Source organism: Collinsella sp. AF25-2LB (assembly GCF_003458415.1).
Classification (GTDB): domain Bacteria; phylum Actinomycetota; class Coriobacteriia; order Coriobacteriales; family Coriobacteriaceae; genus Collinsella.
On record NZ_QRUF01000009.1, the window covers coordinates 1 to 57,453 of the forward strand.

The 57,453-nt window shown below is 59.2% G+C and carries 52 protein-coding genes and 1 riboswitch (1 of these 53 only partly in view); of the genes, 20 read left to right on the top strand and 32 right to left on the bottom strand.

Annotated features, from left to right (window positions below; all coding sequences use genetic code 11):
• Positions 1 to 574 precede the first annotated feature (574 nt).
• The 5 genes from ppk1 to DWY51_RS05410 all read left to right on the top strand — a co-directional run bounded on the left by ppk1 (position 575) and on the right by DWY51_RS05410 (position 6,905).
• Entirely contained in the window at positions 575 to 3,148 is a 2,574-nt protein-coding gene (gene ppk1, locus DWY51_RS05390) for a polyphosphate kinase 1 (RefSeq protein ID WP_233504633.1), read from the top strand.
• 98 nt (positions 3,149 to 3,246) lie between these two features.
• The gene (gene rlmD / locus DWY51_RS05395) at positions 3,247 to 4,575 is read left to right on the top strand and encodes a 23S rRNA (uracil(1939)-C(5))-methyltransferase RlmD (protein WP_117770114.1); all 1,329 of its coding nucleotides are present in this window, start codon (positions 3,247 to 3,249) and stop codon (positions 4,573 to 4,575) included.
• Positions 4,576 to 4,681: 106 nt separating this feature from the next.
• A complete protein-coding gene (locus tag DWY51_RS05400; RefSeq protein WP_055287259.1) occupies positions 4,682 to 5,224 on the top strand; it encodes a DJ-1 family glyoxalase III in 543 nt (180 codons plus the stop codon).
• Complete coding sequence (locus tag DWY51_RS05405; RefSeq protein ID WP_117770115.1) at positions 5,221 to 5,802, top strand: nucleoside triphosphate pyrophosphatase; 582 nt, start codon at positions 5,221 to 5,223, stop codon at positions 5,800 to 5,802. The genes DWY51_RS05400 and DWY51_RS05405 overlap by 4 nt, the downstream gene beginning before the upstream one ends.
• Before the next feature lie 101 nt (positions 5,803 to 5,903).
• On the top strand, positions 5,904 to 6,905 hold the full coding sequence (locus DWY51_RS05410) for a P1 family peptidase (protein WP_117770116.1): 1,002 nt from the start codon (positions 5,904 to 5,906) through the stop codon (positions 6,903 to 6,905).
• A gap of 376 nt (positions 6,906 to 7,281) precedes the next feature.
• Here DWY51_RS05410 and DWY51_RS05415 read toward each other — a convergent pair whose 3' ends face one another.
• On the bottom strand, positions 7,282 to 8,313 hold the full coding sequence (locus tag DWY51_RS05415) for a glycosyltransferase family 2 protein (RefSeq protein ID WP_006234294.1): 1,032 nt from the start codon (positions 8,311 to 8,313) through the stop codon (positions 7,282 to 7,284).
• On the bottom strand, positions 8,306 to 9,508 hold the full coding sequence (glf, locus tag DWY51_RS05420; protein WP_117770117.1) for a UDP-galactopyranose mutase: 1,203 nt from the start codon (positions 9,506 to 9,508) through the stop codon (positions 8,306 to 8,308). Before glf ends, DWY51_RS05415 begins: the two co-directional genes overlap by 8 nt.
• 231 nt (positions 9,509 to 9,739) lie before the next feature.
• Here glf and pta point away from each other — a divergent pair, with 231 nt between their 5' ends.
• Positions 9,740 to 10,720 carry a phosphate acetyltransferase gene (gene pta, locus DWY51_RS05425; RefSeq protein WP_006234296.1) on the top strand — a complete coding sequence of 327 codons (981 nt, stop codon included), beginning with the start codon at positions 9,740 to 9,742 and terminating at the stop codon, positions 10,718 to 10,720.
• Positions 10,721 to 11,270: 550 nt separating this feature from the next.
• On the opposite strand, the gene DWY51_RS05430 is transcribed toward pta, so the two are convergent.
• From DWY51_RS05430 to rnd, 9 genes are all read right to left on the bottom strand, one after another.
• Positions 11,271 to 12,449: an acetate/propionate family kinase gene (locus DWY51_RS05430; protein WP_117770118.1), complete on the bottom strand. Its 1,179-nt coding sequence runs from the start codon at positions 12,447 to 12,449 to the stop codon at positions 11,271 to 11,273.
• A 164-nt stretch (positions 12,450 to 12,613) separates the two neighbouring features.
• On the bottom strand, positions 12,614 to 13,792 hold the full coding sequence (locus DWY51_RS05435; protein ID WP_117770119.1) for an acetate/propionate family kinase: 1,179 nt from the start codon (positions 13,790 to 13,792) through the stop codon (positions 12,614 to 12,616).
• A 120-nt stretch (positions 13,793 to 13,912) separates the two neighbouring features.
• Positions 13,913 to 15,073, bottom strand: a complete 1,161-nt coding sequence (locus DWY51_RS05440; RefSeq protein ID WP_117770120.1) for an MFS transporter — start codon at positions 15,071 to 15,073, stop codon at positions 13,913 to 13,915.
• Positions 15,074 to 15,192: 119 nt separating this feature from the next.
• Positions 15,193 to 16,083, bottom strand: a complete 891-nt coding sequence (locus tag DWY51_RS05445) for a LysR family transcriptional regulator (RefSeq protein WP_117759020.1) — start codon at positions 16,081 to 16,083, stop codon at positions 15,193 to 15,195.
• A gap of 41 nt (positions 16,084 to 16,124) precedes the next feature.
• A complete protein-coding gene (locus DWY51_RS05450; RefSeq protein WP_035137921.1) occupies positions 16,125 to 16,460 on the bottom strand; it encodes a histidine triad nucleotide-binding protein in 336 nt (111 codons plus the stop codon).
• 49 nt (positions 16,461 to 16,509) lie between these two features.
• Complete coding sequence (gene xseB / locus DWY51_RS05455; RefSeq protein WP_006234311.1) at positions 16,510 to 16,776, bottom strand: exodeoxyribonuclease VII small subunit; 267 nt, start codon at positions 16,774 to 16,776, stop codon at positions 16,510 to 16,512.
• Between the two features lie 42 nt (positions 16,777 to 16,818).
• Positions 16,819 to 18,270: an exodeoxyribonuclease VII large subunit gene (xseA, locus tag DWY51_RS05460; RefSeq protein WP_369831645.1), complete on the bottom strand. Its 1,452-nt coding sequence runs from the start codon at positions 18,268 to 18,270 to the stop codon at positions 16,819 to 16,821.
• 115 nt (positions 18,271 to 18,385) lie between these two features.
• Positions 18,386 to 19,090 (bottom strand): zinc metallopeptidase, encoded by a 705-nt coding sequence (locus DWY51_RS05465; RefSeq protein WP_117759022.1) that lies wholly within the window; start codon positions 19,088 to 19,090, stop codon positions 18,386 to 18,388.
• Between the two features lie 124 nt (positions 19,091 to 19,214).
• Positions 19,215 to 20,348 (bottom strand): ribonuclease D, encoded by a 1,134-nt coding sequence (gene rnd, locus DWY51_RS05470; RefSeq protein WP_006234315.1) that lies wholly within the window; start codon positions 20,346 to 20,348, stop codon positions 19,215 to 19,217.
• A 98-nt stretch (positions 20,349 to 20,446) separates the two neighbouring features.
• Here rnd and DWY51_RS05475 point away from each other — a divergent pair, with 98 nt between their 5' ends.
• The 5 genes from DWY51_RS05475 (at position 20,447) to DWY51_RS05495 (ending at position 27,319) form a co-directional block, all read left to right on the top strand.
• Entirely contained in the window at positions 20,447 to 21,364 is a 918-nt protein-coding gene (locus DWY51_RS05475) for a diacylglycerol kinase family protein (RefSeq protein ID WP_117759024.1), read from the top strand.
• A gap of 408 nt (positions 21,365 to 21,772) precedes the next feature.
• Complete coding sequence (locus tag DWY51_RS05480) at positions 21,773 to 23,749, top strand: C69 family dipeptidase (protein WP_117770121.1); 1,977 nt, start codon at positions 21,773 to 21,775, stop codon at positions 23,747 to 23,749.
• A 400-nt stretch (positions 23,750 to 24,149) separates the two neighbouring features.
• The gene (locus tag DWY51_RS05485) at positions 24,150 to 24,722 is read left to right on the top strand and encodes a hypothetical protein (RefSeq protein WP_117770122.1); all 573 of its coding nucleotides are present in this window, start codon (positions 24,150 to 24,152) and stop codon (positions 24,720 to 24,722) included.
• 106 nt (positions 24,723 to 24,828) lie between these two features.
• Entirely contained in the window at positions 24,829 to 26,580 is a 1,752-nt protein-coding gene (locus tag DWY51_RS05490; RefSeq protein WP_117770123.1) for an ABC transporter ATP-binding protein, read from the top strand.
• Positions 26,573 to 27,319: an energy-coupling factor transporter transmembrane protein EcfT gene (locus tag DWY51_RS05495; RefSeq protein WP_117770124.1), complete on the top strand. Its 747-nt coding sequence runs from the start codon at positions 26,573 to 26,575 to the stop codon at positions 27,317 to 27,319. Before DWY51_RS05490 ends, DWY51_RS05495 begins: the two co-directional genes overlap by 8 nt.
• A 125-nt stretch (positions 27,320 to 27,444) precedes the next feature.
• Here the strand turns inward: DWY51_RS05495 and DWY51_RS05500 are convergent, their stop codons facing one another.
• Together DWY51_RS05500 and DWY51_RS05505 are read right to left on the bottom strand one after the other, a co-directional pair.
• Positions 27,445 to 28,191, bottom strand: a complete 747-nt coding sequence (locus tag DWY51_RS05500; RefSeq protein WP_229028173.1) for an aspartate/glutamate racemase family protein — start codon at positions 28,189 to 28,191, stop codon at positions 27,445 to 27,447.
• Between the two features lie 84 nt (positions 28,192 to 28,275).
• Complete coding sequence (locus DWY51_RS05505; protein ID WP_055252363.1) at positions 28,276 to 29,532, bottom strand: ATP-grasp enzyme; 1,257 nt, start codon at positions 29,530 to 29,532, stop codon at positions 28,276 to 28,278.
• A 220-nt stretch (positions 29,533 to 29,752) separates the two neighbouring features.
• On the opposite strand from DWY51_RS05505, the gene DWY51_RS05510 reads away from it, so the two are divergent.
• Positions 29,753 to 30,385, top strand: a complete 633-nt coding sequence (locus DWY51_RS05510; RefSeq protein WP_199411377.1) for an MOSC domain-containing protein — start codon at positions 29,753 to 29,755, stop codon at positions 30,383 to 30,385.
• 234 nt (positions 30,386 to 30,619) lie between these two features.
• On the top strand, positions 30,620 to 31,753 hold the full coding sequence (locus tag DWY51_RS05515; protein ID WP_117770125.1) for a glucosaminidase domain-containing protein: 1,134 nt from the start codon (positions 30,620 to 30,622) through the stop codon (positions 31,751 to 31,753).
• Between the two features lie 37 nt (positions 31,754 to 31,790).
• Here DWY51_RS05515 and DWY51_RS05520 read toward each other — a convergent pair whose 3' ends face one another.
• The 7 genes from DWY51_RS05520 to DWY51_RS05550 all read right to left on the bottom strand — a co-directional run bounded on the left by DWY51_RS05520 (position 31,791) and on the right by DWY51_RS05550 (position 36,565).
• Positions 31,791 to 33,170 carry a protein kinase gene (locus DWY51_RS05520; protein WP_158556914.1) on the bottom strand — a complete coding sequence of 460 codons (1,380 nt, stop codon included), beginning with the start codon at positions 33,168 to 33,170 and terminating at the stop codon, positions 31,791 to 31,793.
• A 98-nt stretch (positions 33,171 to 33,268) separates the two neighbouring features.
• Complete coding sequence (locus tag DWY51_RS05525) at positions 33,269 to 33,691, bottom strand: XRE family transcriptional regulator (protein ID WP_117637494.1); 423 nt, start codon at positions 33,689 to 33,691, stop codon at positions 33,269 to 33,271.
• Positions 33,692 to 33,724: 33 nt separating this feature from the next.
• Complete coding sequence (locus DWY51_RS05530; RefSeq protein ID WP_117770127.1) at positions 33,725 to 34,168, bottom strand: FxLYD domain-containing protein; 444 nt, start codon at positions 34,166 to 34,168, stop codon at positions 33,725 to 33,727.
• A gap of 164 nt (positions 34,169 to 34,332) precedes the next feature.
• A complete protein-coding gene (locus DWY51_RS05535; protein WP_117770128.1) occupies positions 34,333 to 34,656 on the bottom strand; it encodes a hypothetical protein in 324 nt (107 codons plus the stop codon).
• A gap of 24 nt (positions 34,657 to 34,680) precedes the next feature.
• Positions 34,681 to 35,022, bottom strand: a complete 342-nt coding sequence (locus tag DWY51_RS05540; RefSeq protein WP_117770129.1) for a HigA family addiction module antitoxin — start codon at positions 35,020 to 35,022, stop codon at positions 34,681 to 34,683.
• On the bottom strand, positions 34,994 to 35,275 hold the full coding sequence (locus tag DWY51_RS05545) for a type II toxin-antitoxin system RelE/ParE family toxin (protein WP_117635415.1): 282 nt from the start codon (positions 35,273 to 35,275) through the stop codon (positions 34,994 to 34,996). The genes DWY51_RS05540 and DWY51_RS05545 overlap by 29 nt, the downstream gene beginning before the upstream one ends.
• A gap of 102 nt (positions 35,276 to 35,377) precedes the next feature.
• Entirely contained in the window at positions 35,378 to 36,565 is a 1,188-nt protein-coding gene (locus tag DWY51_RS05550; RefSeq protein ID WP_117770130.1) for an N-acetyldiaminopimelate deacetylase, read from the bottom strand.
• A 145-nt stretch (positions 36,566 to 36,710) separates the two neighbouring features.
• Positions 36,711 to 36,879, top strand: a riboswitch (Lysine riboswitch).
• 65 nt (positions 36,880 to 36,944) lie between these two features.
• Between DWY51_RS05550 and dapA the strand changes: the two genes are divergently transcribed.
• From dapA to dapD, 3 genes are read left to right on the top strand one after another with little or no spacing between them, the layout of a single operon-like run.
• The gene (gene dapA / locus DWY51_RS09660; RefSeq protein WP_117770131.1) at positions 36,945 to 39,254 is read left to right on the top strand and encodes a 4-hydroxy-tetrahydrodipicolinate synthase; all 2,310 of its coding nucleotides are present in this window, start codon (positions 36,945 to 36,947) and stop codon (positions 39,252 to 39,254) included.
• Positions 39,247 to 39,987: a 4-hydroxy-tetrahydrodipicolinate reductase gene (gene dapB, locus DWY51_RS05560; RefSeq protein ID WP_199411378.1), complete on the top strand. Its 741-nt coding sequence runs from the start codon at positions 39,247 to 39,249 to the stop codon at positions 39,985 to 39,987. The genes dapA and dapB overlap by 8 nt, the downstream gene beginning before the upstream one ends.
• A 39-nt stretch (positions 39,988 to 40,026) precedes the next feature.
• Positions 40,027 to 40,746 carry a 2,3,4,5-tetrahydropyridine-2,6-dicarboxylate N-acetyltransferase gene (dapD, locus tag DWY51_RS05565; protein WP_006234339.1) on the top strand — a complete coding sequence of 240 codons (720 nt, stop codon included), beginning with the start codon at positions 40,027 to 40,029 and terminating at the stop codon, positions 40,744 to 40,746.
• A gap of 253 nt (positions 40,747 to 40,999) precedes the next feature.
• Here dapD and DWY51_RS05570 read toward each other — a convergent pair whose 3' ends face one another.
• The 7 genes from DWY51_RS05570 to DWY51_RS05600 form a co-directional block, all read right to left on the bottom strand.
• Positions 41,000 to 42,004, bottom strand: coding sequence for a nucleoid-associated protein (locus tag DWY51_RS05570; protein WP_022094136.1), 1,005 nt, complete (start codon positions 42,002 to 42,004; stop codon positions 41,000 to 41,002).
• A gap of 111 nt (positions 42,005 to 42,115) precedes the next feature.
• Positions 42,116 to 43,276, bottom strand: coding sequence for a DUF2974 domain-containing protein (locus DWY51_RS05575; protein ID WP_006234342.1), 1,161 nt, complete (start codon positions 43,274 to 43,276; stop codon positions 42,116 to 42,118).
• A gap of 114 nt (positions 43,277 to 43,390) precedes the next feature.
• Positions 43,391 to 44,341, bottom strand: coding sequence for an L-lactate dehydrogenase (locus DWY51_RS05580; protein WP_006234343.1), 951 nt, complete (start codon positions 44,339 to 44,341; stop codon positions 43,391 to 43,393).
• Between the two features lie 201 nt (positions 44,342 to 44,542).
• Positions 44,543 to 45,706, bottom strand: a complete 1,164-nt coding sequence (locus DWY51_RS05585; protein WP_117770132.1) for a pyridoxal phosphate-dependent aminotransferase — start codon at positions 45,704 to 45,706, stop codon at positions 44,543 to 44,545.
• 118 nt (positions 45,707 to 45,824) lie between these two features.
• A complete protein-coding gene (locus tag DWY51_RS05590; RefSeq protein WP_117770133.1) occupies positions 45,825 to 47,813 on the bottom strand; it encodes an NAD(+) synthase in 1,989 nt (662 codons plus the stop codon).
• Between the two features lie 133 nt (positions 47,814 to 47,946).
• The gene (locus DWY51_RS05595) at positions 47,947 to 48,225 is read right to left on the bottom strand and encodes a DUF4160 domain-containing protein (RefSeq protein WP_117635420.1); all 279 of its coding nucleotides are present in this window, start codon (positions 48,223 to 48,225) and stop codon (positions 47,947 to 47,949) included.
• Positions 48,218 to 48,487 carry a hypothetical protein gene (locus DWY51_RS05600; RefSeq protein WP_117635421.1) on the bottom strand — a complete coding sequence of 90 codons (270 nt, stop codon included), beginning with the start codon at positions 48,485 to 48,487 and terminating at the stop codon, positions 48,218 to 48,220. Before DWY51_RS05600 ends, DWY51_RS05595 begins: the two co-directional genes overlap by 8 nt.
• 174 nt (positions 48,488 to 48,661) lie before the next feature.
• On the opposite strand from DWY51_RS05600, the gene DWY51_RS05605 reads away from it, so the two are divergent.
• Complete coding sequence (locus tag DWY51_RS05605) at positions 48,662 to 49,615, top strand: hypothetical protein (protein WP_117770134.1); 954 nt, start codon at positions 48,662 to 48,664, stop codon at positions 49,613 to 49,615.
• A 139-nt stretch (positions 49,616 to 49,754) separates the two neighbouring features.
• The gene (locus DWY51_RS05610) at positions 49,755 to 51,050 is read left to right on the top strand and encodes a hypothetical protein (protein ID WP_117770135.1); all 1,296 of its coding nucleotides are present in this window, start codon (positions 49,755 to 49,757) and stop codon (positions 51,048 to 51,050) included.
• Between the two features lie 214 nt (positions 51,051 to 51,264).
• Here DWY51_RS05610 and ettA read toward each other — a convergent pair whose 3' ends face one another.
• The 3 genes from ettA to DWY51_RS05625 form a co-directional block, all read right to left on the bottom strand.
• Complete coding sequence (ettA, locus tag DWY51_RS05615; protein ID WP_117763769.1) at positions 51,265 to 52,944, bottom strand: energy-dependent translational throttle protein EttA; 1,680 nt, start codon at positions 52,942 to 52,944, stop codon at positions 51,265 to 51,267.
• Between the two features lie 177 nt (positions 52,945 to 53,121).
• A complete protein-coding gene (locus tag DWY51_RS05620) occupies positions 53,122 to 53,826 on the bottom strand; it encodes an SdpI family protein (protein WP_117770136.1) in 705 nt (234 codons plus the stop codon).
• On the bottom strand, positions 53,819 to 54,097 hold the full coding sequence (locus DWY51_RS05625) for an autorepressor SdpR family transcription factor (protein ID WP_147333359.1): 279 nt from the start codon (positions 54,095 to 54,097) through the stop codon (positions 53,819 to 53,821). Before DWY51_RS05625 ends, DWY51_RS05620 begins: the two co-directional genes overlap by 8 nt.
• A gap of 299 nt (positions 54,098 to 54,396) precedes the next feature.
• Here DWY51_RS05625 and DWY51_RS05630 point away from each other — a divergent pair, with 299 nt between their 5' ends.
• Positions 54,397 to 55,191: a ThiF family adenylyltransferase gene (locus DWY51_RS05630; protein WP_117770138.1), complete on the top strand. Its 795-nt coding sequence runs from the start codon at positions 54,397 to 54,399 to the stop codon at positions 55,189 to 55,191.
• Between the two features lie 14 nt (positions 55,192 to 55,205).
• Positions 55,206 to 55,988, top strand: a complete 783-nt coding sequence (locus DWY51_RS05635; RefSeq protein WP_117770139.1) for a TatD family hydrolase — start codon at positions 55,206 to 55,208, stop codon at positions 55,986 to 55,988.
• A 278-nt stretch (positions 55,989 to 56,266) separates the two neighbouring features.
• Here the strand turns inward: DWY51_RS05635 and DWY51_RS05640 are convergent, their stop codons facing one another.
• On the bottom strand, positions 56,267 to 57,130 hold the full coding sequence (locus DWY51_RS05640; protein ID WP_117770140.1) for a PfkB family carbohydrate kinase: 864 nt from the start codon (positions 57,128 to 57,130) through the stop codon (positions 56,267 to 56,269).
• Positions 57,131 to 57,189: 59 nt separating this feature from the next.
• On the bottom strand, positions 57,190 to 57,453 hold the 3' end of the coding sequence (locus DWY51_RS05645) for an HAD family hydrolase (protein ID WP_369832594.1). Its footprint extends 396 nt past the window's final position; the window shows 264 of its 660 coding nt (coding positions 397–660); its start codon lies off the right edge, out of view — the gene reads right to left on this strand; it ends in the stop codon at positions 57,190 to 57,192.

The window sequence follows — 57,453 nt, forward strand, 5'->3', positions numbered from 1 at the left end:
TGCAGACCTTTCGTCATGGCCTCCTACCTTTCTTTCGGGCCTTACTGGCCGAATGTATCAGCGCCCCTCTGTATGGGACGCTGCTTGCTGACAGCTCTAGTTATATCCAAAAACCACCTGCAATTCCACCTCGCCCCCGAACGGTCAGCAAAGTGCGATGAACGGTATATCGCATATGATTCTCCCATGATGCACTTCGGTTCTCTAAAGCAGGTTTTCAAAGGTAAATGTTCTTTTTTCTAAGGAATTAAGCTAGATTGCACAAATATTTTCATGTTTAGGAATTGCATAGCTAAAACGGTTTTCTGCATATATATGTCGTTTGTCCATGATTCAATTTGGATTCGATTATATTCAGCTCGCAATCATTCTTATTCATACATCCTCACCAGTTGAGTATGGATATAGATTGTTTCCAAACGAGTTGGACAGTTAGTTGCATGCCTTGTCAGCGTAAGAAGTAGGTAAAGATACCGTTCGCACAATACGTCCGTGCCACAAGTCGACTAAATTGAGACAATAGTGAATAGGGTTAGGCTACCGTCCCCTGCGGGGACTGAACGGACAGATGCATATGCCGAGCAAAATCGAAAAAAAGCAAGCCGCCGCAAAGCTGCGCAAACCGCCTCGCGACTTCTCGTACACGCAGAACCGAGAGCTCAGCTGGCTACGCTTTGACAACCGTGTGCTTGACGAAGCCTTCGATGAGACCGTTCCGCTGTTCGAGCGTCTAAAGTTCGTGTCGATTTTCGAGTCTAACCTCGACGAGTTTCTCATGGTGCGCGTGGGCGGCCTGTCCGATCTGGCAGAGCTCAAAAAGCAACCTGTCGACAACAAGAGCAATATGACCGCCTCCGAACAGGTCGATGCTGTCATGGCCGAAATGCCCGGGCTCCTTACCCGTTGGGAGTCCATCTTTAAGAGCATCGAGGGCAAGCTCGACACCTTGGGCGTTCACCGCGCCCGCATCGATTCGCTTACGCCCGAGGAGCGCACCTTTGTAACCCGCTACTTCCAGGCCTACGTGTCGCCGGTCATCTCGCCGCTGGTCATCGATCCTCGCCACCCCTTCCCCAACCTACGCAATGGCGCGCTCTATCTGGCCTGTGGTCTGGACGGCGCCACCGACGAGGAGAGCCTGCTGGGCCTTATCGAGATTCCCGCCTCGATGAACCGCGTGGTCGAGATCCCCTCGCCCACCGGCACCTACTCCTACATCTTGCTCGAGGACGTCATCCTCGCCTGCCTGGACAGCTGCTTTGGCTCCTATAAGCCGCTGGATCGTGCGCTGATCCGCGTCACCCGCAACGCCGACATCGATCCGGACGGCGAGGGCGTCGAAGAGGAAGAGGACTACCGCCAGCACATGAAGCGCATCCTCAAGAAGCGCCTGCGTCTGCAGCCGGTAGTGCTCGCGGTCTCGGGGTCGCTCGAGAAGGCAACGCTCAAGACCATCCGCAAGGCGCTCGAGCTTTCGCGCCGCTCTGTCTTTACCTGCGATATCCCGCTCGACCTGGGCTACGTCTTTGGCATTGAGGGCAAGATTCCCGAGCACCTGCGCAACGAGCTGCTCTTTACGCCGTTTAGGCCGCAGCCCAATCCCACCATCGACATGACCCGCTCCATCCGCGAGCAGGTGCTGCAGCACGACAAGCTGCTCTTTTATCCCTACGAGGCCATGAACCCCTTCCTGGATCTGGTGCACGAGGCCGCCTACGACCCCGAGTGCATCTCGCTGCGCATCACGCTCTACCGCGTGGCCAAGCAGAGCCGCCTGTGCGAGTCGCTGATCGATGCTGCCGAGAACGGCAAAGAGGTCACGGTGCTCATGGAACTTCGTGCCCGCTTTGACGAGCAGAACAACATCGAGTGGGCCGAGCGCCTGGAAGAGGCCGGCTGCACCGTCATCTATGGTTCCGAGGGCTTTAAATGCCACTCAAAGATCTGCCAGCTCACCTATCGCGAGGGCATGGCGCTAACGCGCCTCACGCTTTTGGGCACCGGCAACTTTAACGAGAAGACGGCCAAACTCTACAGCGACTTTATGCTCATGACAGCCCATCCCGGCATCGGCGAGGACGCCAACCTGTTCTTCCGCAATCTGTCGCTGGGCAACCTGCGCGGCGACTACCGCTTCCTGGGTGTGGCGCCCGTCGGACTGAAACCGCTCATCATGCGCGGGCTTGACCGCGAGATCCAGCGCGCCCTTGCCGGCGAGCCCGCCCGCGTGTTCTTTAAGCTCAACTCGCTGACCGACCGCGAGGTTATCGACAAGATCGCCGAGGCATCGTGTGCCGGCGTGCGCGTAGACATGATCATCCGCGGCATCTCGTGCCTCAAGCCCGGTGTTCCGGGCAAGACCGAGAACGTGCATGTCCGCTCCATCGTCGGACGCTTTTTGGAGCACGCGCGCGTCTATGCTTTCGGCGTGGACTCGGACATGATTTACCTGAGCTCGGCAGACATGATGACGCGCAACACCGAGCACCGCGTGGAGATTGCCTTCCCCGTGCTCGACCCCACCTGCCGCGCCCTAGTGCACGAGTACATGGGCATGCAGCTGCGCGACAACGTGAAGGCCCGCAGCCTCACGAGCGACGGCACCTGGGTCCCCGTGGAGCGTGCAGAGGGTGAGAAACCCTTCAACTCGCAGGAAGCCCTGCTGGAGCGTGCCTATCGCAACGCCGAGGCCGCCGCGCAGCAGCGCGCACAGGAGAAGGAACGTGTGGCCGAGGAGGCCATTCAGGCCGATGTTGAACACGGGGCAGCTGCCAAACCGGAAGCGGTTGCAGCTCCCCCGGTGAATGAGCCCGAGGCTGCCGCAGAGCCCGCCGTGGAGAAAGCGCCCGAGCCCGCTACTGCGACTCCGGAGCCCGCCGCCGAGGCAAAGCCCGCCCCTGCTCCTGAGCCGCAGCCGGCCACACCCAAGGTCCAAGAGGTCCAGGCGACCGTCATTGAGCCCGAGCCTGCACCTGCACCTCAGCCCGATCCGCAGGTCATCAAGCCCGCACCCGAGACGAGCGCCCGTCGCGATAAGCCCGCCGGCAAGACCAAGGCCATCGAGCGCCATCGCCCCGGCCGCGTGCGCATGGGCCTGGGTCTGATCGGCCTGGGTCTTAAGACGCTCATTACCGGCAAGACGAAATAGTCGTTTGTAGAAGCAGTTTGTAGAAGCGCCCCGCATTTGAGGAAAGCCTCGGATGCGGGGCGCTTTTCCCTGCTACCATGGTGCGAACAACAACGCGAATGACAGGCAGGAATATGAAGCTCACTATAGAATCGATGACCTACGGCGCCGACGGGCTGGCGCACGCCGACAACGGCAAGGCCGTCTTTGTGCAGGGCGCCGTGGCAGGCGACACCGTCGAGGCCGAGGTCGTACAGGACGGCAAGTCGTTCATGCGTGCCCGCACCACCGAGATTCTGGAGCCAAGCCCCGATCGCATTCAGTCTCCCTGCCCCTTCGTGGGCATCTGCGGCGGCTGCTCGTGGGGCAATCTCTCACGCACGGCACAGCTCGCCGCCAAGGAGCAAAATCTGCGCTCCACGCTCGAGCGTATCGGCAAGTTCAGCCCCGATCAAGTCGATGAACTGGTGCAACCCATCCGCCACACCAAGGATGATTGGGGCTACCGCAATAAAATCGAACTCGAGCCGACCGTTGTAAACGGCCGCGTGCGTCTTGGCATGCACGGTGTCGATCCTCGCAAGATCGTGACCGTCGATTCGTGCCCGTTGTTCGACAAACGCTTCCCCAAGGCACTCAAATCGGTCGTCGGCGCGCTCAATTATCTGAGCGGCAGCCACGACCTGGGCCTTGAGCGCGTGGGCATTCGCGCCTCGCGTCGCACCAAGGCACTCGAGGTGGCGCTCTGGACGCCTACGGGCTCTTTCCCGCGCTCGCAAGTCTCGCGCGTGTTGGCAGACGCCGCGCACCCCACAAGTGTCGTACGCGTGATGAGCAAGGGCGAAAAGAAGGCCCGCCGTGTTTCCAAGGTCGAAATGCTCGCCGGAGAGGGCTCATGGACCGAGAATATCGCCGAGGGTCAGATGCGCTTGTCTGCCCCGTCTTTTTTCCAGGTCAACACCAAGGGTGCCGAGATTTTGATCGAGCTTGTCATGGAAACGCTCGATCCGCAGGAAGACGAGCTTGCCGTGGACCTGTACTGCGGTGCCGGCACCTTTACCCTGCCGCTCGCCCGCCGCTGCGACTTTGTCGCCGCCGTCGAGGCCTACGGCCCCGCCGTGCGCGACCTGCGCCGTAACCTGGAGATCAACAAGCTTGATAACGTCGACGTCATTGGCGGAGACGCGGTGCGCGAGTTCCCCGACCAGGATGCCGACGTCTTGGTGGTCGACCCGCCGCGCGCAGGCCTCGCCCCCGAAGCGATCGACCTTATCGCCAGCACGAGTGCCCACGATGTCGCCTACGTGAGCTGCGACCCGGCCACCCTGGCGCGCGATCTCAAACGCTTTGTCGAAGAAGGCACCTTCTCCCCCGTAAAGATCACGCCAGTCGACCTGTTCCCACAAACCTTCCACTGCGAGACCGTCGTCCACCTTAGGCGCAACTAGCCACTTAATCATTGCTCAGAAAAATCATTGGGAAATCGAGCGTGGCAAGCGGAGGTCTTCGGGGTATAAGACGGCTAATTGTATGCCGCCTATGAAAGGAACCCTCATGCCCAGCGTTGCCGTTCTCGCCGCCGATGGCTTTGAAACTATTGAATGCTTGACCATGGTCGATGTCATGCGTCGCGGCGGCGTGCGTGCCACGCTCGTCTCGATTATGCCCACGCGTGAGGTCGTAAGCTCGCTGCAGATCCCCGTGACCTGCGATGCGCTCTTTGATGAGATCAACTTTGACGAGTACGACTGCGTCGTGCTGCCCGGCGGCCTGCCCGGTGCCACCAACCTGCGCGCCGATCAGCGTGTCTGCGACGTGGTCTGCGAGTTCGCCGCGACCAAGCACGTCGCCGCCATCTGCGCCGCCCCGTTTATCCTGGGCGAGCTCGACCTACTCGAGGGGCGCCACGCCACGTGCTTCCCTGGCTTTGAGAAAAGCTTCCCCGAAGGCGCCTATACTGGCGAGAAGGTCACGCAAGACGGCAACATCATCACTGCCAGCGGCATGGCACAGTCACTCCCCTTTGCATTGGAGCTGCTGCGCACGCTCGCCGGCGACAAGGCCGTCGAGAAGGTCGCCGAGGGCATCCAACTATGATTTTGGCTTCCCAATCGCCGCGCCGCATAGAGCTGATGCGCGAGGCAGGCTACAACATTCGCGTGATTCCCGCGGATATCGACGAAACGCCCTTTGATGGCGAGCCCCCGCTCACGCTTGTCGAGCGCTTGGCACGCGCCAAGGCGGCTGCCGTTGCTGCCGAGTATGCCGAGCCCAATGAGTTGACCGTCGCGGCCGACACCATCGTCACCTTCGACGGCAAGATTTTGGGCAAGCCGGCAACCGAGGACGAGGCGCGCACCATGCTCCGTGAGCTTTCGGGCCGCACGCACCAGGTCGCAACCGGCGTCTGCATCGTTAAGGCAGGCGATACGGCCGCCCCGCATGCCGCCGAGAGCCTGTCGTTTGTCGATGTGACCGACGTGACGTTCTACGAGCTCACCGACGAGCAGATCGAGCACTACGTTGCCTCGGGTGAGCCCATGGATAAGGCAGGCGCCTACGGCATCCAGGGCACAGGCGGCCGCATGCTCGTGCACGATATTTCGGGCGACTTCTATAACGTAGTGGGCCTACCCATCGCCCGCGTCGCGCGCGCGATTCAAAAACTCTCGTAATTGCATCTGGCGCTGGGTATTCCCCAGCGCCTACAATTTTGGCGTACCGTACGGATCCCGACCGGGCACAAGGCGCGGCGGAAAACCGATAGGAGTTAAACATGGATACACTGCTCGAGGCCATTGACGTCTGCGATGTCGATGGCTTTTGCTATGGCAACTATACGGACGAGGAGGCCGGCACCGGTTGCACCGTAATCGTGGCACCCGAGGGCGCCACCGGCGGCGTTGACGTACGCGGTGGCGCTCCCGCTTCGCGCGAGACCGACCTGCTACGACCCGAGAACACCGTCGACAAGGTCCACGCCGTCTGCCTTTCGGGCGGATCGGCCTTTGGCCTCGAAGCTGCAAGCGGCGTCGCTCGCGAGCTTGAGAGCCGCGGCATCGGCCTTCCCGTCGGCCCCACGCAGGTGCCTATCGTGTGCTCCAGCTGTATCTTCGACCTTGCCTTTGGTAACCCCACCGTGCGCCCCGACATTGAGGCCGGCATCGCCGCCGTGCGCGAAGCACTCGACCACACCCCCACCAAGCTCGAACAGGGCAACGTAGGCGCCGGCACGGGCGCTACCGTGGGTAAGCTCATGGGGCCTGCCACCTGCATGAAGGCCGGCCTTGGAGCTGCCGCCGTGGCACTCGGCCCCATCAAGGTGGGCGCCGTGGTCTCGGTCAACGCCTGCGGCAACGTTGTCGACCCCTTCACCGGCGAGTGGGTCTCCGGCATGCGCGCCGCAGCCGATAGCGACCAGATCGTCGACATGGAACTCGCAGCCTTTGCCGCCGCCGGATCCATGCAGATGCCGCTCGACCGCACCAACACCACCATCAGCTGCATCGTCACCAACGTGGAACTCACTAAGGCACAAGCCACCAAGGTCTCCCAGATGGCCGCAGACGCCTACGCACACGCCATCCGCCCCACACACACCACCAACGACGGCGACACCATCTACACCCTCGCCAGCGGCAAACTGGGCGCCCAGGCAAGCGCCGCCGTTCCCCTAGACCTGCTGGGCATGCTCGCAGTAAGGGCCCTGGAAACTGCCATCGCAAACGGAGCCAAAACCGCCAAAACCTCCCACGGAATCCCAGGTGCTGCGAAGTAATCTCACTCGACCGTCGGTCGGAGGCGGGCGGGCATTACGTTTGCTGCTCTACAGTCCTATGCAAGACGAAGGCCACATTAAGTGGCCTTCTTTGCATGCGGAACTCGCGACAAACGTAATGCCCGCCCGCCTCCGACCGACTACCAACTATTATTTTTTCAGCCCAGGCCCCTGTGTACCGCGCGTCGAAGATCTTCAAATTCAAATAACCTGACAATCGATTCTTATAGCAGAGGCCCCTTGGCCTTTAGTTTGATACAAGTTCCGCACGAGCCGGAAAGCACTTAATGTGCTTTCCGTGCGAGCAGGACTGTTCGCAGTAGCAAACTAAAGGCCAAGGGGCCCAGTCAACCTATCAGCAGCGATTACTCGGCAGCTAGTTGAATTTGAAGATCTTTGAGGCAAGACGGTATAGGCCGAGTGTGGTTTTGTCTCCGGCCCGTCCGCGCAGATTGGTGAAGAACCCGACCACGCCGTAGCGGGCACGACGATACATGCGCTCGTCGTAGGCCTTCAAATCATTCCACAGCGTCTTTAGGCGCTCGTCGGCGCAATCTTCCTCGGAAAGCTTGGTGAGCACCGAGCAGATCGCCATCATCATGGTGAAATAGCCCATCATGTACGAGCGCAGACGCGACGACTCAACATCGCTGTACAGGTGGTACGACTCCATCATGATGCGCGTCACACGGAACTGCTGGTCCAGACGCTTGACCATCGTGGCCTCGTTGACACTCTGGCCCTCGCGACCGATAAAGTAGCGATAGAGGTCGATGTCGGCGTAGTACATGGTCTTGCAACGCGGCAGCGGCACGTAGGCGTAGATGTTGTCCACATAGAACGTGTGCGGCGGCATGGGAAGGTTGGACTCGCGCAGCACATCCGTGCGATAGCACAGGCTGTGCATGAGTAGGTTCTGGTCCAGGCGGAAATGACCGATCTGATCCCAGGAAAAGATCTTTTTGCGCGGCAGGGCAAATTTGTAGCCAATAGCGGTATGCGTGCCCTCGTAAACCTTCTCGTACACGTAGTTCGAGATAAACAGGTCAACGCGCTGATCGCGCTCTTCAAAGCCACGCAGAATCGACAGCATGGTCGAAAGAGCCGCAGCGTCGAGCCAGTCATCCGAGTCGACAACCTTGTAGTAGGTGCCCTGTGCCTCGCGCAGACCCGAAAGGACGGCAATACCGTGGCCACCGTTCTCCTGGTGTACCGCGCGAATGATACCGGGATAACGTGCCTCCCACTCATCGGCCTTATCGGCCGTCTCGTCCTTGGAGCCGTCGTCCACCACGATAATCTCGATATCGGTGGCGTAATTGCTCCCCTCCAAGATGGAGGTGATGCAATGGTCCATGTCCTTGGCGGCGTTATACGAGGGAATACCGAATGTTATGACTTTATGCATGGCAGGCGATAATCTCATCCGAAAGATCGAGGGCGGAATTGGTCACGGCGTCCATATCGTAGTAACGATACTCGGCCAGACGACCCACCGGGTGGAAGTTCGTCAGGTTCTGGACGCGCTCAAGATAGCGCTCATAGAGCTCACGGTTCTCGGGCTCAAGAATGGCGTAGTACGGCGTCTCGCCCGAGCCGGGCGTATAGGCCTTGGAGTACTCCTTCATGATGGTGGTCTTGCCGGGCAGGATCTGACCGGTCATGTTCTTGAACTCGGTAATGCGCGTGTAGTCCTCGCTCGTGGTGTAGTTGACGGTGCCCACGGGCTGGAACTGGTCCATATCGAGCGTCTCGAACTTCATGTCGAGCGTACGGTACGGCAGAGCGCCCAGGTCGAGGTTGAACAGCTCGTCAAGCGGACCGGTGTAGACGATCTCGCCGCCATAGACCTTACCGTCGATCTTGACGGTGGTCTCGTCGATCTCGAAGAGGTCGCGGGCGTCCACGTCGCAGAACACATCAATCAGATCGTGGTCGAGCATGCGCTCGAACAGCGCGGTATAGCCGTCCTGCGGCATGCCCTGGAAGGGAGCCTGCGGGAAGTAGCGGTCATCGTCGCCCACAAAGACGGGAACGCGGCCGGTGATCGAGGGATCGATCTGGTCGGGCGTCTGACCCCACTGCTTCATGGTGTAATGCAAAAAGACGTTCTCGTAGACGTAATCGGCGACCTCGGCAAGATCCGGGTCGTTCTTCTTGCGCAGCTCCATGATGGGCACCTTGACGTCCTTGCCAAAGGTCTCCACGAGCTTCTGATACAGCTCCTCGCCGCGCTCATCGCCAAAGGCAAGCTTGAGGCTCGCGTGGTTAAAGGGCACAGGCATAAGGGTGCCGTTGATGTTGGCGAGCACCTTGTGCTGGTAGTCCGTCCACTTGGTAAAGCGCGACAGGAAATTGTGGACGCGCTCATTAAAGGTATGGTAGATGTGCGGACCATACTCGTGGACCAGGATTCCGGCCTCATCAGCGCAGTCGTAGGCGTTACCCGCAATGTGGCTACGGCGTTCCAGAACGGCAACGCGATAGCCGATAGTCTCGGCGAGACGACGGGCGCAAACGGCACCGGCATATCCAGCACCGACGACAATCATGTCGTATACGCCGGCGTTAAAGCCTTCAGGCAGGCCTGAGGTAATCTGCATCGATACTCCTTGTCAAAAGCCACGGGCTCGTTAGCTGGGCTTTTCTCGAACATTCTTCGAGACATATTTATCAGAGCGATTATAGCGCTAATGCGTCCTATAATGAGCTTGCCACACAAGGAAAGCTCAAGCACCGCGGCGTACATAATTGAAAGGTAAACCCGCTAGCAGCAGGTTTATTCGTGAACAGCCGGGCGCCTGGAGCTTAGCGAAACGCTTGTAAGGAGTAACATGAGCGATTTCCTAAACCGTATGAAGTCTGCCGCCAAGGCCGACCTTAAGACAATCGTCCTGCCCGAGGGCGAGGATCCGCGCACCATCGTCGCGGCCACCAAGATCATCGAGGAGGGCCTGGCAAAGATCGTCATCCTGGGCAACCCCGACGAGATCAACGTTCCCGGCGCTACCGTCATCGACCCGCGTAATGCCGAGAAGCACGAGGAGTACGCGCAGAAGTTTGCCGAGCTCCGCGCCAAGAAGGGCGTTACCATCGAGCAGGCTCGCGCCCAGGTGATGGATGCCACCTACTTTGGCACCATGATGGTCAAGATGGGCGACGCCGACGGCCTGGTCTCCGGCGCCTGCCACTCCACCGCCGACACCCTGCGCCCTGCGCTTCAGATCCTCAAGACCGCCCCGGGCACCAAGCTGGTCTCGGCCTTCTTCGTGATGTGCACCGACACCCCGCAGTTCGGCACCGACGGCACGCTGATCTTCGCCGACTGCGGCCTCAACATCAACCCGTCCTCCGACGAGCTCTCTGAGATCGCCATCGCCTCCGCTCACTCCTGGTCCACCTTCATGGGCAACGTTGAGCCGCACGTGGCCATGCTCTCCTACTCCACCATGGGCTCCGCCGGCGGCGAGGTCGCCAAGAAGGTCCAAGAGGCCGTGAAGTTCTGCAAGGAGAAGGCTCCCGAGCTCGCCATCGATGGCGACCTGCAGCTCGACGCCGCCATCGTTCCCACCGTCGCCCAGCTCAAGGCTCCTGGTTCCTCCGTTGCCGGTAAGGCCAACGTGCTCGTGTTCCCCGACCTCGAGGCCGGCAACATCGGCTACAAGCTGGTCCAGCGCTTCGCCGGCGCCGACGCCTACGGCCCCATCCTGCAGGGCATCGCCAAGCCGGTTAACGACCTTTCGCGCGGCTGCTCTGCCGACGACATCGTGGGTGTCGTGGCCATCACCGCCGTCCAGGCCCAGATGGCTGAGTAGCGGACATATCCCCTCGGGACCCTACAGGGTAAAGCTCTGAAAACGTCCTCGGACATGCATGAAACCCCCGCTGCGCACTTCGTGCGGCGGGGGTTTCATGCGTCCTGCGGAATATTTTCAGAGCTTTACCCTGTAGGGTCCCTGCCGCCACGTAGCAATCAGAGAATCCGGGGTGGACGGCGGCTTGGCTACGAGCTGGAGCTGAAAATCTGAATGGATGGGTGCCGTTGCTGGGAGCGCAGGCGTTGCTGATGATGATCACTTTGGAGATTGAAAGGCCGGTGGGCTTCGGCGGTTGTTGTGCCGGAAACTACATCCCAGTTTGGAGGCAGATTGTGGGATGTGGCTTCCGCTTGGGGCCTGTTTGGGAAACTTTGGGACGGAATTTTGCTTTATTGTGGGTCGCACTTTCCGCAACGTGCCTCAACCGGAAAGCGTGTCCCAGTATTTGCGCTCGAAATGGGATGGGGTTTCCGCCGTCCACCTGCTAGTAAAAAGGCCTCCGGAGCTGTTGCTCTGGAGGCCTTTCGTTTACTTGCAAATGCGCGCGTTAGTTGTTCTTGGTCAGGCGCTCGACGTCGTGGGCGATCATGTATTCCTCGTCGGTGGGGATGACCATAACCGTGACGGAAGAGCCGGCGGCGCTGATGACCTGTGGGCCGTTGCCCACGGCCTCGCGGTTCTTGTTGTTGTCGATGCGCACGCCCAACCACTCAAAGCAGTCGCAGAAGGCCTTGCGGATCGACCAGTCGTTCTCGCCGATGCCGGCGGTAAAGGTAATGGTGTCCACGCCCGCCATGGAAGCGATCATGGAACCGGCCTGCTGCATGGCCTTATAGGCGAACATATCGAAGGCAAGCAGGCAGCGCTCATCGCCCTCGGAGGCGCGCGTGCGGATGTCGCGGGCGTCGTTGGAGATACCCGAAATGGCAAGCAGGCCGGACTGCTTGTTCATCATGTCGTCGACTTCCCGGTAGCTGTAACCGCCCTCGCGCTGCAGGTAGCATACGGTAGCCGGGTCAATGGAACCGCAGCGGGTACCCATCATCAGACCGTCAAGCGGCGTGAGGCCCATCGTGGTGTCGCGGCACACGCCGTCCTCGATAGCAGCAAGCGAAGCACCGTTACCCAAATGGCACGAAAGCAGACGGTGGCAGCGCGAACCCAGGATCTCCTTGGCCATCATCCACTCATAGCGGTGGCTCGTGCCGTGGGCGCCGTACTTGCGCACGTGGTACTTGTCGCACACGTCCTTGGGCAGCGCGTAGGTATAGGCGACCTCGGGCATGGTCATGTGGAACGAGGTGTCGAAGACCGCCACGTTGGGCAGCTCCGGATACTTCTCACGGCAATACTCAATCGCCGCGGCCTCGCCGTAGTTGTGCAGCGGAGCAAGCGGTGCCACCTCGAGAATCTTGGCCATGACCTCGTCGTCGACGACCGCGGAATCATCGAAGTGCCAGCCGCCCTGAACGATGCGATGCCCAATGCCATCAATCGTAAAGTCGGTCTTCTCGAGCTCCTCGAGCACACGAGCGATAGCAGAGCGATGATCGGGGAAAGGGACCTCCTCGGTCTGCTTGGCGCCACCGTTCTCGGAGTGGCCAAAGATGCCCATGTCCGAACCGATACGTTCGCAGTTGCCCTTGGCGAAAACCTCGCGGGTAACGGTATCCAAAAGCTGATATTTAAGGCTTGAGCTGCCGGCGTTGACAACAAGTACGTTCATGAGACTCCTTTGCAGTGCAATACGGTCGACGCAGACCCCTTAAGGCGGCCGCATTTTAATAAGAAGTTATCACAACTTGATAAATAGCTATCAAGCATATCGCCCAACGAGCACAAAAGAGGGGCCGAACGGCGCTCGGTCGTCCAGCCCCTCCCCTCTTGCAATTACTTGCCGTTGACGATGCGCTCGACGTCAGAAGCGATCATGAACTCCTCGTCCGTGGGAATGACGAAGATCTTGACCTTGGAATCCTTGGCAGACAGGCACCAAGCGCCGTCGCCACGCAGGGCGTTACGGGCATGGTCCATCTTGACGCCCATAAAGGCCAGACGGTCGGCAACGCCGGCGCGAACGGCCGGAGCGTGCTCACCGATGCCGGCGGTGAAGACCAGCGTGTCCATGCCGCACATGGAAGTGGCCATCTCGGCAGCCTTGGCGGCAATCTTGTAGACGAACATATCGAAGGCGAGCTGAGCCTCAGGGTCACCAGCAGCGGCGAGCTCCTCGACATTGCGGCAGTCGTTGGTCTTGCCGCCGGTCACAGCCAAAAGGCCGGACTTCTTGTTCATCATCTCGTCGACCTCGTCGAAGGTGTAGCCGCCCTCGCGCTGCAGGTAGCACACGGTAGCCGGGTCGATGGAGCCGCAGCGGGTGCCCATCATGACGCCGTCGAGCGGGGTGAGGCCCATGGTGGTGTCCATGCACTTGCCGTCCTCGATGGCGCACAGGGAGGCACCGGAGCCGATGTGGCACACGACGACCTTGCGGGCCTCGCCGTTGGTCATCTCGGCGACCTTCTTGGAGATGTAGCGGTAGCTGGTGCCGTGGGCGCCGTACTTACGGATGTGCAGCTTGTCGCAAACATCCTTGGGAAGGGCGTAAGTCTTGGCGACCTCGGGCATGTTGAAGTGGAAAGCGGTGTCGTAGACCGTAACGTTGGGCAGGTCGGGATACTGCTCCAGGCAGTACTCGATAACGTTGGCCTCGGGGTTGTTGTGCAGCGGCGCTAGCGGGGCGACCTCGCGAATCTTGGCGAGAACGTCCTCGTCGACGAGGGAGGAATCGCCAAAGTACCAACCGCCCTGAACGATGCGGTGACCGATGCCCTCGATCTTGACGCCGTTGGCCTCGAGGTCCTTCAGGACAGCCTCGATGGCGACCTTGTGGTCGGGGAACTCGATGTTCTCGGTCACCTTCTTGGAGCCGTTGGCAGCATGGGTGAAGGTACCGCCGGTAAAGCAGACGCGCTCGCAGGAGCCCTTTGCGGACACCTTGTGGGACTTGGTATCGATGACCTGATACTTAAGGGTCGAAGATCCTGCGTTGACGACCAGAACGTTCATGTGTCTCCCTACTAACAGGCGGTGTGGCGCCGCCAGGTTACATACACTTCAATAATAAACCCAAACGCCCTCGCGCTCGGGTTTATTGCGTTGATATATAAGTTATCGGTGCCTAAATACTCATGGCCTTTGACTTGTAAGACGAAATAGCGCGGGGATATACACCAGGGAAGAAATCCCGAGCGCAACAAGCAATACGACTCGAATGCCCGCAACGCTACTCAGCACAGAGTTGAGCAGATAGAAAAGAACGGCACCCACCGCCACCATCTGGCTTTGAACCGAAATCAGTGAACAGCGCATCGATGAGTCGGCAGCATTTTGGAAAACTGAGTATTTGATTGGGGCAAACAACGAGTACGCAACTGTCTGCAGCACATAGAACACGGGCAGCAAATTAGCCGGAGTAAGGGGGATCAAAAACAAAGCTGTCAAGACTAAGCGAATGATGCCGCAAATACGCGCAAAACGGCCCTTGTCGACATGAGCAATCACACTGGGCACAATAAGCCCCATGGAGGCCGAGGCAAGGAGCTGGACCGCAATGGTCACACCCGAAGCGACGGAATTCATTCCGCGGCCCGCAAGCAGCAGTGAGAAAAAGTCTTCCAGGGCGACAAAAGCAAATGCCTGAGAACAGTCCATGATGAACGCTGAACGAAGAATGCCATTACACGCAATAGCGGCACCGATCATCTTCGGGCTAATTCCACGCTCAGGTGCCCCCGCAGTGCCCCCTCTTCGCATCTCAGGAATGCAGACAACGACAACCAACGTCAACACCATTGCGATGATATCTGCCGAAAGACCAATGAGATATGCACCGACAGACGAAATGAAACCGCCCACGCAAGCGGAGATGGCATAAGAGGCATAGAAAACAAATCGCTCAACGACATTAAGTCTTACGAGCTGGTCCTGAGAGACGCTGTCAATGTAAATCGCTTCTATGGATCCGCTCAGACATGCAACGGCAAAACCTTTGAGAGCGAACGCACCGATTAAAAGCAGAGGGGAACGGACGAGAAGCAGGGCGGCGTAGTATCCAAGCATCCCCACGACGCCAACGAGACCGCTTGCCTTTCGTCCAAACCTATCAGCAATATAGCCAGTGGGAACTTCGAGGATGAACTTGCTCACTTGATATGCAATCATCATGCTAGAAATCGCCACTATCGAGAATCCGACGAATTCAAGGTAAACCGTCAGAAAATACAAAATAGTGCTGAAGTTCGACAGAAAAACGAACGTCATATAAAGCAAAACCGTACGGTTTTTCATGCTCCGCCCTCCAAGAGTCAGCAATCTAAATCGAAATCTTGGAAAAGCATGAGGGCAAAGCTGTCAGCTATGTGTTGCAGGGCGTCAACATTCACTTGACGACACGAGGCCAAATGGCCTCACGAAGCGAGATGACGCAATAGGTGAAGAAATACCGTCTGGTGTCGATCGGTCCAGGCATTTTGTCGATAGCAAAAGTAGATGGGCAAGGCTACGTCATGTGAGGCTTCAATGGAGCACTCGCTCACTTCCGATCCATCCGATGCGAGAGAAGAGCCAGAAAAACTCAATATCAATCCCCCGGCTTGAAGAAACTCAGCCTGCGCCCTGTTTCCGTATTCGACATCGCGAAAGCGGAAATTAACCAGCTGAGCTTCGGGACATTGATTGATTGCATTGAGACAGGGTGACAAATTAATGGGAACAGCGAGCCTGCCGCCCAGTAACTCACGAACGGTCATAGCACCCACAGATTGATGACCAGCTGGGCATGAAAGAACCCTGAGCTCCTTTTCACCCATATATTTTGAAGAAAGGACGCTGTCCCGTGGTTCCTCAAACGAGATAGCCGCGTCCGAAATGCCAAGTATAAGTGATTCAAAGCATGTAGCCGTTGGCTGATGCCACACATCGAGGTGAATCTGAGGGTGCGAGCTTTCAAACGAGTCATACCAGTTTTCGGCAAAAAGGCGCCCCCGCCCATGAAGGCAGGGGGCGTAAAGACGAAAGTGGCCGTCGGGCGAGACGCCGTCGTCCCTCGATTGAGCGTACTTTTTGAGATCGTCGACTTGTGCCAGGATCACGCGTGCACGACGCGCAAATTCTCTGCCCGCCGGAGACAAAACAGCCTCCCCCGCCGATCGGTTGAGCAAAACGATCTGATACTCAGATTCCAACTTTTTGATTGCCGACGAAACGGCCTGCGGACTCACATGAACGGCGCGAGCTGCTTTGCGCACGCCGCCATAGTTCGCTACCGCTTGAAGGTATTCGAGTTGAGAAAGCTGCATAGATTACTCCAAAGGCAGCCAAGTCGACGGCCTACGCGCCCTCAGATGAGGTTCTCACCCAAGTTCTTGCCGCCGAGGACGTGCATATGGAAATGCATGACGGTCTGACCGGCGTTGACGCCCTTGTTGGAGATGACGCGGAAACCGTCCTCCAAGCCCTTGGCCTTAGCGACCTCCTGGATGGCGTGAGCCATGGCGCCCATGGTCTCGGCAGGCACATTATCGGCGATATCGCTGTAGTGCTTCTTGGGAATCACGAGAGTGTGGACCGGCGCCTGGGGGTTGAGGTCGTCGAAGGCGATGACTTGATCGTCCTCGTAAACGACGGTCGAGGGGATCTCGTGGTTGGCAATTTTGCAGAAGATGCAATCACACATGGTTGGTTCCTTTCTCGCAGACCAAGGTAATTATATTTGGTCGGGGTGGTTAGAACGAGAGGTTGTCGTCCGTGTTGGCGGCCTCGCCGTCGGCGAGCACGTCGTTGCCGTCGACGTCCTTAAGGAGCACCGAGACCTTCTGCTCGGCATCGGACAAGCGAGTACGCAGGCTCTTGAGGAGCTCTACGCCGCGGGTATAGCTCTCGAGCGACTCCTCGAGCTCCATATCGCCCGACTCCAGGCTGCGGATGATGAGCTCCAACTCCTGCGAAGCCTGCTTGTACGTAAGCTGCTCGACCGGGGTTTTCTCTGCCATATCTGTTTCCTTTCCTAAAGGTTTATCGCTATGAAACGCAGCCTACTCGACCGTATCGACCGTTGCTGCCACGTTGCCGTCTGCCATGCGTACGCGAATGGCGTCGCCCGGCTTAAAGGTCTTGGCGCTCATAGCCACGCCGTCAACGCTGTACGCGATGGAATAGCCGCGGGCAAGCACCTTGAGCGGCGACAGGGCATCGAGCGAGGCTGCCGTACGGCCCAGGTCGGACGCTGGCTTGTTGAGCATCGTGCGCCCCTGATGCTCCAGGCGAGAGCTCGCGAGCGTGAGCGCATGGCGCTTGCCATCGAGCCCCGAGGTGCTTGCAACCAGACGCTCGGGCAAGCGCTCAAAGTTGGAGCGAAATGTCCCGACCGAGCGTACTATGGCGCCCGACAGGCGATCGGCGGTCAGCGCAAGCTCCGATTCGCGACGCTCGACCATAAATGTGGGGTCGTTGAGGCACGGGCGGCACGCAGCCGCATCGAGCGCATCGCCCAGGCGAGCCGTATAGGTATCCCAGGCACGGCGACCGCGCTGATCGAGCATCTCCAGGTCGACCTGGGCCGACCCAATCATCGATGCCATCGCGGCACCCAGACGCTGATGGCGCGCCTCGAGCACATCGGCCAACTCCGTCATAGCCGGCGCCACCGATTCTGCCGCCGCCGTGGGCGTGGAGGCGCGGCGGTCGCTCACCATGTCGCAAATCGAGGTATCGGGCTCATGGCCGATACCGGTCACCACGGGCACGGGACAGGCAGCCACTGCACGGGCAAGCTCCTCGTCGTTGAAGGTCATGAGGTCCTCGAAGGAGCCGCCGCCGCGCACCAGCAAGATGCAGTCGGGCGCCGGCGTGATGGCGGCGGCACGGCGCAGGCCCTCGATAAGCTCGGCCGGCGCACCCTCGCCTTGAACCTTGGCGCCCACGCAGACAAGCTCGACGAGCGGATTGCGCCGACGCAATGTACGCTTGACGTCGTCGATTACCGCACCGGAAAGCGAGGTGACGACCGCCACGCGGGAGCAGAACACCGGGATGCGGCGCTTGCGCGCTTCGTCCATCAGGCCCTCGCGGCGTAGCTTTTCGGCCAGTTGCGCCACTTGTTGACGCAGCAGACCCTCCCCCGCCAGCGAAAACGAGCGAGCGACAAAGCTCATGCGGCCTGTGGCCTTATAGAGGTTGAAGCTGCCCTTAAAGCTCACCTGCATGCCGTCACGCAGATCGAAGGTACGCTTGAGATAGGCGCCCTTCCAGATGATGCAGTCGACGGCGGCCGAGTCGTCTTTAATCTGGAAGTAGCAGTGGCCGCTTCGGGCATTGGGACCACGAAAACCCGTGACCTCACCCAAAACGCTCAGCTGCGGAATGGCGTCGAGCGCGCCGGCGGCGATCTCCACCGCTTGGCTCACGCTGAGCTCCTTGCGCTCCTGATCGTCCGAACCGTCGAACTCGGCGGAAACGGTATTGCCGGTCAGATTCCAGCCTGCCACGCAGCCTCCTTTCGTCATCGTGCACAAGGGCTTCGGCCCTGCGCAAATTCAAGTCCAACACATAGTACAGCGCCGCGGGGACACGAATCCCCGCGGCGCCCAGCGACCCAATTTGTTATCGGTTGGAGTTTCTGTTGTAGCGAGCCATAAGATAGAGCAGCTGAATAATCGAGGTGAGCGCCGCAGCCACATAGGTAAGCGCGGCGGCCGTCAGCACCTTCTTGGCACCGTTGACCTGCTTGGAGCTCATACCCGACTGCTCAATATACGCCACGGCGCGCCGACTAGCATCAATCTCGACCGGCAGCGTAACCAGTTGGAACAGCACGCTAAACGAGAAGAAGATCAGCGCGAGGGCCGTGAGCCCGGCAATGTTCATAAATAGGCCCAAGAGCAACACGATGGTCCAGGTGTTCTGGGTAAAGTTGACGACCGGCACGAGGGCGGTGCGAACCTTCATCATGGCATAACCGCTTTGACGCTGGGCGGCATGGCCCGCCTCGTGGCAGGCAACGGCAACGCTTGCGACCGACCCGCCCGAACGGTTGGCATCCGAGAGATACAGGTTGTTGTCCTGCGGGTTGTAATGATCGGTGAGCTCACCAGCGACGCCCTTGATACCCACGGCGTTGCAGCCGTTGGCGTCGAGCATGCGGCGAGCGACCGTGGCGCCCGTGTCGCCGTCCGAGCGAACCTTGGACCAGGTTTTGTACGTCGAGTTGATATAGTTCTGTGCGGCAAGACCGATCACCGTGCAGACAAGAACAACCAGCAGGTACAGCGGGTCGATGCCAAAGCCGTATCCATAGTAATAAGGCATGCGAATTCCTCCGAATCGAGTTACACGTTGGAGGCATTTTACCCACTCGCCCAGCCAACGAGACACCATCGATGTTTTGGCATTGCAGCTCTAAAACGTTTGCAGCGCTTGGCAAACCGCGTAACTACAAAAGCTCGATTTTGCCGTCCTTCACAGTGAGTCCCATGTTGCCCGAGAGCAGATCGTCCAGGCGCGAGCCCACAAGCTCAAAGCGCCAGCCTTCGCGCAAGGGGCTCTGCTCGGGATGCTCAATATAGTCGGCCAGGTCATCGCGCGAGGCAATGACCGAGGTCGCCACTCCCGAGCGTTCGGCAACCAGGCGGATAAGCGCGTACATGAGATCCGTCACGCTCTCCAGCTCCGGAGAGATCTGGCGATGCCCGCGCACCATGAGCGGCAGGCGATCGTGCGGGCAGCTTGCGCCGCGCTTGATGGCCATGAGCGCACCGTCCACGTCGCGCTCCCCCAACTGATCGGTACCGCGAATGCTACGGAACTCCTCAACGCGCACGGGATTGCGCTTGACGAGCGCAAGCAGCGTGTCGTCGGACATGACCCACTTGCGCGGGATGTTACGGCGCTCGGCGCGGTCCTCGCGCCAGGCGGCGAGCTCGCGCGCGATGCCCAGCTGGTGGCGGCTGCACGAGTTGATGCGCTTGACCTTGCGGAATGCCTCGTGACGGTCGGCGCGATAGTGCGACTCGTCAGCCAGCGGGCGTAGCTCGTCGAGCACCCAGTCCACACGGCCCAGCTCGCGCAGGCGACTCATCATCTCGGTATAGGCGACGATCAGGTACTTGACGTCATCAATCGCGTACTCAATCTGCTTATCGGTCAGCGGGCGACGCGACCAGTCGGTCAGCGACTCGGTCTTGGGCAGCGAGACGCCGCAAAACGTCTGAACAAGCGCGCCATACGAAATCTGCTGGCGCTCGCCCAAAAAGGCAGCGGCGACCTGCGTATCGAAAATCGGTCGTGGCAGCACGCCCACGGTATGGAGCATAACCTCCATATCCTGCGAGCAGGCGTGGAAGACCTTAGTCACGCTCTCGTCTGCCATAAGCTCGGCCAGCGGCGATAGGTCGTCGATCACCAGGGGATCGACCGCGACGCTCTCGGCAGGGGTGGCAATCTGAACCAAGCACAGGCGCGGATGGAACGTGCGCTCGCGCAAAAACTCGGTATCGACGGCAATCGCGTCGAACTCACGGGCGCGCTGGCAAAAGTCGAGTAGAGCCTGATGTGTGGAAATGTACATATCAACCCATCGAATAAGGTTAGGCCCGAAAAACACGGGTAGGATATCGGCATTGCCTTACAACTATACTCGGTTAGTCACAGAACGGGAACGTAAGTATGCGCTGCCTTATCATCCACAACCCGGCATCGGGCCCCAGCTCAGATGAAATCTTCGCATTCACGCACGCCCTTGCACAGGGCGGCGACGAGGTCGTGATGCGCTTTATCGGCGATGGCATGGAACCCGAGGACGCCGTGGCAGACGTGCGCGAGTTTGATCGCGTGGTCGTTTCGGGCGGTGATGGCACTGTCTCCAACGTGCTCGACCAGATGCGCGGATGCGGTGTCCCCACGCTCGTCTTCCCCTCCGGTACGGCCTGCCTGTTCTTCAACAACATCGGCAATGCCCCCGAGGCGGCGGCGCTTGCCAAGGCTTGCCGCGCCGGTCGCACGGTCAAAGTAGACATGGGCGAGCTCTTTTGGCTCGACGAAGACGGCAACGAGAAGCGCCACGGCTTTATCATCATCGCCGGCTCGGGCTTCGACGCCGAGATCATGATGAAGGCCGCCCCCACCAAAAACGACATCGGCGAGATCGCCTACTTCCTCTCTGCGCTCGCCACGCCCAACCCTACGGTAGCGCACTTTACGATTGAGCATGACGGCATTGTCGAGGAGCTCGATGGCATCTGCTGCATGGCCGGCAACACCTCGGTCATTCAAAACGACATCAACCTGTTCCCCGATTGCCGCATGAACGACGGCATGGTCGACATCGCGGTCATCGAGCCCGTAAAAACCGTCCAGCTGCTCCCGACCGTGATCACCGCCGCGCTCGACCCCGCCGGCAAGTTGCTCGGCCGTCCGCAGTTCAAGATCATCCAGACCAAGGAAGCCAAGATCACCTGCACGCCGTCGCTGGGCATGCAGTTCGATGGCGAGATCATCTCCAGCAACTCGGGCGTCTTTGGTGCCCGCGCGCTTCCGCAATGCCTCGACCTCATCGTCGACGAATTCTCACCGCTCGGAAAATAGGAGGACCCCATGAACGACAATCCCCTGATCGGCTTTATTGTCATCGTCTTGGCCATGCTCGTCGGTTACGCCATCAACGTGATTCACCGCCGAAAGAAGTAAATCTACATTGGTATGATATTCATCCAATTATCGTCTCCCCTGCCGTTTATGCATTTGCCAAACAGCAGGGGATTTTCATTTCGGGCATTCCCAGCTACTTTATTCGACTACAGTAATTACAGGGCGTCTTTATTAAAGTAAAGCTATAAACTGAGTACAATTAACCGCTCATCGCATATTTCATTACGCTTATCGAGTAAGTTTCTTTCATAGATGAATATTGTTTCCAGTTCGTTACGCTAATGGGGTGTCTTTATTGGCTGAAGCCCTCTGGCAACGGAGGGCTTTCGCACGCTGGGAGGGAAAATGAGGAAAACTCACCCCGTCAACGCGCTCAAAAAGCTTGGCATAGGCCTCGCCTTTGGAGCTGCAACCATCATGTCCATGCCGACATCTGCGCTCGCCTGCACGCAGATGTACATGGGCAAGAACCTTACGGCCGACGGTAACACGTACTATGGCCGCACCGAGGACATTGGCACTCGTTACCTCAAACACTATGGCATCGAGCCCTCTTATGGCCCTGGTCATACCTACAGCTCGAACGAGTCCGGATTCTCCTACACCTCGACCAAGACTACGTATCGTTACAGCTACGTGCGCGACCATCCTGCTGAGTGGGACGGACGCTGGGATGCCTACTCCGAGGCCGGCATCAATGAGAAGGGCGTCTCCTGCTCCGCAACACTGAGCACCTCCTACAACGACGATGCCAAGGCAGCGGATCCCACGACCGAGCATGCCCACAAAGCAAATCCCGAGGTCAAAAATACCGGCATCGGCGAGTACAGCTACGCGGGCGTCATCTTGGGCGAGAGCGCAACGGCCCGCGAGGGCGTCGAGCTTATCGGCAGTCTAATTGACGAGCAGGGCGTCTGCTCCAACGACCAGATTGTCATCGCCGACAACACCGAAACTTGGCTGTTCGCCGCGCTTTCCGGCCACCAGTGGATCGCTATGAAGCTGACCGACGACGTCGCTTCGGTCAACCCCAACATTAGTAACCTCAATTTCCAGGTCAATCTTGACGATCCTGAGAACTGCCTCCACTCTGAGGGGATCAAGACTATGCCCGAAGAGAAGGGCTTCGCCAAGTACTTTGAAGACGAACAGTTCGATGTTGCCCAGACCTACGGTGTATCTATCAACAATACGGGCATGGGCTCTTGGGCGCGTTATATCCAGGGCCGTGACTACTTTATGGCTCCGCTGACCGAGGGCACCGACTACGAGATCGTCAAGGACAAGGACAAGAATGACGTCACGCTCGGTGCCATGGTTCATGAGATGCAGCCGCTGTTCTTCCAGCCCAGCAAGTCCGACTGGAACACGTTTGAGCTGATTCGCGCCTTCGGCAACCGCGGTGAAAAAGTCCCCGGCCTTAATGCCAATACTGACGGTGTCAGCAGCATCGGTTCCGACCGCAACGCCGAGGCCAACCTCTTCCAGATTCGAAAGGGCTATGACCCCGAGGTTGCAACCATCCAGTGGGAGATGCTCTCCTGCGCCGAGTTCTCCGTCGCTATCCCGCTATACTCCGCTCTGATGACCGAAGTCAGCCCCTACTTCAGCGACCAGACCGTTGATTATGGTCACTGCAGCGAGACGGACATCGTGAACAACGAGGAGCCCGAGAACTCCATTAACTACGTCCTGATGGACATCAACTCGCTTTGCTTCGCGAACCGCGCACAATTCGCCACCAGCGTCCGCACCTACCTCGATGCGCTCCAGAACGAGCTCATCGAGCAGAACAAGGAAGTCGACACCGCCATGCTGGCCGAGACGACCACCGAGGGCCGCACTGCCCTGGCCAACAAGGCCGGCAAGGCTGCTACCGAGAACACCTACAAGAAGTGCAAGGCACTGCTCCAGGAGATGCGCGCCTATCAGAAGGCCGAAAACTTCGACCAGCCCTTCACCCCAAGCGACCTGAACACCGAGACCAACGGCCTCAAGGTGTCCATCACCTACGCCAAGGATGCTCTTGCCACCGATCCGGTCACCCCGGATCAGCCCGGCACTCCCGAGCAGCCTGGTACTCCTGAGCAGCCCGGTACCCCCGAGCAGCCCGCTAAGCCCGAGCAGCCAGCCGCCAAGCCTGAGAAGCCTAGCAAGTCCGACACCACGACCACGGTAACCACTAACAAGACGAACACCAAGGGCGGCCTGCCCACCACTGGCGATCGTTTTGATGGCCGCATGGTGGCCGCATTCGCCATCGCTGGCGTTGCCGTCATCTCCGCGGGCGGTTACTTCCTCTACCGTCGCAATAAGGAGTAACGTCTTAGCTGGGCGGGCAAGGCAGCAATGGCAGCCTCGCCCGCCCAGCCCGCTCTTTTGACCGGCGGGAAACCCGCCTGAAATCTTTTTAAAAAAGATTTCCCCGCACACACTTCGCTGTGCTATAGTGCAGCGCAACAGCAACTAGGTGCGACCGCGCCACGGCATCACGAAAGGAGCCACCAACATGAAGAACACGATGAAATCTCTCAACAACTGGTGGTGGCGTGATGCGAATACGATCGGTCGACAGTGAGTCCCTCACGCCTGTTTTTGCGCTCTAGGTGATTGGAAGGCCTCCGGTTTCGACCGGGGGCCTTTTTCTATCTCGAGCCCGATCGCATTCGCATCACGCGCCTCCGCTTTTCTCTTGCAATCCCCTTCCGAAAGGATTTTCACCATGCCTCAGAACACCACCGCCACCCAGCCCCGCACCGTCCATACCGCCGATCGCGGCAAACTCGATGTCCGCGCCCTCGTCCTGCTCGCCATCCTGCTCGCCGCCGGCTTCATCCTCAACTTCACCGTCGGCAAGGCAATCTCGGGCATCTCGGGCGGCATGATCAGCCCCGAGTTCATCATCTCGGCCTTCTGCCTCACCATCCTGGTCGTTCGCCCCAACATCGGCCAGGCGCTCGTCATTGGCCTCATCTCGGCTGCCGTGATCCAGATCACCACCACTTCGCCGTTCGTCGATTTTGCCGCCGAGGGCATCGCCGCCATGCTCATGGCCGGCATCGTCAACGCCGCCGGCAAGAACGGTCAGGTCAAGCCTGCCGTCGCCATCGTCGCAACCTTCGTGACCACCTTTGTCTCCGGCGCCATCTTCATGGTCATCAAGATGGCCATGCTCGGCGTGGTCGGCGAGCTCGCCGCCGCCATGTTGCCCGTCGTCGCCATGACCGCCGTCTTTAACGCCATTCTGGTCGGCGCCCTCTACTTGCCCATCCAGAAGGCCCTGAAGCTCAACTAACCCACAGTGTCCCATCGGTAAAGACTGTCCCAAACAACTAGCTCTTGGGGACGTTCTTAAACGACTAGTCATTAAAGAACGTCCCCGATGACTATGAAAGGTATCCATGGAAACGATCATCAACGTCGACGATGTCTCGTTCTCCTATGGCACGCAGACCGAGCAGGCGCTCAGCCACATCTCACTCAGCGTGAACAAGGGAGATTTCATCGGCATTATCGGGCCCTCGGGCGCCGGCAAGTCCACGCTTGCCGCCTGCCTGTCGGGCGCCGTGCCCCACCACTACACCGGCACGTTCTTTGGGTCCGTCATGGTTGACGGCCACGACACCTGCGAGGTCTCGTTGACCGACGTGTCGCAAATCGTCGGCAGCGTGCTGCAGGATATCGACACGCAGATGGTCGCCTCGGTCGTCGAGGACGAGATACTCTTTGGCCTCGAGAACTTTGGCGTTCCCCACGACCAGATCGAGCAGCGCGTGAGCGAAACGCTCGAGACCGTCGGCATCAGCGACCTGCGCGACCGCGAGATCGCCACCCTCTCGGGCGGACAGAAGCAAAAGGTGGCCATCGCTGCCATCCTCGCCATGCGTCCGCGCGTCTTGGTTCTCGACGAGCCCACCGCGGCACTCGACCCCGCCAGCTCCACGTTGGTCTTCGAGACGCTGCGTGAGGCAAACCGCGCGCTTGGAATCACCATCGTCGTCGTTGAGCAAAAGGTCGCCCTACTCTCGGAGTACTGCAACCGCGTGCTCGTGCTCAACCATGGCGAAATCGCGCTGCAGGGCGAGCCACACGAGGTCTTCGCGCATACCGACGAGCTCCGTGCCATCGGCGTCGACTGCCCTCGCGTCACGCGTATCTTCAATAGCCTCGAGGCCGATGGCCTGGTAAGCGGTACCCCTTGCTTGGATGTCGATGAGGCCGAGCGCCTGATTTCGGGCATTGTCGACCCCGCACACGCGGCCAGCGAAGCCCAGGCGCCCGCCGGCTCCCCGCATGCACCGTCGTTGCGCCCGCACGCCAAGGACGCCGAGCCCGTGCTCACCTTCGATCACGTTGAGTTTGCCTATCCCAATGGCGGCGCCGCCGTACACGACCTCAACCTGACCCTCTATCCCGGCGAGCTCGTGGGCATCGTCGGCCAGAACGGTGCCGGCAAGACCACGCTCACCAAGCTGCTCACAGGCCTGCTTAAGCCCGCCTCGGGCAGCGTGCGCGTTACGGGGCTGGACACCGCAGCCGTTCCCACGAGCCGCATCGCCCGCGAAGTCGCAACCCTCTTCCAAAACCCCGACCGCCAGATCTGCAAGGATACCGTACTCGACGAGGTCGCTTTTGGCCTGGAGCTTGCCGGCATCGACCGTGCCGAGGCTCTGCGTCGCGCTCGACTCGTTATCGACCGCTTTGGCCTGCCTGCCGATGAGGCACCTTTCTCGCTTTCGCGCGGCCAGCGACAAATGGTGGCGCTTGCCTCCGTCGTAGTTGTTGAGCCCAAGATCGTCGTGCTTGACGAGCCCACGAGCGGCCTTGATTACCGCGAGTGCATGACCGTCATGGAAACGGTGCGCACCATGGCCGAGCGCGGCTGCGCCGTGATTATGGTCTGTCACGACATGGAAGTCGTTTCCGACTTTGCCGAGCGTATCGTAGTAATGGCCGACGGTCGTATCCTCGACCGCGGCCGCACGCACGAGCTATTCTCGAACATCGAGCTCATGCAGCAAGCCTACGTTGAGCCACCTCAGGTCATAGAGCTTTCTCATCGTCTGGCATCCTCCGTCTCTCCCGTCTTTGCACAGGTGAGCGAGGTCACCGATATCGTTCGCATTACCGAGGAGATGGTCCACCGTGGTTAACGTCATCGACTATATGCCGGGCGACACACTGCTGCACCGCTTGAACCCGGTCGTCAAACTGGGCCTTGCCGCCGCCATCATCATCGGCATCTTCCTGTCCGACACCTACGTGGCGCTGTTGGGCTTTTTGGCACTCACCCTCGCACTGGGCGCCTATGCCGGTGTCGTCGACCGTCTGCTCTCGCTACTCAAGCTGCTGATTCCGCTCGCACTTATCATGCTGGTGCTTCAGCTGGCCTTTATGCGCGACGGCAACATAGTGTGGGGCTTTATCACCGACACGGGCCTCATTACCGGATCGAAGGCCTGCCTACGCCTGTTGGGCGTGGCGCTGCCACTCATCCTCATGCTTATGGTGACCAAGCTCAACGACCTCGCCAACGCCTGCGTCGAGGTGCTGCACGTGCCGTATCGCTATGCCTTCACCTTTACCACGGCGCTACGCTTTGTGCCGGTGTTTGGTCAGGAGATGAACGCCATCATGGAAGCGCAGACCGCACGCGGCGTCGAGTACGACACCAAGAACCCCATCAAGAAGCTTAAGCTCATGCTGCCACTGTGCGTGCCACTGCTCATCTCGAGCGTGGGCAAGACCGATGCCACAGCCTTGGCGGCAGAACAGCGCGGCTTCTATCTGCGTACACGCGCCAGCTCGTACAAGCGCTACCCCATCAAGGGCCTGGACATCGCCGTGCTCATCGTCAGCATCGCCCTCATCGCCATCGGCTTCCTGTTCTAGTTCGCCACCGGCAGCAACCGCCCAACGCAAAAGGCCTCGGCTCGCACCAAACGAGCCGAGGCCTTTACTGTTTCACCAGATAAAACCTACCAAAATTAACCTGTCCCTTTTTGACAGGTCGGAAGCTAGAGGCGGTAGGGGGCGCCGCTGCGGATGATGGATTCGCGCACCAGGACATCCATGGCATCGAGGGTGATCTCGGGCATCTCTCGATACTTCTGCAGCACCGATAGCTCGGTGCAGGCCAGAATGACACGGTCGCAGCCGCTACGGGCGAACTCCCACATCACGCGGTCGAACTTATCCATATCGGGCTCACGTCCGGCCTTCACATCATCGTAGATAAGCGACATCACATCGTTCTGACGTTTCTCGCTGGGATAGACAACCTCAACACCCGCGGCCTCGCATTCGCGGCCGTAGACGCCCGCGCCCACGGTTCCGTCGGTGCCCATGATGCCAATCTTGCGCACCGGCTCGGCCGGCATACTCAGGTTGGGGTCGAACTCGCACTCCCCCATCACCGCACCCGCAAGGGCATAGCGCACCGACTCACGCGGCATGTGGATAATCGGCACCTTCGTAAACGACTGGATCTGGTCGTAGAAGTAGTGTGACGTGTTGCAGGGAATGGCAATGTGCGCACAGCCCAGCGACTCGAGTGCCTGGGCACACTCTTTCATGGTCGCCAGCAGCTTGGCATGCTCGCCGGTCTTAATGGCCAGCGTGCGGTCGGGCATGGTCGACTTGGAGAGCACCACCATGTCGATATGTTCCTGATCGCAGGCAGCAGCCGTATGACGCACCACCTGGTCGTAGTAATATGACGTGGCCTCGGCGCCCATGCCGCCGATAACTCCCAGCTTTTCCATCGCCGCCTCCTTGGTGACGCTTGCGCAATTGCGCGTATCATACCCGCGCCCGCCCGATGTAAACCGGACGGGCGCCGCACTCATCTACTTGTAATACGTCTTGAACAGCTTAAAGTGGCGCAGCTTGGTGTGCCACATGCGCAGCCAGCGGTTAAAGACAAAGTCGCCCTTCATAAACGAAGGGTCGGCGCCCTTACCTTCCTTGTCCAGGCGATGCACCTTAGCGCGCAGCTCGGGATCCTTGACGTACTTGTCGACGACGCCCATGGGGACGACCATCCACAGGGCCTCGTCCTGCGCCGTCACAAACTCCGGCTCAAACGGGCGGTTGAACACATACTCGTCCACCACATACTTGGCAACGTTAAAGCCGCTGTTGGTAACGTAGTAGTTGCTGCGACCCTGGCGCGTGTTGAAATCGAAGAACTTAAATGAGCCGTCGCGCTCGTCGTACTTAACGTCAAAGTTGGAATAGCCCACAAAGTGAAGGTCCTCGAGCAGCTTGCGCACGCCGCCCATGAGCTCGTCATTGGGCTCGGTGATGATACAGGCGTGGTTGCCGACACCGTGAGGCTGATGCTCCTCGAGCAGCACATGGCCCAGGCACATCATGCGCACCTTGCCGTTGCGGTCGGAATAGCTGGTGAGCACGCGCATGTACTCGTCGTTGCCGGGCACGCGATCCTGCAAGATCAGATCGTCGGTGTAGCCACTGGCATACGAATCGCGAATGACCTGTTCCAGCTCGGCGCGGTCGGCAATCTCATAGGCCTTCTTCTGGCCCTCGAACTCGTGCTGCCACCACATGATGCCGTCAGAAGGCTTCAGAATCATCGGGTAGGGAAAATCGATCTGGTCGAGCACCTCGGCAGGTGCCTCGCCTTGGTCGTTCAGCATCGCCATGGTGAAGGTAAAGGTATGCGGATAAGGCACGCCATGCTTCTCGCACAGCTCGTAGAAGATCTCCTTCTTCTGGCACTGCTCGAGCATGCTGTAGGGCGCGTAGGGAGCGACGATGTTATCCGCCAACTCATGGGCATCCTTGGCCTGAGCCACGAGGGCAACGTAGTTGTCGCCACAGCCCACAAGGACAATCGTCTTGTCGGCATGCGCTTGGGCAATGCCGTTGACGGTTTTGAGCATCACGGGCATGGTGTCGATATCCACGTTGGGCGTGTAGTCGATAATCTGGCTGCGGTACGCGGGACCCGTCTGGTACTTGCCAAAGACCAGACTCTTGACCTGGTACTCCTCGTAGAAGGCGCGCGCCACCGAATAGGCGTTGATGTCGCCACCGAGCAGCACGGGAATGAACTCGCGCTCTGTAAATTGCAATGCCATGGAAACTTCCTATCATGAACTGCCCACACAACGGGCGGTCTTTGCGCAACTGATTTATTCTAGCGTGCCAAGCCGCCGGCGCCCAAAGCTCCACCGTATCTATGGCAATCGACGCAATCGTCCAGCACGAAGGCGGCGCTCACCGTTGTATGACAACGGGCAATGAACCTACCATTGTTGTAGGATTCAACATGTTGCCCGCCCCGTCGAAAGGTGCACCGTGCCCCAGGCTCATCCGATCAACAACCCCATCATTGACGCCGCCAAGCGCGAACTTGCGGATCGTGCCCGGACGGCAGCTCCCCTACGCACCGCAAACGATGCTTACAACGGGCCTGCTCGTATCGTCTCAATCAACACGTCGGAGCACAAAGGCACTCGCAAGTCGCCCGTCGCCGATGGACGCGACACCGTCATCGAGCAATTTGGCCTCGCTACCGATGCGCACGCCGGACATTGGCACCGCCAGGTCTCTTTTTTAGCCGCGGAGTCCATCCAGACGGCGCAGGCACGCGGGCTCGACGTACACGAGGGTGACTTTGGAGAGAACTTCACAACCCGGGGCATCAACCTGCTCTCGCTCCCCTTGGGCACGCAGCTCAAGCTTGGCAGCGAGGTGCTTGTCGAAATCAGTCAGATCGGCAAGGTCTGCCACACACGCTGTGCCATCTACTATCTAGCCGGCGACTGCATCTTTCCCCACGAGGGCGTTTTCGGCGTGGTACTAAAGGGCGGAGAGGTCCATATCGGCGACGATATCCAGGTAGTCAAACTCGGCGACGGCACCTGTTCGTTCACCCCCGCCGAGGCGCTCGAAAAGATTGAGCAGGCTCGCCAGGAGGGCACGCTGTAGTTGTAAAACCCCACGTTGAGATAGCTTTTACAGCCCCAAACCCCTCTTAAACAGGCCCCCGTAACGTTAAAGTTGAACTCTATGGTTTCTCAACAATTCATCATAACTGCAGGTCAAAGCCAAAGCCTCAAGTTCAACTTGACCCTTTGGAACCTTTAAGGTTCAAGTTGAGGTCGAAAGCAGTAGTAGAATACCGTTCGAACCATAACCTACGATTGATTGCAGAGGGACTGGATGCAGCATTCGAATCATCGCACCGCAGCGCTCATTGCGTCGAAGCCGGCTCGTATCATCACGAGCGCCGCGCTCGCCGTTGCGCTGACGGCCACGCCGATGCTCTCCCCCGTTGCGGCGTATGCCGCCTCGCAGGCAACGCAGGACCAGCTTTCCGCAGCCCAGCAGAAGATCGAAGCCGCCACGAGCGCCTACAACGACGCCCGCACCAAACTCGATGACCTGCAAAAGCAGATTGACTCCAATGAGGCGAGCATCGAGGAAATCGAGGCTAAGCTTCCCGAGCAGCAGGCCAAGGCAAGCTCTGCCATGCGCGATCTGTACAAGTATCAGAAGGGCACCAATCCCATCGTGAGCTTCCTGGTCAACGCGCAGAGCCTGGGTGAGTTCATCACGACCTGCAAATACACCAACCAGATCACGAGCTCGAGCGTCGACGAGATCGAAGAGCTCAATAACATGCAAACCGAACTTGAGCAGAACAAGGCCGAGCTCCAGCAGGCCAAGTCACAGCTTGAGGCAGAGCAGAAAAACGCCGAGGATGCGCTGGCGCAGGCCCAGCAGCTCCGCAGCGAGGCACAGGCAAAAGCCGAGCAGGAAAATGCCGCCGAGCTTGCCAAGCTTGAGGCCGATAAGGCCGCTGCCGCCGAGAAGCTCTCGGGCGAGGGCGTAAGCGGCAGCAATTCCAGCAGCCAGGCCACCAACACCAACACCACCATCGACACCACGGTGAACAACGCCAATACCGGTAGTTCCGATTACGATTCGTTCATTAATGAGTGGACGAGCCGCATCGACAATTATCTCGCCGGCTCCCCCATGGCAGGCCAGGGCTACAACTTTGCCGTCGCCGCTTGGAATACCGGTGTCGACCCCCGTTGGTCCCCCGCCATCGCCTGCATCGAGAGCACCAAGGGTGCTTATTGCGCCAATTCTTATAACGCCTGGGGCTGGAGTGCACGTGGCGGCGGCTGGCGCAGCTTTGGCAGCTGGAGCGAGGGCATCTCCGCTCACGTTGCCTATCTGGGCGCCAACTACGGCTCCACCCTTACCCCGGCAGCGGCCAAAAAGTACTGCCCGCCCACGTGGCAGGACTGGTACAACAAAGTCGCCGCTCAGATGAACCGCATCTAGGTGCAACTGCAAAGGGCCCCAATGGGGCCCTTTTCTTTTAGGTAGCGGAGGTATCGACGACGCCGGTCGCATTGGCAACCGCGACTATGACGATCATGCATAGGAGCAGCACACCCAATGCCTTGAGCCAGAGTTTCGCGAGTTTCTTGCCGCGATGGCTGTCGAGCAGTGCGAATCGCCGACGAAGACGGCGCTTATCGAGCAGCGCAAAATGCATAAGCACCATAAGGCCATCGACAAAGAAAAAATACTCGATTATGAGAAACCACGTCGGGTAGCTTTGGTTTGCTCCCGTGGGGTGAAAGACGGCAAAGTGACTTCCGGCAAAGAACACAAGTAGCGAGAAGCAGACAAGCGTATTCCAAATGCGCCCCAGAGACTCCGGAACGCGAGAGAGCGGACCGCATGCAGCGGAGGCGGCAGGCCTAGGAAGCCCTGCGGGGTTCTGGAGCCCTTGGAGCGTCAACACCGTCTCCGAGGCCGGAGTACGGACAGGCGCAGGTGTAGGAGGCCGCACGGGGCGGCTCAGATCGTATGCCGAGCGCGTCGCCCGTCCCAACGCTTCCGCACTCGCAAAACGCTTGGCCGGGTCGAGCGCCATCGACATGCAGACGGCATCGGCAAGTGGAGTGGGAATGCCACGCGCCTCGCATTGCTCGCGCATGTCGAGCCCTGGTTTAGGGTCGACTCCCGTCAAGCAGAAGAACAACAGGGCGCCCAGTGCGTAGACGTCGCTGCGCACACTCGTCTGCCCAAACCCATACTGCTCGGGCGGCGCATAGGGTCGCGTGCCAAACTTGACGGTGTCGGCATCGGCGCCATCGCGCCATACGCGCGCGATCCCCAAGTCGATAATCACCAGCGACGAAAACGTCAGGCCCTCATCGAGCGTACAGTTCGCACCCGTCACGATGATATTCGACGGTTTGAGGTCGCGATGGATCACCGGCGCCGACGTCTCCCCCGCCATTGCAAAACCGGCGTGGAGCTCGCCCACGGCATCGCATAGGGCAGGATACAATTCACGCGCATAATCGGGGGTGGCTCCCAGACGGTCCACCAGCGCCCTGAGCGTCTCCCCTTCGATGTATTCCATAACCACGTTGAGCTCGTCGCCCACACGATGACAATCGACGATTCTGGGCAGGTGCTCAAAACGCCTGCCTGCCCGCTGGGCGGCAAACAGACGCCCGTATGCCCCGCCGATTTGAGCCGAAGCATCGATGCGTTTACGGACAAAGGGGCCGAGCGAACCACCGCCGGTTCCTTCAAAGTACACGAGCTCGGTTGTTTCAACGGACGAGCGCTTAAGTACACGCTCCACGCGATAGCTGTCGTCGCGATCGAGCGACGCCAGATGTTCGGCAAGCGCTGCGGTCAGCTCGTCATCGGAATATGTTGTGGTCTGAGTATCCATAGCCTCCATCATAGCGCAGGGCGCAGACACCCCATGGCATCCGCGCCCCGTTCGTTTGCATCGTTGTTCGGCAGCTCCGCCGGCTCAGATATCAGCCGCTAACTCACCGTCTCCTCGCCAAAGCGATACAGCTCCTCGTTGACCTTTTGGAGGCTGCACCCGCGATCGATGCAAAAGATGATAATCGCATCACGGCGATCCTTGCAGTTGAGGACGCTTACCCCGGCAGCCGTCAGTGCACGGTTGGCCTCTTTGAGCGTCAGCGCCATCGCAAAGGCAATCTGCAGCACCTTATTGCGACTCGGGTGACGCGCACCGGTAAAGATCTGATAGCCGAAGGTCTCATTGAGATCGGCCATACGAACCACGCGCGAGCGCTCCAAGCCCTTTTCCTGCAGCAGCTGCTTCAGGTAGTCCGAAAGCGACGGGGCGGCAAAGTCGTGCTCCCTGATATAGCCATCGATGTTCGGCGCATCGAGAAGCTCATTGAGCAGCTCCTCGGTCAGCTTTTTATCGGGCATACGACTTCACCTCCCCCCAGTGCATGCAACATGCTAAAAACCGCTTACATCCGAACGCTCACAGCTAGCAACCTGGTCAGGAGACACCGTACCCAGCGCCTCGAACTTCCAGGAGCCGCCCGCCTTCAGATGATTGGTGTTTGCAAGAGCCGTTCCAACCTGGTTGCCATCGGCATCATACAGAACATACTCAATCTGAATGTAGCTCTTTTCCTTGTCCGTGTTATTGGTCAGCGTGCCCGTGATCTTATAGGCAAACTGATTGGAGGTGTCTTCAGCCTCGTCAGCAATGGTATACGGTTCTTGCGGTTCTTTTTGCTCCTCAGCCTGCTGTGTCGCCTCGGCAGGTTTTGCCGAATCGCTCGCAGACGAATCGGTTGAATTGCCACCCATAGAGCCCACGGCACCGACGATAACCAGCACCACGATGACGCCTAGGACAATCTTGCCGATCGGCTTCTTTCCCTCTTTTGCCATTATGCATCCTTCCTATGATCCGGCTACCGCGCCGGCGCACAGCACATCGTAGGAAGGATTGGACTTGAATTCATTAGCTGTGAGCTAAAGTTGCGATAAACGGCCAATGCAGTTATCCGAACGCCGAGCAAACGCACTTTGCACGACCGTCTGCTGGCTGTGTATCAACCCAACGTGACGGATTCCCCGGTAAAGGTGCTCACAAGCAACAGGATAAAGAAAACTAAATAGCTGATGCTCAATAGGTAGGCGACGACTAAAAAGATAGTCCATCCAACATTGGTCTTACCATCGGCACGACGTTGCTCGCGAGAACGGCACAGCCAGACCGTCACGCCAATGGCCACAATCAGCAACACGAGTGCCGCTGCTGCCACCCCGGCAAGCGCAAACATCACGCCAATGCTCACAGCAATAACCGGGAGCAGTAGCAAGCCACACCCGCATCCACCCGGGCTATATACGGCAGACTGTCGGCGTCGCCTCATCGTCGCCCCCATCATCTTTGAACACTACAGTGCGATGGCCCGCTGAACAGGAACGATCTTATCGAGTTCCGGTTCGATCCGCCTTTTCTCGGCCTCAAGGTCAAACGCCACCTGAGCACGCAGCCAATAACCATCCGTCAGGCCAAAATAACGGCAAAGACGGAGGTCGGTGTCGGCCGTCACGCGACGTTTTCCCAAGACAATCTGCCCGATACGCTGAGCAGGAATCCCGGTCTCTTTCGCAAGGCGATATTGAGAAATGCCCATGGGAACAAGAAACTCCTCTTTGAGAAGCTCACCAGGAGTCACCGGCGACAGCAAATCGGCCGAAGTCTCATCACTTGTGATAATCGACGATTTCGACATTCCAAGCCATCTCCTGTCTCCACTCAAAACAGACCCGATAGCGCTCGTTAACACGGATGCTATATTGCCCGGCACGATCGCCCTTCAAAGCTTCCAGGCGGTTGCCCGGTGGAACGCGAAGATCATCAAGCGAAGCACAAACCTGCAGTTGGCGAATCTTCCTCAACGCAACACGCTCAAAGGGCACGAACTTCCTGACCCGCACACCCATGGCAAAGCGTTCGGTATCCTCATCTTTATACGATGCAATCATAGTATCGCCTTACGTTAGTAACGTCAAACGTTTCTATAGACTTACATCTCTATTATATCGTACGTTTGTTCGTATTTTCTAGAACAAATAGTCCTTCACGCCTTAGTCAAGCAAAAGCAATCGTTTGTAGACATCGAGGCCTTTGAGTAGGATTTCCTCGTCGAAGAGCATGCTATCGGTATGCAGAGCGCTTGTGGCATAGGCGGGGCAGCCATCCGAATCACTCGGGTTGTCTTGGTCCTCTGGCATACCCGTGCCCAGCAGGAAAAATACGCCCGGCAGATGGCGTTGATAGAACGCGAAATCCTCGGCAATCAGCAGCGGCTCGTCCACGAGCTGTAACTCGGGCAGAGCAGGCGCGATTCGATCAAACAACTCGGGATCGTTGTCGACCGGCGGATAGCCCTCGGCAAAGTCGAGATCGTACGTGCAGCCCGTTGCAGTGCATGCCTCATCAAGCACGCGGCGCACACCCTCGCGTGCACGGTCGAACATGCCGTCCGTAAACACACGCAAGCTGCCGGCCACATGGGCCTCCCCCGCCACCGCGTTGCAGACGGTACCGGCCTGCAGCAGGCCAAACTTGCCGATACAGGGCTCGCCGGTGCCCAGTTCGTCCATCAGCTCGCGCTCGGTAACCAAAAACTTCGCTGCCGCCAACGCGGCATCGTGTGACTCCTCAACCGGCACACCATAAGTCTTAGCAATATGGATACTCGCACCGTGAATATGGATATGCGTCTCGCTCGAACGCGCCAGCAGCGGACCAGAACAACTCGCCAGCGTGCCGGCAGACAGATCGGGCCACACATGGAAGCCAAAAATGCGGTCGGCCCCATAGCGCTCGAACACACCACTCTCGCATACCGTCTTGGCACCACCGGTCGTTTCCTCGGCCGGCTGGAACACAAAAAGCACGTTGCGTTTAAGTGAACCCGGCTGCTCGCGAATCGTGCGGTCGACATACGTCGCGGCGGCGAGCGCCATGGCCATGTGTCCGTCGTGCCCGCAAGCGTGCATCTTGCCGGGATGAGACGAGGCGAAGGCCGCACCCGTCGCCTCGGCAATGGGCAGCGCATCCATATCCGCACGAATCGCCGTGGCATGCGTGGCACCAACGCCAGCGTCAAAGAAAGCGCAGACGCAGCTGGGGCACGGATGGGTCACCTCGCAGGCAAGCGACGCCAACACGCCCTCGATATAGGCAATAGTCTGCGGAAGATCGAAGTCGAGCTCCGGGATCCTGTGCAAGTCGCGCCGATAGCGACGGAGTTCTTGGAGCTCGGTCATAGAGGTTCCTTTCATTGGTGTGCGCCGGTTGCTATCTATTGTGCCGCAAGATTGCCATACCCTTATTTCCAGCATATCCCTGCATTTTTTAAACGTTATATACGAATACTCTTGTTTGGTAAAGTGCAACGTGGTAGGGTCGTTACCACTTGATAGAGGCGCGGGCACGAAGAACCGCGGGCGAGCCGGCAGGCTTTGACCCCGTGGGGAGGCGAAACCCGCCGAACTGGGTTTTTCGGGCACGAACAACCTGGTGGGCCTGTGGGAAACACCCACAGGACTGTCTGCAGCAATGCGGGAGCGCTATCCGGACATTGGGTCCACGCTATGCGGATTCGATGCGCAGATGGCGCCGTCTGGATAGCGAGGTTTACGGGACATGGCATTGACCCCCAACGAGGCATATGCGGCCAAGCAGCCGTTTGTGGACAAGGAGACGCTCGAGCATATCGTCGAGCAGTTCCCCACGCCGTTTCATCTATACGACGAGGCGGGCATCCGCCGCAACATGCAAGAAGTGCGCGACGCCTTTGCATGGAACCCGGGCTTTAAGGAATACTTTGCCGTCAAGGCCAACCCCAACCCGGCGCTCATCTCCATTCTCAACGAATACGGCTGCGGCTGCGATTGCTCGAGCTATACCGAGCTCATGATCGCCCGCTCGCTGGGTATCACGGGACACGACATCATGTTCTCGTCCAACGATACGCCGGCTGCCGACTTTGAGCTCGCCGACAAACTGGGTGCCATCGTCAACTTTGACGACATCAGCCACATCGAGTTCTTTGAGCACGTTGCGGGGCCAATCCCCAAGACGGTCAGTTGCCGCTTTAATCCAGGCGGCCTGTTCCAGCTCTCCAACGGCATCATGGACAATCCGGGCGACTCCAAGTACGGCATGACCACCGAGCAGCTCTTCGAGGCCTTCCGCACGCTCAAGGCCAAGGGCGCCGAGCGCTTTGGCATCCACGCATTCCTTGCCAGCAACACCGTCACCAACGACTACTACCCCAAGCTCGCGCGCATCCTCTTTGAGCTTGCCGTGCGCCTGGAGCGCGAGACCGGCGCACACGTCGCCTTCATCAACCTATCCGGCGGCGTCGGTATCCCCTACCTGCCCGAGCAGCAGGCCAACGACATCCACGCCATCGGTGAAGGGGTGCACACGGCCTACGACGAGATTCTGGTTCCCGCCGGCATGGGCGATGTGGCAATCTGTACCGAGATGGGCCGCTTTATGATGGGCCCCTATGGGTGCCTGGTCACCAAGACCATCCATGAGAAGCAGATCTACAAGGACTATATCGGCGTGGACGCCAGTGCCGTTGACCTTATTCGTCCCGCCATGTATGGCGCCTACCACCACATTACGGTGATGGGCCAACCGGGTGGTGACGACAAGACCACAGCGCCCGCTACGGACACCTACGACATCACGGGCAATCTGTGCGAGAACAACGATAAGTTCGCCATCGACCGCGAGCTGCCGCATATCGACATGGGCGACCTGCTCGTGATTCACGACACCGGCGCGCATGGCTACTCCATGGGCTACAACTACAACGGCCGTCTGCGCTCCGCCGAGGTCCTGCTGCGCCCCGATGGCTCGGCAGACCTCATCCGCCGCGCCGAGCGCCCGGGCGATTACTTTGCCACGCTCGACGTGCTACCGTGCGGCCGCGAGCTGCTGGCCAAATCGCGCGCCGATGCCGCCCGCCGTCGCGCTCAGGACGAGCGCCTAGCAGTCACCGCCCAATGGAACAAACGCGTCCAGATCGCGGAAGCGAAGGAGAAGAACATGGATATCCGCAATCTCGAGGGCTCAATCGTCGCCCTTGTCACGCCGTTTAAAAAGGACGGCAGTGTCGACTTTGACGCGCTCGAGCGCCTTATCGATTTCCACTTGCAAAATGGCACCGACGCCATTCTCACCCTGGGCACCACCGGCGAGAGCGCCACGATGACCGATGACGAGGACAACTCCGTCGTCGCCGCCGTGGTCAAGCATGTTGCAGGACGCGTCCCCGTCATCGCCGGCTCAGGCTCCAACTCCACGCAGACCATGCTCACCAAGTCGCTTACTTACCAGGGCTTGGGAGCCGACGGCCTGCTGCTCATTACCCCCTACTACAACAAGTCCAACGAAGAGGGTATCTATCAGCACTTTAAGACCGTCGCCGATGCCGTTGACATCCCCTGCATCCTGTACAACATCCCCGGCCGCTGCGGCTGCGGTATCAGCGAGCGCAACGTAGAGCGCCTAGCCGCGCACCCCAACATCATGGGCATCAAGGAGGCCTCGGGCAACGTCGCCTACGCGGCCAAGATCGCCCACCTGCTGTCCGACGATTTCCGCATGTACTCGGGCGAGGATGCACTCACAGTGCCGCTCATGAGCCTGGGCGCTTCGGGCACCATCAGCGTGTGGGCCGACGTGCAGCCGCAGCTTGTACACGACATGTGCCGCGCTTATCTGGACGGCGACGTAGCGCGCGCCCGCGATATCCAGATTGCCGGCCAGCCGCTCATCAACGCCCTCTTTAGCGAGGTCAACCCCATCCCCGTCAAGGAAGCGCTCGCCCAGATGGGCATGATCGAGGCAAACTACCGTATGCCGCTGTGCCCCATGGCAGACGACACGCGAGCCGCACTTACCGATGCTCTGAAGGGAGCTGGTCTACTTGATTAAGACCGTCATTATGGGAACGGGCCGCATGGGCTCGCTCATCCGCACTACCGCCGAAGGCATTGTCGACGCCGCCGGGCAGCCCGTTTTTGATATCGTGGCCCAGATTGGCTTCGATTTGAGCGAGCTCGAGAACGCACCGGCTGCCGACGTCATCATCGACTTCTCGAACGTCGCGACCTTCGACGCCGTCGTCGCCTATGTCGAGCGCACGGGCGCGGCGTTGGTCTCAGGCACCACAGGCTACACCCCCGAGCAGATGGACCGCCTGCGTGAGCTGGGCCAGAACACCCGCGTTATGCACTCGGGCAATTACTCCATCGGTATCGCAGCCCTGCGCCATCTGGTAGCGCAGGCTACACGCGAGCTGCCCGGCTTTGACTGCGAAATCGTCGAGACGCACCACAACCAAAAGGTCGACGCCCCCAGCGGCACTGCCAAGCTACTGCTCGACGCCGTCGTCGAAGCCGAGCCCGAGGCAGGCTACCACCCCGTCTATGGCCGCGAGGGCATGTGCGGAGCACGCGATCCCAAGGAAATCGGTATGCACTCGCTGCGCGGCGGCACCGTCGCCGGCGTGCACAAGGTGAGCTTCTTTGGCCAGGACGAGGAGGTCACGCTCACCCACCGCGCCACGAGCCGTCAGATCTTTGTCAACGGCGCCTTGGCAGCCGCGCAGAAGCTCGTCACCCGCGAACCCGGCTTCTATACGTTCGACAAGGTCATGTTTGCCTAACCAGGTATCAACCGAATCCACCCAAAGGAGAGATAGCAAATGAGCAACGCAGCCGAGATGGATGCACAGGAGATTATCAACTACATCGCCACCGCGCCCAAAAAGACGCCCGTCAAGCTGTACGTGCGCGAGAAGCCGGGCATGAAGGTTGCCTGGGGCGACGCACATGTCTACGGCGGCCGTCGCGGCAAGACCGTCTTTGGCGACTGGGACGAGCTCAAGACCATCCTGGACGCCAATGCCGATTCCATCGATTACTACGACGTTGAAAACGATTGCCGCAACTCCGCCGTGCCCATGCTCGACCTTAAGGGCATCAACGCCCGCATCGAGCCGGGCGCGATCATCCGCGACCGCGTCGAGATTGGCGACCGTGCCGTCATCATGATGGGCGCCATCATCAACATCGGCTCCGTTATCGGCGAGGGTTCCATGATCGATATGGGCGCCGTGCTGGGCGGTCGCGCCACCGTGGGCAAGAACTGCCACATCGGCGCCGGCACCGTGCTGGCAGGCGTTGTGGAGCCCGCCAGCGCCACGCCCGTCATCATCGAGGACGATGTCATGATCGGCGCAAACGCCGTGGTCCTGGAAGGCGTGCACGTGGGCAAGGGTGCTGTAGTTGCCGCCGGCGCCGTGTGCGTCGAGGACGTCCCCGCCGGCGCCGTCGTGGCCGGTGTCCCCGCCCGCGCCATCAAGATGCGCGACGAGAAGACCGACAGCAAGACCGGCCTGGAAGAGGGCCTGCGCCAGCTGTAGAAGTTACGCGGTTTTGCCAAACCGCGTAACGGCTCGACGCTGCAAACGCCCCTAAGCGGCAACCTGACGTTCAATCGTCGGTCGCGTACCGAAGTACGCTTCCCTCCTCTTTCACGTCACCTTGCTCGCTTAGGGGCGTTTTCGCTGACGTGAGCTCAACCTGCGGCGCAATGTCAGCAACCAAGCCGAAAACAAAAAAGGCCGAAGTCCCAAAAGGCTTCGGCCTTTGTTTTTTGCAACGTCCAAGAGCAGTTTATCGATTCTCAATACTTCCGATGTTCTTGAGCTCGATGGAGATGAGGCCGTTGGGCTCGTTGACAAACTCGATGTACTCAGAGTTCGAACCCATCTCGGCCGGGAAGCTGATCTCGATGCCCGTGTCGGTACGGATCTTGTGGTTGCGCACAGCCGCGCGTTCGACCTGCTTGCGCTCCACGGGCACACGCTCAGGCACCTTCTCCTCAGTCAGTGCCGCGCGCACGCTCTCCTTGATAACCGGCTCGTCCTCAAAGACCTCATCGACGATATCCCAAGGGGGCAGTTCCTCGTCATCCTCAACTTTCTCGGCAACAGCAGCCTTAACCTTAGCGAGCGCTACGGCCGTATTGGCACCGTGTTCCTCGGCGACTTCCTCGACCACACGCGTCACGGTGTCGATGACCTCCTTGCCCGATACCCCCGTGTCGCACTGCAGCAGGCCATCGGGAATGAGCATGCGATCCTCGCCGGCAATCTTGCGCTTCTTATCCACATAGCCGATCTCCATGGTGCTTGCACGCACGATTGCATAGCTCGGCACCTTTTGCGAGGGATTCGGCAGAATGGCGTAGTGGCGCGCAATGTCGTTGCGCACCTCGCCCTCTTCGCGACCCACCTCGTGCATAAAAGCCTGCTTGGAGCCCAGCAGCATCACGGCAAACCAGCGGGCATCCTCATCGTCATCAAAGTCCGCCACAAGCACGTCAGTGGACTCGGCTTTCTCGGCCTTGGTAAGTTCGGAAGAGATGAACTCCGCAATCTGCTGAGACAGATCCACGAACTCACGCTCACCAAAGAAATAGCCCTTGAGCTCGCCGCCGAATGCGGAGTTCTCGGCAAACGTGGCACGCTTATTATCAGCCGAGGTACGAGCGCGCCGCAGGTGCGTGGTTACGAAATTACGCACGGTGCGGCTCTCGATATCGAGCTCGCGCTGGCTCATAACGTTGACGGCAGAGTCAAAGTCCAGGATATGCAGAATCGCGTGATTGATTTTCATATACGGCATTCCGTTCTAGATCGATTTCGGCACGAACCAGTATAGCGGTCGATCCCGCCCCAGGCGCATCGAAGATTGGTGCATCGGGGACAGGTTGCTTTGCACCAATGGTTAGCGCAGGAGCTCGGACTGCCAAGCCTCGAGCTGTTCTGCCAAGCTCTTGCCGGCAGCGGGCATGTCGATCTGGGGACGTTTGGGCAGAAGCGCACACTTAAGAATCGCAACGATAGTCTGCGAGACAAAGCGTCGCGTATCCTTGTCAAAGCCTTGCGCAGCCTGGAGCATCACGGGCAGGCTCTCGCGCAGATTCCCAGCGATATCCGCAAACCGCTCAGCACCCGTAGCCTCAAGCACGGAGAACAACGCATCTACAAAACGCTCGCGCTCGTTAGGCGACACCGCAAGCAGCATCTCGCGAATGGAGCCATCAACGTATCGAGCACCGGCGGACAGGCGCTCACAGTACACGAAGTCGCGACCATCAACCACCCAGCTAAAGGGATTATGCTGAAGCAGGCTGAACTCGGTGCTCTCAACGATGGCATAGTCCTCCTGTGTCTCGAACATCATGCCAAAGATCGACGACCGAGGTAGCGTCTTGTCGATTCGACCGGATAGATCGGCGAAGGCGTTGCCGCTCAGAAACTCCTCGACGAAGCCCGGACCATCATGGGAATACGCCCGTTCGATTCGCTCACGGGCGACATCGGGGCACATCGCCGCACCGTACACCGCAAGGTTTCCACCCTTGGAATGACCTCCGCACAAAAGCGGCCCGTCAATCGCATCCGCCGCCTCGTCTACATAACGCGCCGCGGATTCCTGGGCCGGCACAGGACACCGGAACGCCATGTTAAAGTCCTCTTTCCAGCCCACAATCGTGCTGTCGGTCCCCCGGAAGGCAAGATAGCTAAACCCCGCCGGAAATCGGAACGTCATGGCCGCAAACTGCTCCGTTGTCTCGGCATCACTCACGCTACGATAGCCGCAAACACGAACGCCACGGTAGCGAGGGCTTGCTGCCACAGCCTCCAACAGGGCACGACTCCCCTCCGGATCCCACAGGTCGCCAATCATGTCTTGGTAGCACTCGGCGCGCAGCAGCTCGCGTACGTCTAGGCCCTGCCAGTTCGTCAGCTCCGCCATATCACCCGGCAAACGCAAATAGGACAACCACGCAAAGACCAGGCTATCCACCGCGCAGAACGGCCGTTCCTCAAACGGATCAAACGCTGTCTGGGCATAGGTCAAAAAATTAGGCGAATCCGACATGGCCCTCCCATCAACTATGGTGCATTGGGGTCAGGTTACTTTGCACCAAAAAGGCGCCCGGGCCGTGTGGACCCGGACGCCTTCATTGTAGCTTTTCGCTCTAGCGAGCTTGATTTAGCAGGAGAAGTCGACGCTGTCGATGATGTCCTTGAGGGCCTTGGCGGAGGCGGTGAGCTCATGCTGCTCGTCATCGTTCAGCGGCACGGGGACGCGGCAGACGACGCCGTCGCGGCCAACGACCGTCGGCATCGAGATAGCCAGATCGGACAGGCCATACTCGCCCACCATGAGCGAGGAAACGGGCAGAACGGTCTGCTCATCGCGCATGACAGCGGTGCAGATGCGCTTGACGGCCATGGCGACGCCGTAGTAGGTGGCGTGCTTCTTCTCGATGATGGTGTAGGCGGAGTTCTTGACGTCCTCGGCGATACGCTTCTCGGCAGCCTCGTGCTCCAGATGACCGTGAAGCTCGCAGAAGGTGTTCAGCGGAACGCCAGCAACCTGAGCGCTGGACCAAGCGACAAACTCGGAGTCGCCGTGCTCGCCCATGACATAGGCCTGGACATCGCGCGGGTCAACCTCGACGTGGGCACCAAGCATCTGCTGCAGACGGCCAGTGTCGAGCACGGTGCCGGAGCCGATGACATGGCCCTCGGGCAGGCCGGACATCTTGATGGCAGCATAGGTCAGAACATCAACCGGGTTGGAGACGATGAGCAGAATGCCGTCGAAGCCGGACTTCTTAATCTCGGGGATAATGGACTTAAAGATGTTAACGTTCTTGTTGACCAGGTCCAGGCGGGTCTCACCGGGCTTCTGGGCAGCGCCAGCGGTGACGACGATCATGGCGGCGTCGGCGACATCGGAATAATCGCCGGCGTAGATCTTCATCGGCTCGGCAAACGTCATGCCGTGCGCGATATCCAGAGCCTCACCCTCGGCGCGGTTCTTGTCCACGTCGATGAGGACCATCTCGGAGAACAGACCGCTCTGCATCAGAGCGAACGCCGAAGACGAACCGACGAAACCGCAGCCGACAATAGCGACCTTCTTCTCGTTAACCATTAGAAACTCCCATCTCTCTCCACAAACAAGCCGCCCGGGAACGACCCGAGCGGCTTGTCGTAATCCCAATACATCCAATCGGGACTTTGATTATGCCCCTATTCGCAGCCGAAAATCGACCGTTTACCGAAATTGTTTGCAGTATTCGTAAAATAACTGCACGAAATCGGTTTCGAGCTATTGACGGGCCGAAACAGGTTTCTAATACAGGCCCGCCTCGCGAATGGCCTCGACAGCCAAAGCGATCTGATCGGGCGGCAGGACCAGCGCCATGCGCACGTGCCCCTCGCCCGAAGGACCAAAACTCGCGCCCGGCGTCACCACAACGCCGGCCTTCTCCATGAGCTCCTCGCAAAACGCCATGGAATCGGTGCGACCACCGGGAAGCTTGGCCCACACAAACATAGAGCCATGCGCGTTGGGACGCTCCCAGCCCAGGCCCTCAAGACCGTCGCACAGGGCATCGCGGCGCTCCTGGTACTTCAGACGCTGCGCCTCGACCTCATCGCGCGGACCGTTCAGGCAGGCGATGGCGGCCTTCTGGATCGGGAAGAACATACCGAAGTCGATCTGGCCGCGCAGCTTGGCAAAGGCCGAGACTACATCCTCGCGACCGACCAAAAAGCCGATGCGGGCACCGGTGACGTTAAACGACTTGGAAAGCGAGAAGAACTCAACGCCCACCTCGAGCGCGCCGGGATACTGCAAGAAGCTGCCGCCCGGCTCGCCGTCGAACACGATGTCGGAGTATGCGTTGTCATGGACGATGAGCAGGTCGTGCTCGCGGGCGAAAGCGATAATCTCCTCGTAGACCTCGGGCGTACCCACCGAGCCGACCGGGTTCGCGGGCAGCGACACGATCATATACTTGGCACGATCGGCCACCTCGGGATCGATACCCGCCACATAGGGCAGGTAATTATGCTCGGCAACCAGCGGATAGTATTCGAGCTTGGCATCGGCGATCTTGGCACCCGCCTCAAAGACCGGGTAGCACGGATCGGGAACCAGAATGGTGTCACCCGGATCGAGCAGGGCCAGGCCCAAATGGCCCACGCCCTCCTGCGTGCCGTTGCACGACTGCACCATAGACGGCGTAATGCCCGAAACGCCAAAGCGATGCTCATAGTAATCGCACACGGCTTGCTTGAGTTCGGGCAGGTCGCGCAGGGCATACTTCCACATCTCGGGATCTTGGGCTGCCTGCGTGAGCGCCTCGACCACGTGGTCGTACGGCTTAAAGTCGGGCGTGCCCACGCTCATGTTGTAAATGGTCTTGCCCTGAGCCTTCAGCGCGAGAAGCTTGTTGTTGAGCGAGGCGAAGACCTCCGCGCCAAAGCGGTCGAGACGCTGCGATGCCTGCATGGTGCCACCTTTCGATATAAAAAACGCGGCGCTCCGACAAGAGCGCCGCGCGATACGGGCCATCAGATTGCAAAAGTGTACCGCTTGCAACCCCTATATTGGTTCAATTTAGCCAACCTTAGTCAACTGGATTGAGCGCGTCGATCTGCGCAAGCCACAGACACGAGCTAGCGTCACTCGGCATACGCCAATCGCCGCGCGGGCTGAGCGTCACCGAGCCCACCTTGGGACCATCGGGCAGGCAGCTGCGCTTAAACTGCTGGGCAAAGAAGCGGCGGTAGAACGTACGTAGCCACGTGTGGACGGTCTTGGCGTCGTAGACGCCCTCAAAGCTCTTGAGCGCCATGCGGTAGATCTTGCCCGGCTCAAAGCCAAAACGCAGCAGGTAGTAGAGGAAGTAGTCGTGCAGCTCGTACGGGCCCACCAAATCCTCGGTCTTCTGGGCAATCTCGCCATCGCCCGTCGGCGGCAGAAGCTCAGGGGACACCGGCGTATCGAGGATGTCGAGCAAGACCTCGGCAATACGCCCGCCAAAGACATCGGCGGCATAGCGCACCAGATGGCGCACAAGCGTCTTGGGCACGCTCGCGTTGACGGCGTACATGCTCATGTGGTCGCCGTTATAGGTAGCCCAGCCGAGCGCCAGCTCCGACAGGTCGCCCGTGCCAATGACAAAACCGCCAGCCTGGTTGGCCAGATCCATCAGGATCTGCGTACGCTCGCGGGCCTGGCTGTTCTCGTAGGTCACGTCCTGCACGGCCGGATCATGCTCGATATCCTTAAAGTGCTGTTCCACGGCAGCATGGATTGAGACCTCGCGGAAGCTCACACCCAAGTCACGAGCGAGCGACTCGGCATTGGACTTAGTGCGGTGCGTCGTGCCAAAACCGGGCATGGAAACCGCCGTGATACCCGTGCGCGGCAGCCCCAGCCCATCGAAGGCACGCACGGTCACAAGCAGCGCTAGCGTGGAGTCCAAGCCGCCCGAAAGGCCGATGACCGCAGCCTTGGTACCTGTGTGGGCGAGGCGGGTCTTGAGGCCCGCAGTCTGTAGATCAAGGATCGTCTCGCAGCGCTCGGCCAAGTCGCCGTGGTCGGCCGGCACAAAGGGCGCGCGCGGGAAGACACGGTCGATGTCGCAGGCATCGCGCAGGACAGGTTCTTCGGCCAGCACGCCCTCAAACGAAAACTCAACGGTCGTGGCCTCCGGAGCATCGTCGGTACGCGTCCACGTCGTCGAGCGACGGCGTTCGGCAACCAGGCGGTCAAGGTCAACGTCGGCGATGGCCATATCGCAGGTAAGCAGTTTGGTCGCGGCGAGCTTGGAGCCGTTTTCGTAGACGAGGTTCTCGCCCGCAAAGACCATGTCGGTCGTGGACTCGCCCTCGCTCGCGTCCGCGTAGGCATAGGCGCAGTACAGGCGCGCGCTCTGGTTGGAAATGAGGCTGCGGCGGTAATCCGCCTTACCGATAATCTCGTCCGAAGCCGACGGATTGAGGATCACCGTCGCACCGGCAAGCGCCATCTCGGTCGAAGGGGGCGCCGGCACCCACAGGTCCTCGCAGACCTCAACGCCCAGCACCATATCCTCGGCACCTTCATCACAGCAGCGGTAGACAAGCCCCGAACCCAGCGGAACCGGACCCCGACCGGCAAACTCGACCCACACAGGATCCGCGGGCGCCGGAGCAAACCAGCGGCGCTCGTAGAACTCGCCATAGTTGGGCAGATACTTCTTGGCCGTGAGGCCCAAAAGCTCGCCCGCGCAGCACACGGCGGCGCAGTTGTAGATATTCTCGGCAACTGCAACGGGAAGACCGACGGTAAAGACAATCGGCAGCTCGCGGGTTTCATCGAGAATATGTGCCAGAGCAGTCTCACAGGCATGCAGCAGCGTGCGATTATGGAACAGATCGGCCGCGGTATAGCCGCACAGATTAAGCTCGGGCAGCACCAACGCACGAACGCCGCGCTCGGCAGCATCGCGAACAGCCGCCAGCGCAACCTCGGCATTGCCCTCAACATCGGCCACGCGAATCTTGGGCGAGGCCGCTGCCACGCGCAAAAAACCGTCGTTCTCAACTTGACCGTTTAGAAAATCGTTCATGCGAGCTCCAGCACATCCGTTAGCCGCAACGAGCGGCGACGATATAGTCCGCCTCCATTGTACTGTCAAGTTCAATCAGCACAGATGGGACAAGCTCATGATTAAAATTGGAAAAGAGAAGCCGGGATGACGTTTAGCAGTAGAACGAGATCTCGTCCACAAGGAAAAATGCCTTCCATTTAGAGCAAATCAATTCATGCTGAGCGGCGATGATTTCACAGAGGTCATCAAGCGTGCTCCGGGGGATCTTCGCTTTGTTATTAGCGACAATGCAGCCACCTCTTCGAGTCAGCCAGATTTTGGCCGAGTTATCTGAAGGCGCCCCCTTGCAAACATGGACATGGATTGGCTCGCCCGCTTCATTGGACCAAAAGAAGACCCGATAGCCGCCAATAAGAAAAAGGCTAGGCAACTTTAGCTCCTCCGTTTGCGGCGTAGCGATACAGCAGATGGGCGTTATTGCTCAGAAAAGTCTCAAAACCTCGCTTCTCCTCGTCGGTAAAACGCCCCTCCCACATGGTCCAATTGTAAGAAGGCAACTCGCAACGAGCGGAGTCGAAACCCTCTGCCGTCGGTCGTTCAAAATGCACGATGACCTTTTCGATATCGCCATCTGTGATCAGGTCAGAATGAATGACCTCGGTACCATCTTCGAATGTCATATACGGGTACATCACGTAAACCACCTCGCAATCGTAAATCCAGTTTAGCATCAAGCTATTGCACCAAAGACAGCAAGCCCCCTTGATGAGTTGATGGTATCTGTTAAATGTCACGTACGATTCACATCTGGTGGGTACCCTGATGGCTACACAAAACGAAGCAGATTTACACCGGGAGGACCCCGTATGACAACCAAGTACACTGACGCGCCGCGCACGCGCGTCATGACACCGGCATCGCTCAACAACGGCGTGCACGAGAACCATTCCATCGGACAGACCATGGCCATTGCGCCCAAAAAGGGCCTTTTCGACGACATTTCCATTCCCCAGATCATCGCCGGCGCCGCAGCTGCCGCCACGAGCGTGGCGCTTGCTTCAAAGATCGGCATTGCCGGCTCGGTGATTGGTGCCGCCGTGAGCTCAGTCATCACTGTTGTGTCCTCGCAGGTCTATCGCCACTTTATCTCCGCCAGCGCCGAAGCAATCAAGGGCACGCATGCCGCTGTCGACTACCCTACCGGCGCCTACGAGCCCGTTGAGCCCAATGTCGAGGAGCACCTAGGTGGCGCCGCAACCACGCAGGAGATGCGCCAGGTTGCGGGACGCGCGACCACGGCGCGCGTCGCTCCCAACAGCCTGCGCGCCAAGGCGGCGGCTGAGCGCAGCCAGACGCAAAAGAAGGTCATCGTCTTCTCGATCGCTATCGCCATCGTCGCGGTCATCGCCTGCGCCGGCGCCATCCTTATCACCACTGCCGGTGAGGGTCTGGGCGAGCGTCCCGAGCCAATCCTGTCGTCGCGCACGACCGAGAGCGATGCAAATGGCAACACCCAGTCGCAAGATCAGCAGGCACAGACGGACGATACGCAAGACAGTTCTACCTCTGCCAATTCGTCCTCGAACACCCAAAACCAATCGCAGGGCGTCGATTCCTCTGCGAACAACAGCGGCACGCAATCCGGCACGACTGACTCAAGCCAAACGACTGACGGCTCTCAACCGAGCACGGGCGACCAGGCGAATGGCAATACACCGAGTACGGGATCTACCGACAACAGCAACACCAACAGCTCGAGCGGAACCGCGTCCGGCACGGCATCTGACAGTTCAAGCCAAGGCACGACATCGGGCAACTAGGCACATTTGCCTCTCATAGATAACCGACCTGTACAACGGGCGCGAATCGAAAGCGGTTCGCGCCCGTTTGCCTTGGGCGCCGCCATGGCGAACACCATGCGATGGTAAGATGCTTTGGTGTGTAAAGAGGAGATTTGCCATGAGCAAGACAATAGTTAGGCCCACGCTTTCGCTGGGCAACCACATCTATCTGTATCGCCTGCTACGCGATGCAATCGGATGCGGCAAGCAAACGTTTATGACGCAGGTCGAGGAGGCGCTCGCCGCCGGCGACATGACCGCTTATGACCTGGGCTTTGAGTCCACGCGTGAGCTGCTCGAGGAGCTCGACGACTGCATTAAGCTGACCGTCTTTAAGGGCGGTCGCCTGTATGCCACCGTCATCGCCAACGAGGCCTGGGATGCCGCCCTTGCCAAGGGCGAGGACAAGCCCAAGGCAGCCAAGGGAGCCAAGCAGTCCTACAAAAAGAAAAAGCGCGGCGAGAAGGACCTCAAGGCCGTGCGTCCCAAGCACGTTAAACGTCCCAAGCCAGAAACCATGGTTGAAGCCGTGCCGGAGCCCGAGCCCGAGGCAGAGATCGAAGTCGCTATTGAGGTAACAGCAGAAACCGAAATCACCGCCACGACCGATCCCGAAGTCATATCTGAGCAGGAAACCACTGCGGAGCTCAACGAAGCTCCCAAGTCGACAACCGAAGAAGCCGCTGACCAGCCCGAGACGTCTGCATTCCAAAACAGCGATGTCTTTGGTGACAAGGCCGAGGACGATCAGTCCGACGAGCCCGCAGATCAAGACGCTACCGAGTCGGCGCCGGAGCCCGAGGCACCGCAGCCCGCCATCTCGCTCACGGTCGTCTATGACCCCGAGAACGCAAACGCCGGCATCACCACCATGGCATCCACGCCCATCGAGGCAAAGTCGAGCGTCGAGAATCAGAGCGCTCCGCAAGTCGAGTTCGACACCGCGACCGCAGACGCACCTGCCATCGTCGAACCCGCAGATTCCGCGGCGATGCCGAAAGCGGACACCGAATCAGTACTCGGCGCCGAACCCGCGCCCGTCATCGAGGTGACGCCCGTCAATGAGCAGGCCTTCGCACCGACGATGGTACCGGCCCCCGCACCCGTAGCGCCCGCCATCCCCGAGGACTTCCCCATCGATTTCGCAACCGAGGTCTTCTGCCCCGGTCCATTGCTACACCAGCTGTCGACCTATCTCCCCTACGGCGCCGATACCCTCGGCATCGTCGGCGAGTACTACTGGATCGCCCGCGAGCGCGGTACCATCGAGGCCGCGCGAAACCGCGCAAGCTTCCCCCTGCGCTACACGCAGGCCGGCGAGCGCCGCGAGGTTGCCGTGCGCATCCGCCGCAACACCACCGGCGGTCTCGGAGCCACCTGGACCATCGATAAAGTCGAAGAACCCGAGCAGTAACGACAAACGGCTCAAATCCAAATCAGGATTTGAGCCGTTTTTATTTGTTGATGTTGCGTAACCAACAGCGAGCGGGCCGCAAGTGCCCCAGGTTGCCGTGAAAGAGGAGCGACGCGTACTTCGGTACGCGAGCGACGGCTTGAACGGCAAGATGGGGTGCTTGCGACCCGCGCAGCGTCGAGCAGTTACGCGGTTTGGAAAACCGCGTAACGATCTAGTCGCGCGTCAGCTTACGGTGAATACGATGCGGCTGGGCTGCGTCCTCACCCAGGCGCTCGATACGGTTGGCCTGATAGGCCTCAAAGTTGCCCTCGAACCAATACCAGTTGCCCGGATTCTCGTCGGTGCCCTCCCACGCCAGAATGTGCGTGGCGACGCGGTCCAGGAACATACGATCGTGGCTAATGACCACCGAGCAGCCCGGGAACTCGAGCAGCGCCGCCTCGAGCGAGGACAGCGTCTCGACGTCGAGGTCGTTCGTGGGCTCGTCGAGGAGCAGCAGGTTGCCGCCCTGCTTGAGCGTGAGCGCCAGGTTCAGACGGTTGCGCTCGCCACCGGAGAGTACGCCAGCGCGCTTCTGCTGGTCCTGGCCCTTAAAGCCAAAGCTCGCCACGTACGCGCGGCTGGGGACCTCGGTCTCGCCGACCATCATGTGGTCCAGACCATCCGAGACGACCTCCCACAGGTTCTTGTCGGGGTCGATGCCAGAACGGTTCTGATCGACATAGGAGATCTTGACGGTCTCGCCCACCTCGAGCTCGCCCGAAGTCAGCGGCTCCAGGCCCACGATGGTCTTGAAGAGCGTAGTCTTGCCCACACCGTTGGGGCCGATGACGCCCACGATGCCGTTACGCGGCAGGGTGAAAGAAAGGTCGTCGATGAGCACGCGACCGTCGAATTCCTTGTGCAGGTGATGGGCCTCGAGCACCTTGTTACCCAAACGCGGTCCAACGGGAATGCGGATATCGGTCCAGTCGAGCTTCTGGCTTGCGCGGGCCTCGGCCTCCATCTCCTCGTAGCGAGCCAGACGGGCCTTGTTCTTTGCCTGGCGAGCCTTGGGCGAGCTGCGTACCCACTCGAGCTCGGCCTCCATGCGCTTGGCGAGCTTGGCGTCGCGGTTGCCCTGCGCCTCGATACGGGCGGCCTTGGTCTCCAGATACGTGGAGTAGTTGCCCTTGTAGGGATAAAGGTGACCGCGGTCGACCTCGCAGATCCACTCGGCAACGTTATCCAGGAAGTAGCGATCGTGCGTGACGGCAAGCACCGCGCCCTGGTAGTTGTGCAGGAAGTGCTCGAGCCACAGGATCGACTCGGCGTCCAGGTGGTTCGTGGGCTCGTCGAGCAGCAGCAGGTCGGGAGCTTCGAGCAGCAGCTTGCACAGGGCCACGCGACGGCGCTCGCCGCCGGAAAGTACGTTGACCGGCATGTCGGAATCGGGCAGCTGCAGGGCGTCCATGGCCTGGCCGAGCTTGGAATCGATATCCCAGCCGTCGGCGGCGTCGATCTCGTCCTGGAGCTTTCCCATCTCGGCCATGAGGGCGTCCATGTCGCAATCCGGGTCGCACATCTCCTCGCCGATCTTGTTGAAGCGATCGACCTTGGCGATCATGTCGCCAAATGCCATGCGCACGTTCTCGATGACGGTCTTGTCGTCGTCGAGCGGCGGCTCCTGCTGCAGGATACCCACGGTGTAGCCGGGGGTGAGCTTGGCATCGCCGTTGGAGACCTCCTCGATGCCGGCCATGATCTTGAGCAGGGTCGACTTGCCCATACCGTTGGGGCCCACGACGCCGATCTTGGCACCGGGGTAGAAGCTCAGGGTCACGTCGTCAAGGATCACCTTGTCGCCATGGGCCTTGCGAGCCTGATACATCTGATAAATGAACTCCGCCACAGTCATTTCTCCTTATCTAGCTGCGGAAATCTTCTCCCCCTCTCCGTTTTGGAAAAAGCGGAGAGGCAGTTCGCGCGTTCTAATAAAAAGGGGCATGGTTGCCCACACCCCCTAATACTACCTGGGAAAAGTCCCCCGGAACATACTATGAACTGCGTACGCTAGTTTTCCGCAACCTTAACGAGCGGCTCGCTGCGATTTGCGCCACAACAGATACGAGTAGACGTAGACGGCTCCAACCGAACCAAACGCCAGAACCGCAATCACCGCGGCGACGACTTCACTCGAAAGCACGCTGCCTGCCACGCCCATCACAATCAGGCCAATACCTAGCACCATAAAGCAGGCGCCGCCAAAACGCTGCGTACGGCGCCAGTTCTCGGGATCGGCAAGCGCCCAGGGTGTCTTGATACCGAGCGTATAGTTCTGCTTCACACGCGGCAAGTAGTTGCCTACGCCGATGAACAGCAAACCGACAACACCGGAAATCAGCACGTTAACCGAACCGACCGCCGGCACCACGCCCCAGACCGTAAGCTCTCCCAGCCAGCTTATGGCACACATGAACAAGGTGAAGGCGATTACGAAGCCCTGGTAGAACTTGCCCGAGGTTCGATATGCCTCACCTTTGGGGTCGATGCGCGGCACCACGCAGAACATTGCGAGAAGCGCCAGAGGCAGCACGCCGAGCGCGGAGGCCATCCAGCTAGGACCCCAACCGTCGACGGCGCCGTTCGCGCCCCAGTGCGTGGGAATCTGCGCAGGCAAGCTCGGCATCACCATGAGGTGCGCTACGACATTGGCGACGCACAGAGCGACCAGCGCAATCCACACGCGCGACGATACCCCCGTGGGGTGAATGCCCTTGTTTTCGTTATTCATCCTTATCACCTTCCGTGTTTGTAAAGCCCATAAACCAACCGATCAAGTCCTGCATGACGGTGGTGTTTAAGCTGTAAACGATGTTTTGGCCATGGCGCTCGTCGATCACCAACCCGGCGTTTTTGAGCGTCGCCAAGTGATGGCTCAGCGACGGCTTACTGATATCGAAATGCTCGGCAAGCTCCCCCGCCGTGCAATTGCCCTCGCGCAGCAACTCCAAAATGCGCCGTCGCGTTGGATCGGCAAGCGCCTTAAAACCCTCTCCCGGCATAAGACCTCCTCTCATCATCTCTCATGACGCGCACACTATACTCGATATTTAGATGTTTGTCTAACTATCTAATCTTGTACTCAAAAAAATAGCCGCCTCCGCGTAATGCGAAGACGGCCACTTCTCACGCTACAAACGTGTTTTGGAGTTGGCCAACCCGCTGCAACGGGTGCCATCTGCTTCAATCTTATGCGAACCCCGATCCCATTTCAACAAGCCCAAGGGCTCAAATGGAATCGCGATAACACCTATAATGGCGATAGCTAAAACACGATTCGCTTCCCCATCGGAGGATGTCTATGACCGAAACCGCTGCCGCTCTCGTCGAGACACGCGACACCAAGCTCGAGATCATCATGGGCCGCGAGGCACTCGATAAGCTCGCCGATGCTACGGTGCTGGTGCTCGGCTGCGGAGGCGTGGGCTCCAACTGCTGCGAGGCACTCGCCCGCGGCGGCATCGGTCATTTCGTCATTCTGGACAAGGACATCATCGCGCCCAGCAATATCAATCGCCAGGCCATCGCCTTTCACAGCACCATCGGCAAGCGCAAAGTGGACGTGATGGATGCCATGATTCGCGATATCAATCCCGCCGCCACCGTTATCAAGCGCACCGAATACCTGCTGAGCGACAACATCGACGAGTTCTTCGCGAGCGTTTTGGAGCAGACGGGTGGCAAGCTCGACTACGTCGTCGACGCCATCGACACCATCTCGGCCAAGCTTACCATTGCCAAATATGCTCAGGACCACGGCATTCGTTTGGTTAGCTCCATGGGCGGGGCCAACAAGCTCCATCCCGAGTGCCTCCGCTTTGCCGACATTTTCGATACGGTACGTGACCCCATGAGCCGCATCATGCGCAAAGAATGTAAGAAGCGCGGCATCAAGAGCCTACATGTACTGTTTAGCTGCGAGGAATCGGTTAAGACACAGCCCCGCGACCCTTCCAATATCCACGAGCGCACCGAGTTGGGCACCGCCAGTTTTATGCCGCCCATCATGGGTCAGATGATCGCCGGCGAGGTTATCCGCCAGATCAGCGGGCGCGGCACCGAGCGCGTACGCGCCGACGGCCAACGCCTGGACTAGCAGGATGTCCTGCGATGGAACCGCAATTCTTTGACACGCATTGTCATCTTGATTTGATGCTCGGCCCCGATGCTGCAGCCAGTGAGTCGGCGGCGTCGGGTCTGGGGCTCTTTGACTGCGGGGTCGACCCACGCGACTTTTCGGCCGCAAACGAGCGCGCCCGTCGCCTACCAGGCGTCATCGCTGGCGTTGGGCTCCACCCCTGGTGGCTCGCCGACGGCCGCTGCGGTCCTGCCGAAGTCGATCTGCTTTGCGAAGTTGCTGCCCAAGAGCGCTACATCGGCGAGGTGGGACTCGACTTTTCCGCACGCTTTGCCGGAAGTGAGCCGCTACAAATACAGGCATTTGACCGGCTCTGCGATACACTCGTGCAGCATCCTCTTACCGGGCGCGTGATATCAATTCACGCCGTTCGTTCGGCAGGAGCCGTACTGGACGTCCTCGAATCGCATGGACTACTCATCCCAAACCCCGACTCCCCCGTTATCATCTTCCACTGGTTTAGCGGCACTTCGGACGAACTCGTCCGCGCGCGTGATGCGGACTGTTATTTTTCCGTCAACGAACGCATGCTCGCGTCTAAACGAGGACGCGAATACGCACGACAGATTCCACTCGATCGTTTACTGCTCGAGACCGATGCACCAGCGGAGGCAAACACAGAAACAAGCGCGCAGTCGCTCATCAAATCGCTCACAAGGACCTCAATGCGCATTGCCTCACTCAAAAACTGTGACGCTAAGCACATTGAGTCGGCAGTTTTAGCAAATGCGCGCTCTGTATTTGACCTTCGCTAACCCCTGTGGGCAAAAAATGTCAAATATGAGTACTGTTGCAAATCCAGTAACATTATTTTACGGCAAAATAGTGCCTTGATAATGTACAGCCATCCATTATCAAGGCACTTTAAGGTGGTTAAAGTCATTTTTAGCAGGTTTTAATCGCTCGCAGACACCCAACTAGGCCCTCAAAAGCTTAATTTCGCTGTTACTAAATTAGTGACAGTACTCATATTTAGCATTTTTTGTCCATGGAGTCCCGGGAGGCGACAATTCGACTCCCCGGGACTGCTCACCTATTCGGAAATCGGCACTCCATGGCCCCAGGAGCCTTCCATGCCGCATACGGTCGAAGCAAACCCCGCCGCAAAGTCGAGTGCACGCTCGATGGCCTCGGCACCATCCTCGCCACGCTTGACGGAATCGAGGTAACACATCAGGAACGAAGTCAGGAATGAGTCGCCCGCACCCATGGTGTCCTTCATATCCGTTACCGGCTTAGCCAGTTGGCGGTAATAACGATCGCCATCATAGGCAATGCAGCCCTCAGCGCCAGCCGTTGCCGATACGAAACGCGGACCTAGGCTCCTCACCCATGCCAGACGCTCGCGAATCTCATCCTCACTCGCGGCGTCTGCCGCGCTAAAGAACGCGAAGTCAACGTAGGGAGCAATCTGCTCGTAGTACTCGTCGGTCGAATCGTCCGAGAAGTCAAACGAAACCGTGATGCCCGCGGCCTTCAACTTGGGAAGTTCACGCTCGGTAAAGCAATAGTTGCCCGAGTGGACTACGTCGAACTGCTTCACGTACGCAAGGTCAAAGCGATCGAGCACATAGCGCGCATCACCACGGATGCCGCCCTCATTGGAGCCAAGGAAAACACGGTCGCCGTTAACGACGGTCACGCGCGCAGCACCATTCTCACCGATGAGCTGCTTGCATTTGGCTAGTTCAACGTCCTCATCTTCAAGACTCGCAATCACGTGCTCGGCAGCAGCGTCATTACCAAAGATGCCCATATACGCGGAGCGCGCGGCTCCGCATTTCTTGGCATACACGGCAAAGTTCACCGCATTGCCACCCGGATACATCGTGCGAATATGCTCGTAGCGGTCGACGACGTTGTCGCCAAACCCCAGTGCGCTCACGTTAAATGCCATAGCGCGCCCCTCTCTTATGCCAACGGAACCACTGTTGTGACAGCAGTACCGCCCAGGATCTACGCGAGTTCCAGTAGCTCCGGCAGCTGGTCGATAATCTTGTCCGCGGCATCCTGGCTAAAGCCAAAGCGCTCCTCGCGCTTGGCAATGACCGTCAGGCCGGCTCGCTTACCCGCGGTAATGCCCGGAACGGAATCCTCAACGCAGCAGCAGCGATTCGCGGGCAGCCCCAGCAGGTCCAGCGCATGCAGGTAGATGTCGGGCTCGGGCTTGCTCTCCTTAAACTGCTCGCCGCTCACCACATACTCAAAGGCATCCGACAG

What these genes read in the sequence shown, in the direction of transcription:
- ppk1 (WP_233504633.1), top strand. Translation starts at nt 575, where the DNA reads ATGCCGAGCAAAATCGAAAAAAAGCAAGCCGCCGCAAAGCTGCGCAAA.
- rlmD (WP_117770114.1), top strand. Translation starts at nt 3,247, where the DNA reads ATGACAGGCAGGAATATGAAGCTCACTATAGAATCGATGACCTACGGC.
- DWY51_RS05400 (WP_055287259.1), top strand. Translation starts at nt 4,682, where the DNA reads ATGCCCAGCGTTGCCGTTCTCGCCGCCGATGGCTTTGAAACTATTGAA.
- DWY51_RS05405 (WP_117770115.1), top strand. Translation starts at nt 5,221, where the DNA reads ATGATTTTGGCTTCCCAATCGCCGCGCCGCATAGAGCTGATGCGCGAG.
- DWY51_RS05410 (WP_117770116.1), top strand. Translation starts at nt 5,904, where the DNA reads ATGGATACACTGCTCGAGGCCATTGACGTCTGCGATGTCGATGGCTTT.
- DWY51_RS05415 (WP_006234294.1), bottom strand. Translation starts at nt 8,313, where the DNA reads ATGCATAAAGTCATAACATTCGGTATTCCCTCGTATAACGCCGCCAAG.
- glf (WP_117770117.1), bottom strand. Translation starts at nt 9,508, where the DNA reads ATGCAGATTACCTCAGGCCTGCCTGAAGGCTTTAACGCCGGCGTATAC.
- pta (WP_006234296.1), top strand. Translation starts at nt 9,740, where the DNA reads ATGAGCGATTTCCTAAACCGTATGAAGTCTGCCGCCAAGGCCGACCTT.
- DWY51_RS05430 (WP_117770118.1), bottom strand. Translation starts at nt 12,449, where the DNA reads ATGAACGTACTTGTTGTCAACGCCGGCAGCTCAAGCCTTAAATATCAG.
- DWY51_RS05435 (WP_117770119.1), bottom strand. Translation starts at nt 13,792, where the DNA reads ATGAACGTTCTGGTCGTCAACGCAGGATCTTCGACCCTTAAGTATCAG.
- DWY51_RS05440 (WP_117770120.1), bottom strand. Translation starts at nt 15,073, where the DNA reads ATGAAAAACCGTACGGTTTTGCTTTATATGACGTTCGTTTTTCTGTCG.
- DWY51_RS05445 (WP_117759020.1), bottom strand. Translation starts at nt 16,083, where the DNA reads ATGCAGCTTTCTCAACTCGAATACCTTCAAGCGGTAGCGAACTATGGC.
- DWY51_RS05450 (WP_035137921.1), bottom strand. Translation starts at nt 16,460, where the DNA reads ATGTGTGATTGCATCTTCTGCAAAATTGCCAACCACGAGATCCCCTCG.
- xseB (WP_006234311.1), bottom strand. Translation starts at nt 16,776, where the DNA reads ATGGCAGAGAAAACCCCGGTCGAGCAGCTTACGTACAAGCAGGCTTCG.
- DWY51_RS05465 (WP_117759022.1), bottom strand. Translation starts at nt 19,090, where the DNA reads ATGCCTTATTACTATGGATACGGCTTTGGCATCGACCCGCTGTACCTG.
- rnd (WP_006234315.1), bottom strand. Translation starts at nt 20,348, where the DNA reads ATGTACATTTCCACACATCAGGCTCTACTCGACTTTTGCCAGCGCGCC.
- DWY51_RS05475 (WP_117759024.1), top strand. Translation starts at nt 20,447, where the DNA reads ATGCGCTGCCTTATCATCCACAACCCGGCATCGGGCCCCAGCTCAGAT.
- DWY51_RS05480 (WP_117770121.1), top strand. Translation starts at nt 21,773, where the DNA reads ATGAGGAAAACTCACCCCGTCAACGCGCTCAAAAAGCTTGGCATAGGC.
- DWY51_RS05485 (WP_117770122.1), top strand. Translation starts at nt 24,150, where the DNA reads ATGCCTCAGAACACCACCGCCACCCAGCCCCGCACCGTCCATACCGCC.
- DWY51_RS05490 (WP_117770123.1), top strand. Translation starts at nt 24,829, where the DNA reads ATGGAAACGATCATCAACGTCGACGATGTCTCGTTCTCCTATGGCACG.
- DWY51_RS05500 (WP_229028173.1), bottom strand. Translation starts at nt 28,191, where the DNA reads ATGGAAAAGCTGGGAGTTATCGGCGGCATGGGCGCCGAGGCCACGTCA.
- DWY51_RS05505 (WP_055252363.1), bottom strand. Translation starts at nt 29,532, where the DNA reads ATGGCATTGCAATTTACAGAGCGCGAGTTCATTCCCGTGCTGCTCGGT.
- DWY51_RS05515 (WP_117770125.1), top strand. Translation starts at nt 30,620, where the DNA reads ATGCAGCATTCGAATCATCGCACCGCAGCGCTCATTGCGTCGAAGCCG.
- DWY51_RS05520 (WP_158556914.1), bottom strand. Translation starts at nt 33,170, where the DNA reads ATGGATACTCAGACCACAACATATTCCGATGACGAGCTGACCGCAGCG.
- DWY51_RS05525 (WP_117637494.1), bottom strand. Translation starts at nt 33,691, where the DNA reads ATGCCCGATAAAAAGCTGACCGAGGAGCTGCTCAATGAGCTTCTCGAT.
- DWY51_RS05530 (WP_117770127.1), bottom strand. Translation starts at nt 34,168, where the DNA reads ATGGCAAAAGAGGGAAAGAAGCCGATCGGCAAGATTGTCCTAGGCGTC.
- DWY51_RS05535 (WP_117770128.1), bottom strand. Translation starts at nt 34,656, where the DNA reads ATGAGGCGACGCCGACAGTCTGCCGTATATAGCCCGGGTGGATGCGGG.
- DWY51_RS05540 (WP_117770129.1), bottom strand. Translation starts at nt 35,022, where the DNA reads ATGTCGAAATCGTCGATTATCACAAGTGATGAGACTTCGGCCGATTTG.
- DWY51_RS05545 (WP_117635415.1), bottom strand. Translation starts at nt 35,275, where the DNA reads ATGATTGCATCGTATAAAGATGAGGATACCGAACGCTTTGCCATGGGT.
- DWY51_RS05550 (WP_117770130.1), bottom strand. Translation starts at nt 36,565, where the DNA reads ATGACCGAGCTCCAAGAACTCCGTCGCTATCGGCGCGACTTGCACAGG.
- dapA (WP_117770131.1), top strand. Translation starts at nt 36,945, where the DNA reads ATGGCATTGACCCCCAACGAGGCATATGCGGCCAAGCAGCCGTTTGTG.
- dapD (WP_006234339.1), top strand. Translation starts at nt 40,027, where the DNA reads ATGAGCAACGCAGCCGAGATGGATGCACAGGAGATTATCAACTACATC.
- DWY51_RS05570 (WP_022094136.1), bottom strand. Translation starts at nt 42,004, where the DNA reads ATGAAAATCAATCACGCGATTCTGCATATCCTGGACTTTGACTCTGCC.
- DWY51_RS05575 (WP_006234342.1), bottom strand. Translation starts at nt 43,276, where the DNA reads ATGTCGGATTCGCCTAATTTTTTGACCTATGCCCAGACAGCGTTTGAT.
- DWY51_RS05580 (WP_006234343.1), bottom strand. Translation starts at nt 44,341, where the DNA reads ATGGTTAACGAGAAGAAGGTCGCTATTGTCGGCTGCGGTTTCGTCGGT.
- DWY51_RS05585 (WP_117770132.1), bottom strand. Translation starts at nt 45,706, where the DNA reads ATGCAGGCATCGCAGCGTCTCGACCGCTTTGGCGCGGAGGTCTTCGCC.
- DWY51_RS05590 (WP_117770133.1), bottom strand. Translation starts at nt 47,813, where the DNA reads ATGAACGATTTTCTAAACGGTCAAGTTGAGAACGACGGTTTTTTGCGC.
- DWY51_RS05600 (WP_117635421.1), bottom strand. Translation starts at nt 48,487, where the DNA reads ATGTACCCGTATATGACATTCGAAGATGGTACCGAGGTCATTCATTCT.
- DWY51_RS05605 (WP_117770134.1), top strand. Translation starts at nt 48,662, where the DNA reads ATGACAACCAAGTACACTGACGCGCCGCGCACGCGCGTCATGACACCG.
- DWY51_RS05610 (WP_117770135.1), top strand. Translation starts at nt 49,755, where the DNA reads ATGAGCAAGACAATAGTTAGGCCCACGCTTTCGCTGGGCAACCACATC.
- DWY51_RS05620 (WP_117770136.1), bottom strand. Translation starts at nt 53,826, where the DNA reads ATGAATAACGAAAACAAGGGCATTCACCCCACGGGGGTATCGTCGCGC.
- DWY51_RS05625 (WP_147333359.1), bottom strand. Translation starts at nt 54,097, where the DNA reads ATGCCGGGAGAGGGTTTTAAGGCGCTTGCCGATCCAACGCGACGGCGC.
- DWY51_RS05630 (WP_117770138.1), top strand. Translation starts at nt 54,397, where the DNA reads ATGACCGAAACCGCTGCCGCTCTCGTCGAGACACGCGACACCAAGCTC.
- DWY51_RS05635 (WP_117770139.1), top strand. Translation starts at nt 55,206, where the DNA reads ATGGAACCGCAATTCTTTGACACGCATTGTCATCTTGATTTGATGCTC.
- DWY51_RS05640 (WP_117770140.1), bottom strand. Translation starts at nt 57,130, where the DNA reads ATGGCATTTAACGTGAGCGCACTGGGGTTTGGCGACAACGTCGTCGAC.